Origin of the sequence: Citrobacter sp. NCU1 (assembly GCF_010231475.1) — a bacterium.
Taxonomy (GTDB): Bacteria; Pseudomonadota; Gammaproteobacteria; order Enterobacterales; family Enterobacteriaceae; genus Citrobacter_D.
Genome location: NZ_NRDO01000004.1, coordinates 115,343 through 173,013, shown reverse-complemented (window position 1 = coordinate 173,013; position 57,671 = coordinate 115,343). Strand labels below are relative to the sequence as shown.

At 53.7% G+C, this 57,671-nt stretch carries 48 protein-coding genes and 1 pseudogene (2 of these 49 running past the window's edge); 41 read left to right on the top strand and 8 right to left on the bottom strand.

What is annotated here, in order from left to right:
* The 7 genes from lepA to acpS all read left to right on the top strand — a co-directional run.
* A protein-coding gene (gene lepA, locus CJP72_RS01535; RefSeq protein ID WP_162379146.1) for a translation elongation factor 4 crosses the window boundary here: on the top strand, positions 1 to 1,432 show its 3' portion. The gene continues 368 nt to the left of window position 1, outside the view; the window shows 1,432 of its 1,800 coding nt (coding positions 369-1,800); its start codon lies beyond the left edge, outside the window; its stop codon occupies positions 1,430 to 1,432.
* Positions 1,433 to 1,447: 15 nt separating this feature from the next.
* Positions 1,448 to 2,422 (top strand): signal peptidase I, encoded by a 975-nt coding sequence (gene lepB, locus CJP72_RS01530; RefSeq protein WP_162379145.1) that lies wholly within the window; start codon positions 1,448 to 1,450, stop codon positions 2,420 to 2,422.
* Positions 2,423 to 2,646: 224 nt separating this feature from the next.
* The gene (gene rnc / locus CJP72_RS01525; RefSeq protein ID WP_162379144.1) at positions 2,647 to 3,327 is read left to right on the top strand and encodes a ribonuclease III; all 681 of its coding nucleotides are present in this window, start codon (positions 2,647 to 2,649) and stop codon (positions 3,325 to 3,327) included.
* The gene (gene era, locus CJP72_RS01520; protein WP_162379143.1) at positions 3,324 to 4,229 is read left to right on the top strand and encodes a GTPase Era; all 906 of its coding nucleotides are present in this window, start codon (positions 3,324 to 3,326) and stop codon (positions 4,227 to 4,229) included. Before rnc ends, era begins: the two co-directional genes overlap by 4 nt.
* Before the next feature lie 11 nt (positions 4,230 to 4,240).
* Positions 4,241 to 4,969, top strand: a complete 729-nt coding sequence (gene recO, locus CJP72_RS01515; RefSeq protein WP_162379142.1) for a DNA repair protein RecO — start codon at positions 4,241 to 4,243, stop codon at positions 4,967 to 4,969.
* Positions 4,970 to 4,980: 11 nt separating this feature from the next.
* Complete coding sequence (pdxJ, locus tag CJP72_RS01510) at positions 4,981 to 5,712, top strand: pyridoxine 5'-phosphate synthase (protein ID WP_162379141.1); 732 nt, start codon at positions 4,981 to 4,983, stop codon at positions 5,710 to 5,712.
* Positions 5,712 to 6,092: a holo-ACP synthase gene (gene acpS, locus CJP72_RS01505; RefSeq protein ID WP_162379140.1), complete on the top strand. Its 381-nt coding sequence runs from the start codon at positions 5,712 to 5,714 to the stop codon at positions 6,090 to 6,092. Before pdxJ ends, acpS begins: the two co-directional genes overlap by 1 nt.
* Positions 6,093 to 6,104: 12 nt before the next feature.
* On the opposite strand, the gene CJP72_RS01500 is transcribed toward acpS, so the two are convergent.
* Both CJP72_RS01500 and CJP72_RS01495 read right to left on the bottom strand, forming a co-directional pair.
* Complete coding sequence (locus CJP72_RS01500) at positions 6,105 to 6,365, bottom strand: YfhL family 4Fe-4S dicluster ferredoxin (protein WP_162379139.1); 261 nt, start codon at positions 6,363 to 6,365, stop codon at positions 6,105 to 6,107.
* Positions 6,366 to 6,420: 55 nt separating this feature from the next.
* On the bottom strand, positions 6,421 to 7,269 hold the full coding sequence (locus CJP72_RS01495; RefSeq protein ID WP_162379138.1) for a MurR/RpiR family transcriptional regulator: 849 nt from the start codon (positions 7,267 to 7,269) through the stop codon (positions 6,421 to 6,423).
* Positions 7,270 to 7,385: 116 nt separating this feature from the next.
* Here CJP72_RS01495 and murQ point away from each other — a divergent pair, with 116 nt between their 5' ends.
* The 4 genes and pseudogenes from murQ (at position 7,386) to tadA (ending at position 9,648) form a co-directional block, all read left to right on the top strand.
* Complete coding sequence (gene murQ, locus CJP72_RS01490) at positions 7,386 to 8,279, top strand: N-acetylmuramic acid 6-phosphate etherase (protein WP_162379137.1); 894 nt, start codon at positions 7,386 to 7,388, stop codon at positions 8,277 to 8,279.
* A gap of 58 nt (positions 8,280 to 8,337) precedes the next feature.
* Positions 8,338 to 8,457, top strand: a pseudogene (locus CJP72_RS26240) (hypothetical protein); the annotation flags it as partial.
* Entirely contained in the window at positions 8,454 to 9,089 is a 636-nt protein-coding gene (gene yfhb, locus CJP72_RS01485; protein WP_162379136.1) for a phosphatidylglycerophosphatase C, read from the top strand. The pseudogene CJP72_RS26240 and the gene yfhb, both read left to right, overlap by 4 nt.
* 55 nt (positions 9,090 to 9,144) lie before the next feature.
* On the top strand, positions 9,145 to 9,648 hold the full coding sequence (gene tadA / locus CJP72_RS01480; RefSeq protein WP_162379135.1) for a tRNA adenosine(34) deaminase TadA: 504 nt from the start codon (positions 9,145 to 9,147) through the stop codon (positions 9,646 to 9,648).
* An 8-nt stretch (positions 9,649 to 9,656) separates the two neighbouring features.
* Here tadA and mltF read toward each other — a convergent pair whose 3' ends face one another.
* The gene (gene mltF, locus CJP72_RS01475) at positions 9,657 to 11,204 is read right to left on the bottom strand and encodes a membrane-bound lytic murein transglycosylase MltF (protein WP_162379134.1); all 1,548 of its coding nucleotides are present in this window, start codon (positions 11,202 to 11,204) and stop codon (positions 9,657 to 9,659) included.
* A 256-nt stretch (positions 11,205 to 11,460) separates the two neighbouring features.
* Between mltF and purL the strand changes: the two genes are divergently transcribed.
* The 5 genes from purL (at position 11,461) to glnB (ending at position 19,848) form a co-directional block, all read left to right on the top strand.
* Positions 11,461 to 15,348: a phosphoribosylformylglycinamidine synthase gene (gene purL, locus CJP72_RS01470; protein WP_162379133.1), complete on the top strand. Its 3,888-nt coding sequence runs from the start codon at positions 11,461 to 11,463 to the stop codon at positions 15,346 to 15,348.
* Between the two features lie 565 nt (positions 15,349 to 15,913).
* A complete protein-coding gene (qseE, locus tag CJP72_RS01465) occupies positions 15,914 to 17,344 on the top strand; it encodes a two component system sensor histidine kinase QseE/GlrK (protein WP_162379132.1) in 1,431 nt (476 codons plus the stop codon).
* Positions 17,345 to 17,367: 23 nt separating this feature from the next.
* A complete protein-coding gene (gene qseG, locus CJP72_RS01460; RefSeq protein ID WP_238339982.1) occupies positions 17,368 to 18,099 on the top strand; it encodes a two-component system QseEF-associated lipoprotein QseG in 732 nt (243 codons plus the stop codon).
* On the top strand, positions 18,099 to 19,433 hold the full coding sequence (glrR, locus tag CJP72_RS01455; protein ID WP_162379168.1) for a two-component system response regulator GlrR: 1,335 nt from the start codon (positions 18,099 to 18,101) through the stop codon (positions 19,431 to 19,433). The genes qseG and glrR overlap by 1 nt, the downstream gene beginning before the upstream one ends.
* A gap of 76 nt (positions 19,434 to 19,509) precedes the next feature.
* Positions 19,510 to 19,848 (top strand): nitrogen regulatory protein P-II, encoded by a 339-nt coding sequence (gene glnB / locus CJP72_RS01450; RefSeq protein ID WP_002914032.1) that lies wholly within the window; start codon positions 19,510 to 19,512, stop codon positions 19,846 to 19,848.
* A gap of 102 nt (positions 19,849 to 19,950) precedes the next feature.
* On the opposite strand, the gene hmpA is transcribed toward glnB, so the two are convergent.
* Positions 19,951 to 21,141 carry an NO-inducible flavohemoprotein gene (gene hmpA / locus CJP72_RS01445; protein WP_162379130.1) on the bottom strand — a complete coding sequence of 397 codons (1,191 nt, stop codon included), beginning with the start codon at positions 21,139 to 21,141 and terminating at the stop codon, positions 19,951 to 19,953.
* 326 nt (positions 21,142 to 21,467) lie between these two features.
* On the opposite strand from hmpA, the gene glyA reads away from it, so the two are divergent.
* Positions 21,468 to 22,721, top strand: a complete 1,254-nt coding sequence (glyA, locus tag CJP72_RS01440) for a serine hydroxymethyltransferase (protein WP_162379129.1) — start codon at positions 21,468 to 21,470, stop codon at positions 22,719 to 22,721.
* Between the two features lie 161 nt (positions 22,722 to 22,882).
* Here the strand turns inward: glyA and CJP72_RS01435 are convergent, their stop codons facing one another.
* The gene (locus CJP72_RS01435; RefSeq protein WP_162379128.1) at positions 22,883 to 24,076 is read right to left on the bottom strand and encodes an ROK family transcriptional regulator; all 1,194 of its coding nucleotides are present in this window, start codon (positions 24,074 to 24,076) and stop codon (positions 22,883 to 22,885) included.
* 113 nt (positions 24,077 to 24,189) lie between these two features.
* Between CJP72_RS01435 and CJP72_RS01430 the strand changes: the two genes are divergently transcribed.
* The 4 genes from CJP72_RS01430 (at position 24,190) to CJP72_RS01415 (ending at position 31,048) form a co-directional block, all read left to right on the top strand.
* A complete protein-coding gene (locus tag CJP72_RS01430; protein WP_162379127.1) occupies positions 24,190 to 27,456 on the top strand; it encodes a DUF5107 domain-containing protein in 3,267 nt (1,088 codons plus the stop codon).
* A 72-nt stretch (positions 27,457 to 27,528) separates the two neighbouring features.
* Complete coding sequence (locus tag CJP72_RS01425) at positions 27,529 to 28,968, top strand: sugar porter family MFS transporter (protein WP_162379126.1); 1,440 nt, start codon at positions 27,529 to 27,531, stop codon at positions 28,966 to 28,968.
* Positions 28,968 to 29,810, top strand: coding sequence for an aldose 1-epimerase (locus CJP72_RS01420; protein WP_162379125.1), 843 nt, complete (start codon positions 28,968 to 28,970; stop codon positions 29,808 to 29,810). Before CJP72_RS01425 ends, CJP72_RS01420 begins: the two co-directional genes overlap by 1 nt.
* Positions 29,811 to 29,899: 89 nt before the next feature.
* The gene (locus CJP72_RS01415) at positions 29,900 to 31,048 is read left to right on the top strand and encodes a 3-phenylpropionate MFS transporter (RefSeq protein ID WP_162379124.1); all 1,149 of its coding nucleotides are present in this window, start codon (positions 29,900 to 29,902) and stop codon (positions 31,046 to 31,048) included.
* Here CJP72_RS01415 and csiE read toward each other — a convergent pair.
* Positions 31,043 to 32,320: a stationary phase inducible protein CsiE gene (gene csiE / locus CJP72_RS01410; protein ID WP_162379123.1), complete on the bottom strand. Its 1,278-nt coding sequence runs from the start codon at positions 32,318 to 32,320 to the stop codon at positions 31,043 to 31,045. The genes CJP72_RS01415 and csiE overlap by 6 nt on opposite strands.
* Positions 32,321 to 32,444: 124 nt before the next feature.
* Here csiE and CJP72_RS01405 point away from each other — a divergent pair, with 124 nt between their 5' ends.
* Both CJP72_RS01405 and CJP72_RS01400 read left to right on the top strand, forming a co-directional pair.
* On the top strand, positions 32,445 to 33,083 hold the full coding sequence (locus tag CJP72_RS01405) for a DUF1007 family protein (RefSeq protein ID WP_162379122.1): 639 nt from the start codon (positions 32,445 to 32,447) through the stop codon (positions 33,081 to 33,083).
* Entirely contained in the window at positions 33,074 to 34,054 is a 981-nt protein-coding gene (locus CJP72_RS01400; protein ID WP_162379121.1) for a nickel/cobalt transporter, read from the top strand. Before CJP72_RS01405 ends, CJP72_RS01400 begins: the two co-directional genes overlap by 10 nt.
* A gap of 102 nt (positions 34,055 to 34,156) precedes the next feature.
* Here the strand turns inward: CJP72_RS01400 and suhB are convergent, their stop codons facing one another.
* A complete protein-coding gene (gene suhB, locus CJP72_RS01395; protein ID WP_162379120.1) occupies positions 34,157 to 34,960 on the bottom strand; it encodes an inositol-1-monophosphatase in 804 nt (267 codons plus the stop codon).
* Positions 34,961 to 35,078: 118 nt separating this feature from the next.
* Between suhB and trmJ the strand changes: the two genes are divergently transcribed.
* The 11 genes from trmJ (at position 35,079) to sseB (ending at position 43,890) form a co-directional block, all read left to right on the top strand.
* Entirely contained in the window at positions 35,079 to 35,810 is a 732-nt protein-coding gene (trmJ, locus tag CJP72_RS01390) for a tRNA (cytosine(32)/uridine(32)-2'-O)-methyltransferase TrmJ (RefSeq protein WP_162379119.1), read from the top strand.
* Between the two features lie 195 nt (positions 35,811 to 36,005).
* Positions 36,006 to 36,497 (top strand): Fe-S cluster assembly transcriptional regulator IscR, encoded by a 492-nt coding sequence (gene iscR / locus CJP72_RS01385; RefSeq protein WP_162379118.1) that lies wholly within the window; start codon positions 36,006 to 36,008, stop codon positions 36,495 to 36,497.
* A 172-nt stretch (positions 36,498 to 36,669) separates the two neighbouring features.
* Positions 36,670 to 37,884: a cysteine desulfurase gene (gene iscS, locus CJP72_RS01380; RefSeq protein ID WP_162379117.1), complete on the top strand. Its 1,215-nt coding sequence runs from the start codon at positions 36,670 to 36,672 to the stop codon at positions 37,882 to 37,884.
* 25 nt (positions 37,885 to 37,909) lie between these two features.
* A complete protein-coding gene (gene iscU / locus CJP72_RS01375) occupies positions 37,910 to 38,296 on the top strand; it encodes a Fe-S cluster assembly scaffold IscU (protein ID WP_002913991.1) in 387 nt (128 codons plus the stop codon).
* A 19-nt stretch (positions 38,297 to 38,315) separates the two neighbouring features.
* The gene (iscA, locus tag CJP72_RS01370) at positions 38,316 to 38,639 is read left to right on the top strand and encodes an iron-sulfur cluster assembly protein IscA (protein WP_003037681.1); all 324 of its coding nucleotides are present in this window, start codon (positions 38,316 to 38,318) and stop codon (positions 38,637 to 38,639) included.
* Positions 38,640 to 38,732: 93 nt separating this feature from the next.
* Positions 38,733 to 39,248 (top strand): co-chaperone HscB, encoded by a 516-nt coding sequence (gene hscB, locus CJP72_RS01365; RefSeq protein ID WP_162379167.1) that lies wholly within the window; start codon positions 38,733 to 38,735, stop codon positions 39,246 to 39,248.
* A 15-nt stretch (positions 39,249 to 39,263) separates the two neighbouring features.
* Positions 39,264 to 41,114 carry a Fe-S protein assembly chaperone HscA gene (hscA, locus tag CJP72_RS01360; protein WP_162379116.1) on the top strand — a complete coding sequence of 617 codons (1,851 nt, stop codon included), beginning with the start codon at positions 39,264 to 39,266 and terminating at the stop codon, positions 41,112 to 41,114.
* Between the two features lies 1 nt (position 41,115).
* Positions 41,116 to 41,451: an ISC system 2Fe-2S type ferredoxin gene (gene fdx / locus CJP72_RS01355; RefSeq protein WP_162379115.1), complete on the top strand. Its 336-nt coding sequence runs from the start codon at positions 41,116 to 41,118 to the stop codon at positions 41,449 to 41,451.
* Between the two features lie 11 nt (positions 41,452 to 41,462).
* Positions 41,463 to 41,663 carry a Fe-S cluster assembly protein IscX gene (gene iscX, locus CJP72_RS01350; RefSeq protein ID WP_162379114.1) on the top strand — a complete coding sequence of 67 codons (201 nt, stop codon included), beginning with the start codon at positions 41,463 to 41,465 and terminating at the stop codon, positions 41,661 to 41,663.
* A 59-nt stretch (positions 41,664 to 41,722) separates the two neighbouring features.
* Positions 41,723 to 43,006 (top strand): aminopeptidase PepB, encoded by a 1,284-nt coding sequence (pepB, locus tag CJP72_RS01345; protein ID WP_162379113.1) that lies wholly within the window; start codon positions 41,723 to 41,725, stop codon positions 43,004 to 43,006.
* Between the two features lie 107 nt (positions 43,007 to 43,113).
* Positions 43,114 to 43,890 carry an enhanced serine sensitivity protein SseB gene (gene sseB, locus CJP72_RS01340; protein ID WP_162379112.1) on the top strand — a complete coding sequence of 259 codons (777 nt, stop codon included), beginning with the start codon at positions 43,114 to 43,116 and terminating at the stop codon, positions 43,888 to 43,890.
* A gap of 89 nt (positions 43,891 to 43,979) precedes the next feature.
* Here sseB and sseA read toward each other — a convergent pair whose 3' ends face one another.
* Entirely contained in the window at positions 43,980 to 44,822 is an 843-nt protein-coding gene (gene sseA / locus CJP72_RS01335; protein ID WP_162379111.1) for a 3-mercaptopyruvate sulfurtransferase, read from the bottom strand.
* Between the two features lie 208 nt (positions 44,823 to 45,030).
* Here sseA and CJP72_RS01330 point away from each other — a divergent pair, with 208 nt between their 5' ends.
* The 7 genes from CJP72_RS01330 to hisS form a co-directional block, all read left to right on the top strand.
* On the top strand, positions 45,031 to 49,998 hold the full coding sequence (locus tag CJP72_RS01330) for an alpha-2-macroglobulin family protein (protein WP_162379110.1): 4,968 nt from the start codon (positions 45,031 to 45,033) through the stop codon (positions 49,996 to 49,998).
* Complete coding sequence (gene pbpC, locus CJP72_RS01325) at positions 49,999 to 52,311, top strand: peptidoglycan glycosyltransferase PbpC (protein WP_162379109.1); 2,313 nt, start codon at positions 49,999 to 50,001, stop codon at positions 52,309 to 52,311.
* A gap of 174 nt (positions 52,312 to 52,485) precedes the next feature.
* Positions 52,486 to 52,917: a nucleoside-diphosphate kinase gene (ndk, locus tag CJP72_RS01320; protein ID WP_162379108.1), complete on the top strand. Its 432-nt coding sequence runs from the start codon at positions 52,486 to 52,488 to the stop codon at positions 52,915 to 52,917.
* A gap of 167 nt (positions 52,918 to 53,084) precedes the next feature.
* The gene (locus tag CJP72_RS01315; protein ID WP_162379107.1) at positions 53,085 to 54,251 is read left to right on the top strand and encodes a bifunctional tRNA (adenosine(37)-C2)-methyltransferase TrmG/ribosomal RNA large subunit methyltransferase RlmN; all 1,167 of its coding nucleotides are present in this window, start codon (positions 53,085 to 53,087) and stop codon (positions 54,249 to 54,251) included.
* A gap of 291 nt (positions 54,252 to 54,542) precedes the next feature.
* Positions 54,543 to 55,544, top strand: a complete 1,002-nt coding sequence (rodZ, locus tag CJP72_RS01310) for a cytoskeleton protein RodZ (protein ID WP_162379106.1) — start codon at positions 54,543 to 54,545, stop codon at positions 55,542 to 55,544.
* Positions 55,545 to 55,570: 26 nt separating this feature from the next.
* The gene (ispG, locus tag CJP72_RS01305) at positions 55,571 to 56,689 is read left to right on the top strand and encodes a flavodoxin-dependent (E)-4-hydroxy-3-methylbut-2-enyl-diphosphate synthase (protein ID WP_162379105.1); all 1,119 of its coding nucleotides are present in this window, start codon (positions 55,571 to 55,573) and stop codon (positions 56,687 to 56,689) included.
* Positions 56,690 to 56,799: 110 nt separating this feature from the next.
* Positions 56,800 to 57,671 carry the 5' portion of a histidine--tRNA ligase gene (gene hisS / locus CJP72_RS01300; RefSeq protein WP_162379104.1) on the top strand. The gene runs 403 nt beyond the window's last position, so only the first 872 of its 1,275 coding nucleotides appear in the window; its start codon is at positions 56,800 to 56,802; the stop codon falls past the right edge of the window.

Sequence of the window (57,671 nt, the reverse complement as noted above, 5' to 3'; positions counted from 1 at the left end):
TCTGGAAGTGGTTCCGGTCCTTAACAAAATTGACTTACCTGCCGCCGATCCTGAACGTGTGGCAGAAGAGATTGAAGACATTGTCGGCATCGACGCCACCGATGCTGTGCGCTGCTCCGCGAAAACTGGCGTTGGCGTGACCGACGTCCTGGAACGTCTGGTGCGTGATATTCCACCGCCGGAAGGTGATCCGGAAGGCCCGCTGCAGGCGCTGATCATCGACTCCTGGTTCGATAACTATCTTGGCGTTGTTTCGCTGGTGCGTATTAAAAACGGCACCATGCGTAAAGGCGACAAAATTAAAGTGATGAGCACCGGACAGGTCTACAACGCAGACCGTCTGGGCATCTTTACGCCGAAGCAGGTTGACCGCACTGAGCTGAAATGCGGCGAGGTAGGTTGGCTGGTATGCGCCATTAAAGACATCCTCGGCGCACCGGTTGGCGATACGCTGACGCAGGCGCGTAACCCGGCAGAAAAAGCGCTGCCAGGATTTAAAAAGGTTAAACCGCAGGTTTATGCGGGTCTGTTCCCGGTCAGTTCAGACGATTACGAAAACTTCCGCGACGCGCTCGGTAAACTGAGCCTGAACGACGCCTCTCTGTTCTACGAGCCGGAAAGCTCAACGGCGCTGGGCTTCGGCTTCCGCTGTGGCTTCCTGGGGCTGTTGCACATGGAGATCATTCAGGAGCGTCTGGAGCGTGAATACGATCTGGATCTGATCACCACCGCACCGACGGTAGTGTATGAAGTGGAAACGACGGCGAAAGAGACTATCTATGTCGATAGCCCGTCCAAACTGCCGCCGCTGAATAACATTTATGAGCTGCGCGAACCTATCGCGGAATGTCACATGCTGCTGCCGCAGGCTTACCTGGGCAACGTTATCACGCTGTGTATCGAGAAGCGTGGCGTACAGACCAATATGGTTTACCACGGTAACCAGGTGGCGCTGACTTATGAAATCCCGATGGCGGAAGTGGTGCTCGACTTCTTCGACCGTCTGAAGTCAACGTCTCGTGGTTACGCTTCGCTGGACTATAACTTCAAACGCTTCCAGGCGTCAGACATGGTGCGTGTTGACGTGTTGATTAACAACGAGCGTGTAGATGCGCTGGCGTTGATCACCCACCGTGGCAATTCGCAAAGCCGTGGTCGCGAGTTGGTTGAGAAGATGAAAGAGCTCATCCCGCGCCAGCAGTTTGATATTGCTATCCAGGCCGCGATTGGGACGCACATTATTGCGCGTTCAACGGTGAAGCAGTTGCGTAAGAACGTGTTGGCGAAGTGCTATGGCGGTGATATCAGCCGTAAGAAAAAACTGCTGCAGAAGCAGAAAGAAGGTAAAAAACGAATGAAGCAGATCGGTAACGTAGAGCTGCCTCAGGAAGCGTTTCTCGCCATTCTGCATGTCGGTAAAGACAGCAAATAACCCTAAGGAGTTGGCATGGCGAATATGTTTGCCCTGATTCTGGTGATTGCCACACTGGTGACGGGCATTTTATGGTGTGTGGATAAATTTATCTTCGCGCCAAAACGTCGGGAGCGTCAGGCAGCGGCACAAGCCGCTGTTAATGAGTCACTGGACAAAGCCACGCTAAAAAAAGTGGCGCCTAAGCCCGGCTGGCTGGAAACCGGTGCGTCGGTGTTTCCGGTGCTGGCTATTGTGCTGGTGGTGCGTTCATTTATTTATGAGCCTTTCCAGATCCCGTCAGGTTCGATGATGCCGACACTGTTAATCGGTGACTTTATTCTGGTGGAAAAATTCGCCTATGGAGTTAAAGACCCGATTTATCAGAAAACCTTGATTGAAACCGGTCATCCAAAACGTGGCGATATCGTGGTGTTTAAATACCCGGAAGATCCGCGTCTGGATTACATCAAACGCGCGGTCGGTTTACCGGGGGATAAAGTCACCTACGATCCGGTTTCGAAAGAAGTGACCATTCAACCTGGGTGTAGCTCAGGCCAGGCGTGTGAAAATGCGCTGGCGGTAACCTACTCCAATGTTCAGCCGAGCGATTTTGTTCAGACGTTTGCCCGTCGCAACGCAGGCGAAGCCAGCAGTGGATTCTTTGAAGTGCCGTTGAACGAAACCAAAGATAATGGTATTCGTCTGACTGAGCGCAAAGAAACGCTGGGTGAGGTAACACACCGGATTCTGACCGTGCCCATTGCACAGGATCAGGTCGGGATGTATTACCAGCAGCCGGGTCAGCAACTGGCAACCTGGATTGTGCCGCCGGGACAATACTTCATGATGGGTGATAACCGTGATAACAGCGCGGACAGCCGTTACTGGGGATTTGTACCGGAAGCAAACCTGGTCGGTAAAGCGACGGCGATCTGGATGAGTTTTGATAAACAAGAAGGTGAATGGCCTACCGGCGTGCGTTTAAGCCGTATTGGCGGTATTCATTAATTCCTGATTAATGTACATGTTGTCGTCATAATGGCGACAACATGAATTATTTATCGGATAAATTTCCCCAGACTAACGACATCCCCTGTCGTTGTGTATAGAATATTCCCCCGAAGTTTAAGGTTGGCGCCGTCTGGTCGCCACGGCACACGAAACAGCATTGGTTTCAAATACAGGTCTGTTTCGTGTGCTGGATTGTTGACGCATTCATTTATTGGTATCGCATGAACCCCATCGTAATTAATCGGCTTCAACGGAAGCTGGGCTACACTTTTACTCATCAGGAGCTGTTGCAGCAGGCATTAACCCATCGTAGTGCCAGCAGCAAACATAACGAGCGTTTAGAGTTTTTAGGCGACTCTATTTTAAGCTTTGTCATCGCTAATGCGCTGTATCACCGTTTCCCGCGTGTGGACGAAGGGGATATGAGCCGTATGCGCGCCACGCTGGTGCGTGGTAACACACTGGCGGAATTAGCCCGTGAGTTTGATTTGGGTGAATGCCTGCGTTTGGGACCGGGTGAATTGAAAAGCGGCGGCTTCCGTCGTGAATCTATTCTGGCCGATACCGTAGAAGCGTTAATTGGTGGCGTATTCCTCGACAGCGATATTCAGACCGTCGAGAAACTGATCCTTAACTGGTATCAAAGCCGTCTGGATGAAATTAGCCCGGGCGACAAACAAAAAGATCCGAAAACGCGCTTGCAGGAATATTTGCAAGGCCGTCATCTACCGTTACCGTCTTATCTGGTGGTACAGGTGCGTGGCGAAGCGCATGATCAGGAATTTACTATCCACTGCCAGGTCAGCGGCCTGAGTGAACCGGTGGTTGGCACAGGTTCAAGCCGTCGTAAGGCTGAGCAGGCTGCCGCCGAACAGGCGTTGAAAAAACTGGAGTTGGAATGAGCGAAGATAAAAGCTATTGCGGATTTATTGCCATCGTTGGTCGCCCAAACGTAGGCAAATCTACCCTATTGAATAATCTGCTTGGGCAGAAGATTTCAATTACTTCCCGTAAAGCACAAACCACACGTCACCGCATTGTCGGTATCCATACCGAAGGGGCGTATCAGGCAATTTATGTCGATACCCCGGGTTTGCATATGGAAGAAAAACGCGCCATTAACCGCCTGATGAACAAAGCGGCGAGCAGCTCCATTGGTGACGTTGAACTGGTCATTTTCGTCGTGGAAGGCACCCGCTGGACGCCAGACGATGAGATGGTGCTGAACAAACTGCGCGACGGTAAAGCGCCGGTTATCCTGGCCGTGAATAAAGTGGACAACGTGCAGGAAAAAGCGGATTTACTGCCGCACCTGCAATTCCTGGCAAGCCAGATGAATTTCCTCGATATTGTACCGATGTCTGCGGAAACGGGAATGAACGTGGATACCGTTGCGGGCATCGTGCGTAAACACCTTCCGGAGGCCATTCATCACTTCCCGGAAGATTACATCACCGATCGTTCCCAGCGCTTTATGGCGTCTGAAATCATCCGTGAAAAACTGATGCGTTTCCTGGGGGCTGAACTGCCGTACTCCGTGACCGTTGAGATTGAGCGTTTCATTACTAACGAACGCGGCGGCTACGACATCAACGGGCTTATCCTCGTTGAGCGTGAAGGGCAGAAGAAGATGGTTATTGGCAACAAAGGGGCCAAAATCAAAACCATCGGTATTGAAGCACGTAAAGATATGCAGGAAATGTTTGAAGCGCCAGTACATCTGGAACTGTGGGTGAAAGTGAAATCCGGCTGGGCCGACGACGAACGCGCGCTGCGCAGTCTCGGTTACGTTGACGATCTCTGAGGAACACCCTGATGGAGGGCTGGCAGCGCGCTTTCGTGCTACACAGTCGCCCCTGGAGCGAAACCAGCCTGATGCTGGACGTCTTCACGGAAGAGTCAGGTCGCGTGCGTCTGGTCGCTAAAGGCGCACGTTCCAAACGTTCTAATCTAAAAGGCGCTTTACAGCCTTTCACACCGCTCCTTCTACGCTTTGGCGGTCGCGGTGAGGTGAAAACCTTACGCAGCGCAGAAGCTGTCTCTCTGGCGCTTCCTCTCAGCGGTATCACGCTTTACAGTGGTCTCTACATCAACGAACTGATTTCTCGTGTACTTGAGTATGAGACTCGCTTTTCTGAACTCTTTTTTGATTATCTGAACTGTATACAAACACTGGCTGGCATCACAGGGACTCCTGAGCCCGCTCTGCGTCGCTTTGAGCTCGCATTGCTCGGTCATCTGGGGTATGGCGTGGACTTCACTCATTGCGCTGGCAGCGGTGAGCAGGTGGATGACACCATGACGTATCGCTATCGCGAAGAGAAAGGGTTTATCGCCAGCGTCGTGATTGATAACAATACCTTCACCGGACGACAGCTGAAGGCGCTTGAGGCAAGAGAATTTCCTGATGTTGATACATTGCGCGCCGCGAAACGCTTTACCCGTATGGCGTTAAAGCCGTATCTTGGTGGTAAGCCGTTAAAAAGCCGGGAACTCTTTCGGCAATTTATGCCAAAACGCGCAGTGAAAACGAATAACGATTAACGAGGATTGTCATGGCTGAACTACTGTTAGGCGTCAACATTGACCACATTGCTACTCTGCGTAATGCACGTGGCACCGCGTACCCGGATCCGGTACAGGCTGCATTTATCGCCGAACAGGCGGGGGCCGATGGCATTACTGTGCACCTGCGTGAAGATCGCCGCCACATCACAGACCGTGACGTGCGTATTCTGCGTCAAACGCTGGATACGCGCATGAATCTGGAGATGGCGGTAACGGAAGAGATGCTGGCGATTGCCATTGAGACGAAGCCGCATTTTTGCTGCCTGGTACCGGAAAAACGCCAGGAAGTCACCACAGAGGGTGGCCTGGATGTGGCTGGTCAGCGTGACAAAATGCGCGATGCCTGCAAACGTCTGGCAGAGGCTGGGATCCTCGTGTCATTGTTCATTGATGCCGATGAAGCCCAGATCAACGCTGCCGCAGAGGTAGGGGCGCCCTACATTGAAATTCATACTGGCTGCTATGCCGATGCAAAAACCGATGCTGAGCAGGCGCAGGAGCTGGCACGAATCGCCAAAGCGGCGACTTTTGCGGCAGGTCTGGGGCTGAAAGTGAATGCGGGTCACGGCCTGACGTATCACAACGTGAAAGCCATCGCGGCGTTGCCGGAAATGCACGAGCTGAATATTGGTCATGCCATTATTGGACGCGCGGTGATGAGCGGTCTGAAGGAGGCGGTTGCTGAAATGAAACGTCTGATGCTGGAAGCGCGCGGCTAATGGCGATCCTGGGGCTGGGCACGGATATTGTAGAGATTGCCCGTATTGAAGCGGTAATTTCACGGTCGGGCGATCGTCTTGCAAGAAGAGTGCTCAGCGACCATGAATGGGCCATTTGGGAAACGCACCAACAACCGGTGCGTTTTCTCGCCAAACGTTTCGCGGTAAAAGAGGCGGCGGCAAAAGCCTTTGGCACCGGAATTCGCAACGGTCTGGCGTTTAACCAGTTTGAAGTGTTTAACGATGAACTCGGCAAGCCGCGTTTGCGGTTGTGGGGGGAGGCGTTGAAACTGGCGGAAACCCTCGGTGTGACCAACATACACGTTACGCTGGCAGATGAACGACACTACGCCTGCGCCACGGTGATTATCGAGAGTTAAGCCAGGGCTGTTTTAGAGTTTGTCCGCGTGGTGCATCAGGACAAACTTATCCCACAACTGCTCCTGGGTTTCGACGTGTGCCGGATCTTTCAGAATCGTATTCGGGATCGGGCAGACTTTCTGACAGGTTGGCGTGTCGTAATGGCCGACGCATTCGGTGCATTTGTCGCTGTTAATCTCATAGATAGCATCGCCCATGGAAATGGCTTCGTTCGGGCATTCAGGTTCGCACATATCGCAATTGATGCATTTTTTGGTGATTAACAGCGCCATCAGGATACTCTCAAAACATCACAAATCGGGCGGGCATTATACGCGCATTCTTTGCTCAGACCAGTTTTTTTACCAGCGCCTCACTGTGTCTGATACGTCCCGGAGCGTGTTCTAAATCCTGTTGAATCAGCGCCATAAAAAGCACATCAGTGAGCATCATTTGAGCATGTGTGGATGAAATTGCCGCACTACGTGTGGCCTGCTCTTCTGCAATGGTATACAGGCAATGTGTGGCGCGCTGCTGCAATGCGTTAGGCGTAAACCCGGTGATGGCCAGGATTTTCCCTCCGGCCAGCAATGTTTCATCTGCTGCCAGATTAAGCTCTCTGCGTTCACCCGTGTAGGAGATGGCCAGCAGCAAATCCTCTGAAGAGAGTGCCTGAACCGTTGCCAGCAGGGCGTGCATATCGCGCTCGACGACAGCATTAAAACCTATCTTCATGAGTTTCCAGGCAAAGTTTTGCGCAACAAGGCCAGAAGCGCCCATCCCGGTCAGGACAATACGGCGGGCGCGACGTAGCATCGTCACACTCTCTATCAGCTTTTCTTCACTGTTGACGTCGAGCGTAGCGTGCATCGCCGCCACATTTTCTTTAATCAGCTTTTCGCCCACCAGACGCATGGGGTCATCGCCACGAATCAGATTGTGGACAGGAACAGACTGTGGATGCGAATTACTGACCAGCGCTTCGCTGATCGCCAGTTTGAGTGCCGGAAATCCTTTAAACCCCATTTTTTGCGCAAATTTCACGACGCTGGACTGACTGACCCCCACTTCGGCGGCAAGTTGTTGCGAGCTGAGATGCCGCGCGTTATCCGGCTGCGAAAGAAGATAATCCGCCAGCTTCTTGTCGCTTTGTGCGAGATGGGGATAACGCTGGCGAATACGGATCAAACAGTTCATGGGATCTCCTGGCGAAAACGTGATGGCGGTAGCGACACAAAATTTCACTCGCCCGAATGAATATAATATTCCATTATAGATAATTATTATGAATTAAAAATTCCTGAGGAGAAAAAATGAATCTCGGCGCGTTAGTTTCAGAAACCCGTAATCCACAGACTATGGACCTTGATGCTTTATCCACGCTTGAACTGGTTCATCGTTTTAATCAACAGGATACGCTGGTAGCGCTTGCAGTAAAAGAGACGCTGCCGGACGTTGCGCGTGCGGTCGATGCCGCGACAAATGCATTGAAGGCTGGTGGGCGCATTATTTACATGGGGGCAGGCACCAGTGGACGGCTGGGGGTGCTCGATGCTTCTGAATGCCCGCCAACCTTTGGCGTGCCGCATGGACTGGTCGTAGGATTGATTGCAGGGGGACCCGGCGCGTTGTTGAAGGCGGTTGAAGGTGCTGAAGACAGTCTGCAGTTCGGCGAGGACGATTTAAAGGCGCTCAATCTGACCGCGCAGGATCTGGTGGTTGGACTGGCGGCATCGGGCCGCACGCCCTACGTGATTGGTGGCTTGAAGTATGCCAGGCAGGTCGGATGCGCCACGGTCGCTATTTCCTGTAATCCTGGCTCTCCGATCGCGCGTGAGGCGGACATCGCGATTTCGCCAGTGGTCGGCCCTGAGGCGCTGACGGGGTCAACGCGACTGAAATCAGGTACTGCGCAAAAGCTGGTGCTCAATATGATCTCCACCGGCGCGATGGTGAAATTCGGCAAGGTATATCAAAACCTGATGGTGGATATGAAGGCCACCAACGTCAAACTGATCGACAGAGCGTGTCGCATGGTGGTGGAGGTGACAGGGATTGCGCGAGAAGAAGCGCAGGCGCTACTGAAACAAACCGATTTTGACGTTAAACCCGCCATTCTGATGGCTCTCTCCGGACTTGACGCAGCCGCCGCCAGAGAAAAACTGTCGGTTCATCAGGGATTTTTACGGGCGGCATTAGAAAACTAAAAAACGGAGACGGCGGCAGGAGAGCGAGCCATTTATCATTGATGTGACACGGCTGCGCGCATTTGCGATTGTTGCCGGAAAAGTGATGGTCTATCTGTTAGGCTATTTAATAACAGTTATCGCCGGGTTTTCACTGACCAGGCTTCAGAGTTCAACTTTCCAGAGGTGCAGGGTTTGACCAGCCACGAGCGTCGCGTCGTATTTTTTGATTTGGATGGTACGTTACACCAGCAGGATATGTTTGGCAGTTTCCTGCGTTATCTGTTACGTCGCCAGCCGCTGAATGTGCTGCTCGTACTGCCTTTACTCCCGATCATTGCAATGGCGTTAGTGATAAAAGGGCGTGCTGCTCGTTGGCCAATGAGTCTCCTGTTGTGGGGATGCACGTTTGGTCACAGCGAAGCGCGCCTGCAAGCGCGCCAGGCTGACTTTGTGCGTTGGTTTCGGGATAATGTCACCGCATTTCCGATTGTGCAGGAACGTCTCACAACTTATTTGTTGAGTTCTGATGCTGATATCTGGCTTATCACCGGTTCCCCGCAGTCGCTGGTCGAGCAGGTTTATTTTGATACGCCGTGGTTGCCGCGCGTTAACCTGATTGCCAGTCAGATCCAGCGAGGCTACGGTGGCTGGGTATTGCCCCTGCGTTGTCTGGGGCACGAAAAAGTCGCGCAACTAGAGCGGCAAATTGGCACGCCGCTACGTCTGTACAGTGGATACAGCGACAGCAAGCAGGACAACCCATTACTCTACTTTTGTCAGCATCGTTGGCGCGTCACACCGCGCGGTGAGCTCCAGCAACTGGAATAGTGCAAAGCAGAGCGTCTGTGTATAATGCGCCCGCTTTTATTACTGGAGTCTCCCTTTGTCTGAAGTCGAATTTAGCCACGAATACTGGATGCGTCATGCGTTGACGCTGGCGAAGCGCGCCTGGGACGAACGTGAAGTGCCGGTGGGGGCAGTATTGGTGCACAATAATCGCGTCATAGGAGAAGGATGGAATCGGCCGATCGGTCATCATGATCCCACCGCGCATGCGGAAATTATGGCGTTGCGACAGGGGGGGATGGTGCTGCAAAACTACCGTTTGCTGGACACCACGCTGTACGTCACGCTGGAACCTTGCGTAATGTGTGCGGGGGCGATGGTCCACAGTCGGATTGGTCGGGTTGTTTTTGGCGCGCGTGATGCAAAAACGGGCGCGGCAGGCTCGCTGATGGATGTCTTGCATCACCCAGGTATGAATCACCGGGTGGAAATCACTGAGGGCATCTTGCGTGATGAATGCGCGACGTTGCTGAGCGATTTTTTCCGCATGCGTCGTCAGGAAATTAAAGCCCTGAAAAAGTCATCGGCGACGCCCGAATAAGCGTCGCGTTAGTCTTCCTCTTTTTTCTTCGGCGGCAACAGTAATGTCGGGGAAGGCGTCAGGTAGGCTGAGGACGACTGAGACAAAAACGAGGAGAGGGAGAGACTCTCTTGACCAAACTCCTCCGCAGACACCGCCGGGTAGTCCTGCGCCAGTTTCAGTGTTTCTGCGGCCTGTTTTTCTTTCTCTTGCAGATAACCGACCAGGCTTATCTGATACTTTCGAATATTTTCTACATAGGCGTAAGCCTCATGCCCGCGTGCATAGCCATAGGTCAACTTACTGTAATACGGTTTCTGGCTAAGGAGAGGCAAGCGCTGTTTTACATCGGTCCAACTGTCCGGATTCCCTTTGGTTTTTACCGTTAACGCCCGGGCGTCAAGCATGTGCGCATAGCCCATATTGTAAGCGATGAGCGCAAACCAGATACGCTCTTCCTCGGGGACGGTATCAGGGACTTTGCTCATCATATCTTGCAGATAACGTGCGCCGCCGCTGATGCTCTGTTCGGCGTCAGTCCTGTCGGTCAACCCCAGACTCTGAGCGGTATTCCTGGTGAGCATCATCATGCCGCGCACGCCAGTTGGCGAGGTGGCTTGCGCATCCCAGTGTGATTCCTGATACGCGATAGCCGCCAGTAAACGCCAGTCAATCTCCTGCGCATATTTCTGAAACAGCGGTTTCAGCTCTGGCAGCACGTTATCTACCGCGCGTAAGAAGGTGCGGGTGTCAACATAATCAAAGTCGCCGCCGTGACCCAAATATTTTTCTTCCAGTCGCGCCAGAGAACCATCTTCATTAATGGTGTTAAAAAAATCAAGCAGGGCTGCCGAGAGCGTGTTGTCATCATCCAGTTGGCTGAACCAGGTGACTGGCTGCTCATCGGTGATATCCAGCGCAACTGCCAGCTCCGGATGTACGCGTTGGAACAAGCTGATGGCCACAGAGTCGGCGATGGTGTAATCCAGTTCGCCGCTGATCACCGCTTCCATCAGTTCCGTTGTGCCTTTTTTTTCATCGACTTTCCAGCTGAGCTCAGGGAACTTTGTCTCTTTCAGGGCGCGTAAGTCATTCACGACCACATGACCTGGCGCAACGGTGAGCTGGTTTTCATTCACGTTGGCAAGTGTTCGCGGGCGATACTGTCCAACCCGATAGACCACTTGCTGAGAAACAGAGTAGTACGTTGGACCCGACTGGTAGTTTTTCACGCGTTCGCTGTTATAGACCAGACCTGCGGCCAGAAGATCGGCCTTTCCACTGTCCAGATCGTCAAACAGCTGGCTGATGTTCTGACGTACGGTGATTTTCAGCTTTACACCTAAGTAGTTGGCGAACAGCTGCGCCAGCTCATAATCCAGACCGTACTTTTTTCCATTGAGAGTTGAGTAGGTTAGCGGCGAGTCAATGGTACTAACGTGCAGCTCTCCCCGCGCCTGAATGGCGGCGATACGATTATCGGCTTTACCGAACCAGGGGATTGATGGCCAGAGGGCCGCTGCCAACAGCAGCGTCAGTATGCCGATGAACAGATAATTAATCTTTAATTTTTTCAATTAGTTAATTCTCTGAATCGTGCGTTTTCTCAGCCTGAAAATGTTGTGATTAAAACCAGTGTGAGTCATTGATGTGCGGCATTTTGCGCAACAATACGCCAGTTGGCAACTAATTCAGAATCCGTGTCGCATCAGATGATCAGAAACGGTGGTGATTTTATTTCGACGCAAACGGTTTCGTCAGCGCGCCAGATTCTTTATAATGGCGCCCGTTTCCCCACTTGGGCACACCGAAAGCTTAGAAGACGAGAGACTTATGATGGAAATTCTGCGTGGTTCGCCTGCACTGTCTGCATTCCGTATTAACAAACTGCTGGCGCGTTTTCAGGCTGCCAACCTTCAGGTCAACAATATTTACGCTGAGTATGTCCATTTTGCCTGTTTGAATGCACCGCTGAACGACGATGAGCACGCGCAGCTTGCCCGCCTGCTGAAGTATGGCCCGAGCTTACGTAGCCATACCCCGGAGGGAAAACTGCTCTTAGTTACCCCTCGCCCTGGCACCATCTCCCCCTGGTCTTCCAAAGCAACGGATATTGCGCACAACTGCGGCCTGCAACAGGTGAGCCGTCTGGAACGTGGCATTGCCTGGTATGTTGACGCTGAGCCACTTACCGCTGAGCAATGGCAAAGCGTTGCCGCTGAATTGCACGACCGCATGATGGAGACGATTTTCTCCTCGTTGAACGACGCAGAAAAACTGTTTGTTCACCACCAACCGGCACCGGTTGCCAGCGTTGATGTGCTGGGCGAAGGTCGTCAGGCTCTGATTAACGCCAACCTGCGTCTGGGACTGGCGCTGGCGGATGACGAAATTGATTATCTGCATACTGCCTTCAGCAACCTGGGCCGCAATCCAAACGACATTGAGTTGTATATGTTTGCCCAGGCGAACTCAGAACACTGTCGTCACAAGATTTTCAACGCCGACTGGATCATTGATGGCGAACAACAGCCGAAGTCGCTGTTCAAAATGATTAAAAATACCTTCGAAGCCACACCAGACCACGTGCTTTCTGCCTATAAAGATAACGCGGCGGTAATGGAAGGTTCTGAAGTGGGGCGCTATTTTGCTGACCATCAAACGGGGCGTTACGACTTCCATCAGGAACCAACACACATCCTGATGAAAGTAGAAACCCATAACCACCCGACGGCCATTTCACCGTGGCCAGGTGCTGCGACCGGTTCTGGTGGCGAGATTCGTGACGAAGGCGCAACTGGGCGTGGCGCGAAGCCGAAAGCCGGTCTGGTCGGTTTCTCGGTTTCTAACCTGCGAATTCCGGGCTTTGAACAGCCGTGGGAAGAAGATTTCGGTAAGCCGGAGCGTATTGTAACCGCGCTGGATATCATGACCGAAGGCCCGCTGGGCGGCGCAGCGTTTAACAATGAGTTTGGTCGTCCGGCGCTGAACGGCTACTTCCGTACGTATGAAGAAAAAGTGAACAGCCACAACGGCGAAGAGCTGCGCGGCTACCACAAACCGATCATGCTGGCGGGCGGGATCGGCAACATCCGCGCCGATCACGTACAGAAAGGCGAGATCGTCGTTGGCGCGAAGCTGATCGTACTCGGCGGCCCGGCGATGAACATCGGTCTTGGCGGCGGAGCCGCGTCTTCCATGGCATCCGGCCAGTCAGATGCCGATCTGGATTTCGCCTCCGTACAGCGCGACAACCCGGAAATGGAACGTCGTTGCCAGGAAGTGATCGACCGTTGCTGGCAGTTGGGCGAGGCTAACCCGATCCTGTTTATCCACGACGTGGGTGCAGGCGGTCTCTCTAACGCGATGCCGGAACTGGTGAGCGACGGTGGGCGCGGCGGCAAATTTGAACTGCGTGACATCCTCAGCGACGAGCCGGGTATGAGTCCGCTGGAAATCTGGTGTAACGAATCGCAGGAACGTTATGTTCTGGCGGTTGCTGCTGACCAGTTGCCGCTGTTTGATGCGCTTTGCAAGCGCGAACGCGCGCCGTACGCCGTGATCGGTGAAGCGACCGAAGAACAACATCTCTCGATGAATGACCGTCATTTCGATAATAAACCTATCGATCTGCCGCTGGATGTCCTGTTAGGCAAAACGCCGAAAATGACCCGCGATGTGCAACGGCTGAAAGCAAAAGGCGACGCATTGGATCGCCGCGATATTACCGTTGCCGATGCGGTCAAACGCGTACTGCATTTACCTGCCGTGGCGGAAAAAACGTTCCTCGTTACCATTGGCGATCGCACTGTAACCGGCATGGTGGCGCGCGATCAGATGGTTGGCCCGTGGCAGGTTCCGGTGGCAAACTGTGCGGTCACCACCGCCAGCCTTGACAGTTACTACGGCGAAGCCATGTCGCTTGGCGAGCGTGCGCCTGTCGCGCTGCTGGATTTCTCCGCTTCCGCCCGTCTGGCGGTTGGGGAAGCGCTGACCAACATTGCGGCGACGCAGATTGGCGATATCAAACGTATCAAACTGTCTGCAAACTGGATGGCGGCAGCAGGCCATCCGGGCGAAGATGCCGGCTTGTACGAAGCCGTAAAAGCGGTGGGTGAAGAACTCTGCCCGGCGTTGGGGCTGACCATTCCGGTGGGTAAAGACTCGATGTCGATGAAAACCCGCTGGCAGGAAGGCAATGAGTCACGTGAAATGACCTCTCCATTATCTCTGGTGATCACCGCATTTGCCCGCGTGGAAGACGTCCGTCACACCATCACGCCGCAGCTCTCCACAGAAGATAACGCGCTGCTGCTGATTGACCTTGGCAAGGGGCACAACGCGCTGGGAGCTACTGCGCTGGCGCAGGTTTACCGTCAGCTTGGCGATACACCGGCAGACGTGCGTGACGTCGCGCAACTGAAAGGTTTTTATGATGCGATGCAGGCGCTGGTGGCGCAGCGCAAACTGCTGGCTTATCACGACCGTTCTGATGGTGGTTTGTTGGTTACGCTGGCTGAGATGGCCTTTACCGGTCACTGTGGTCTCCAGGTCAACATCGCGACACTGGGTGAAGATCGTCTGGCGGCGCTGTTTAACGAAGAACTGGGTGCTGTCATTCAGGTTCGCGCGGCGGATCGTGAGGCGGTTGAAGCGCTGCTGGCGCAGCACGGTCTGGCTGACTGCGTACACTATCTCGGTAAAGCGATGCAGGGCGATCGCTTCGTCATTGAAGCCGATGGTCACGCGGTATTCAGCGAAAGCCGTACCACGTTGCGTACCTGGTGGGCTGAAACCACGTGGCAAATGCAGCGTCTGCGTGACAACCCTGAATGTGCCGATCAGGAGCATAACGCGAAAACCAATGATGCCGATCCTGGCCTTAATGTGAAGCTGTCGTTTGATATTAGCGAAGATATCGCCGCGCCATACATCGCGACCGGCGCGCGTCCAAAAGTTGCGGTGCTGCGCGAGCAGGGCGTCAACTCACATGTGGAAATGGCTGCTGCCTTCCACCGTGCGGGCTTTGATGCCATCGATGTGCACATGAGTGACCTGCTGGCGGGGTGCACAGGCCTTGATGACTTCCAGGCGCTGGTGGCGTGTGGGGGGTTCTCTTACGGTGACGTGCTGGGGGCGGGTGAAGGTTGGGCGAAATCGATCCTCTTTAACAACCGCGTACGTGATGCGTTTGAAACCTTCTTCCACCGCCCGCAAACGCTGGCGCTGGGGGTGTGTAATGGCTGCCAGATGATGTCCAACCTGCGTGAGTTGATCCCGGGCAGCGATCTGTGGCCGCGCTTTGTGCGTAACCATTCCGACCGTTTTGAAGCGCGCTTTAGTCTGGTGGAAGTGACCCAAAGCCCATCCCTGTTACTGCAGGGAATGGTGGGCTCGCAGATGCCGATTGCGGTTTCTCATGGTGAAGGGCGTGTGGAAGTGCGTGACGATGCGCATCTGGCTCAGCTTGAGAGCAAAGGTCTGGTGGCGCTGCGCTATGTCGATAACTTCGGTAAGGTGACTGAGACCTATCCGGCGAACCCGAACGGCTCGCCGAACGGGATTACGGCGGTGACGACTGAAAATGGGCGCGTGACCATTATGATGCCGCATCCGGAGCGCGTTTTCCGTACGGTGAGTAACTCCTGGCACCCAGAGAACTGGGGTGAAGATAGCCCCTGGATGCGCATTTTCCGTAACGCGCGTAAGCAGTTAGGTTAATCAACACCAACGAGAGGCCCGGTAGCATGATGCGTACCGGGCCAGCTAAACGACCGACTGGATAAAACGAAATAGTCAACCTTGGACGCTTTTTGTCGGGGATCCGCGACAAATGGCAGATTACAGTGTCTCCAAAAGGAGACGTTTAACTGATTGATTTTTATAAAGTGTGTTAAGTTTGATGTCATGTGTCTCTTTTTGGCGACATGGTGGTGAATTTTTGCGCACATTGGGTTTTTGGCTATTATTTAGAAAAATAAAATAAAATCATCATGTTAATAAAGTTATTTTAATATTGGCATGGTTTCTGCATAATAGTGGGTAGTGGCTCATTCACCTTCTTATGTCAGCCCCTTCGGGACGTGCTACATAAACCTCGAATGACGCACAAAAAGGTGCCTGCCGTCCAACATCTGATAATAGCGCTGCTTTATCAACCATCGGGCGAAACGTTGAGTTAGGCACCGCCTTATTCCATAACAAAGCCGGGTTAAGCCCGGCTTTGTTGTATCTGAGGTTTCCCTCGGTTAGCATCCTTCTATTCGTCTCCGATGAGAGTAACGCTTTGAAGCGCTGGTCTGTATTTCCCCGGTCATTACGCCAATTGGTTATGCTGGCATTCCTGTTGATCCTGCTCCCTTTATTGGTGCTGGCATGGCAGGCATGGCAAAGTCTCAACACCCTGAGTGCCCAGGCGGCGTTGACCAACCGTACAACTCTGATTGATGCCCGTCGCAGCGAGGCGATGACCAATGCTGCGCTGGAGATGGAGCGTAGCTACCGTCAATACTGCGTGCTTGACGACCCCACGCTGGCGAAGGTCTATCACAGCCAACGCAAGCGCTACAGTGAAATGCTGGACGCACATGCCGGCGTTTTACCGGATGACAAGCTTTATCAAACATTGCGTCAGGATCTGAACGCGCTCACCCAACTACAGTGTACAGACAGCGGTCCGGATGCGGCGGCGGCGGCGAGTCTGGAAGCCTTTGCTCATGCCAACACCGAGATGGTGCAGGCCACACGAACCGTTATTTTCTCTCGCGGACAACAGCTTCAGCAGGAAATTGCCGAGCGCGGACAGTTCTTTGGCTGGCAGGCGCTGGTGCTATTTCTGGTTAGCCTGGCAATGGTGCTGCTGTTTACCCGCATGATCATTGGTCCGGTCAAGGGGATTGAGCGGATGATCAATCGACTGGGGGAAGGGCGTTCGCTGGGGAATGCCGTTTCGTTTACCGGCCCCCGCGAACTCCGCTCAGTGGGACAACGTATCATCTGGTTGAGCGAGCGTTTGTCCTGGCTTGAATCACAACGTCACCAATTTTTACGCCATCTCTCACACGAACTGAAAACGCCGTTGGCCAGTATGCGCGAGGGAACAGAGCTGTTGGCCGATCAGGTTGTGGGGCCGCTGACGCCTGAGCAAAAAGAGGTGGTCGGCATTCTCGACAACAGCAGTCGCAACTTACAGAAGTTGATTGAACAACTACTTGATTACAATAGAAAACTGGCAGATGGCGCCATTGAACTGGAAAGCGTCGAGATTGAACCGCTGGTCGATATGGTGGTTTCCGCTCACAGTTTGCCAGCCCGCGCTAAAATGATGCATACCGACGTCAGACTGGATGCGAACACGTGCCTGGCAGAACCGATGCTATTGATGAGCGTACTGGACAATCTTTACTCCAATGCGGTGCACTATGGTGCTGAATCCGGTAACATTTGTATCAGTAGCCGTCTGCAGGGTGCCAGGGTACATATTGATGTTACAAATACCGGCACCCCGATTCCAGAAGCAGAAAGAACCATGATTTTCGAGCCGTTTTTTCAGGGGAGCCATCAGAGAAAAGGGGCTGTGAAGGGCAGCGGGTTGGGATTAAGCATCGCCAGGGACTGTATCCGTCGTATGCAGGGAGAACTGTATCTGGTCGATGAGAATGCGCAAGAAGTGTGTTTTCGCATAGAGCTGCCGCTATCTGCATCGAAAAACCATTAAAAATGAAGCTAAGTTTGGTGAGTATGCCACACGTTTTTGTTCGAGTTTTTAAACGACTTTTTTCCCGACGGATGTTATTCGCGAGCGTACCGTGTCTGGCGCTGATTGGATGCGCCCCGCATATGGATAAACATCTTGTCGACAATCCCTCTCAGGAGAAGATCCCGCCTTATCAACTGGCGGATTACCTTGCTACCGAGTGTGCTGACATCTGGTCGTTACACGGACAGTCCACGGATAGCAATCCGCTTTACTGGCTGCGGACAATTGACTGCGCCGATCGTCTTCTGCCGATTCAGTCGCGTAACGAGGCGCGTGCGCTTGAAGATGACTCCTGGCAGAGTGCCTTTAAGCGCGGGATCTTATTGGCGAACGCCAAAATATCGCCCATTGAGCGACGCGTTTCCGTTACCCAACTGGATGCCCTGAGTGCGCAAATCCCCGCCCAGGTTCGCCCTCTTTATCAGCTGTGGCGCGATGGACAGATGCTGCAATTACAGCTTGCCGAAGAGCGTCAGCGTTACAGCAAGCTTCAGCAAACGACAGATAACGATCTCGATACGTTGCGCCAACAGCACCAGCATTTACAGGCGCAGCTCGATCTCACGATCCGTAAGCTGGAGAATTTAACGGATATCGAACGCCAGCTTTCCACGCGTAAACCGGCCGGTAACTACAATCCTGACGCGACGCGCGGCAACGACAAACCTGACGAAACAACGCCTGCGTCATCACAAGATGAGGTAACGCCATGATGAGCCGCAAACCGGCGCATTTACTGCTGGTGGATGACGATCCGGGCTTGCTAAAACTGCTCGGGATGCGACTGACCAGTGAAGGGTACAGTGTCGTAACGGCTGAAAGCGGCCAGGAAGGGCTACGCGTACTGAATCGCGAAAAAGTGGATTTGGTGATAAGCGACCTGCGCATGGATGAAATGGACGGCATGCAGCTGTTTGTCGAGATTCAGAAACTACAGCCGGGTATGCCGGTCATTATTTTGACCGCTCACGGTTCGATTCCTGATGCGGTTGCCGCAACCCAGCAAGGTGTGTTCAGTTTTCTGACCAAGCCAGTAGACAAAGACGCGCTGTATAAGGCGATTGACGAAGCGCTGGAGCAGTCGGCTCCCGCAACGGATGATCGCTGGCGTGAATCTATCGTCACCCGTAGCCCCTTAATGCTGCGCGTGCTGGAGCAGGCGCGTATGGTGGCGCAGTCGGATGTCAGCGTCCTGATCAACGGACAAAGCGGCACCGGGAAAGAGATCTTCGCGCAGGCTATCCATAACGCCAGTCCGCGCAGCAGCAAACCGTTTATTGCGATTAACTGCGGTGCCTTGCCAGAGCAACTGTTGGAGTCTGAATTGTTCGGTCACGCGCGCGGGGCATTTACCGGTGCGGTAAGCCATCGCGAAGGTCTGTTCCAGGCGGCGGAAGGCGGCACGCTGTTTCTTGATGAGATTGGCGACATGCCAGCGCCGCTTCAGGTCAAACTGCTGCGTGTTCTGCAAGAGCGCAAAGTCAGGCCGTTGGGTAGCAATCGCGATATCGACATTGATGTGCGGATAATTTCTGCCACCCACCGCGATCTGCCCAAAGCGATGACGCGGGGCGAATTCCGTGAAGATTTATATTATCGCCTGAATGTGGTGAGCCTGAAAATTCCCGCGCTGGCCGAGCGCGCGGAGGACATTCCATTACTGGCGAATTATCTGCTGCGTCAGTCGGCAGAGCGGCATAAGCCGTTCGTACGCGCTTTTTCAACGGATGCCATGAAACGGCTAATGACGGCAGGGTGGCCGGGGAACGTCCGCCAACTGGTGAACGTTATCGAACAATGCGTGGCGCTCACCTCTTCGCCAGTGATCAGCGATGCGCTGGTGGAGCAGGCGCTGGAAGGGGAGAATACGGCGCTACCCACCTTCGTTGAAGCGCGTAACCAGTTTGAGCTTAACTATCTGCGAAAACTGCTGCAAATCACCAAAGGTAATGTGACCCATGCAGCGAGAATGGCCGGGCGCAACCGGACTGAATTCTATAAATTACTCTCCCGTCACGAGCTGGATGCAAACGACTTCAAAGAGTAGTTTTCATGCCGTAAAGTAACGCGAATTGTGGTACGTTAACCCGATTAAAAGACAGGCGACCTTTTCAAGGAATAGCATGAAAAAGATTGATGCGATTATTAAACCCTTCAAGCTGGACGATGTCCGTGAGGCGTTGGCAGAGGTGGGTATCACCGGTATGACGGTTACGGAAGTGAAAGGTTTTGGCCGCCAGAAAGGCCATACCGAATTGTACCGTGGCGCGGAATATATGGTGGATTTTCTGCCGAAAGTGAAAATTGAAATTGTAGTGACCGACGACATTGTGGACACCTGTGTCGACACCATTATTCGTACTGCACAGACGGGTAAAATCGGTGACGGTAAGATCTTCGTCTTTGACGTGGCTCGCGTGATCCGTATTCGTACTGGCGAAGAAGACGACGCGGCGATTTAATGCCGCATGAGTTTTGCCGGATGGCGGCGTTGCCTTATCCGGCCTACAGGGAGTGAAACCATGTAGGCCGGATAAGGCGAAGCGCCATCAGGCGATTTACAACTACAGCACCTTATGTGGGCCGAAGCATTCGTAATGAATGTTTTCGTTTTTCACACCAAGATTCACCAGTTGCTTCGCGGCAAATTGCATAAAGCCGATCGGGCCGCAGAGGTAAAACTGCATTGCCGGATCGCTAATTGCGCCTTCCAGTTTGTTTAAATCCATCAGACCCACGCTATCAAACCCGCCTTTGGCGCGATCGTCTGCGGTCGGTTCACGATACCAGGTATGTGCGGTAAAGCGCGGTAGCGTTTTGCCCAGTTCATTCACTTCATCGGCAAAGGCATGAACATCGCCGTTTTCCGCCGCGTGGAACCAGTTCACCTGCGCGGAATGATGCGTTTTCGCCAGCGTATCCAGCATTGCCAGCATCGGTGTTTGCCCGACGCCTGCGGAAATGAGAGAGACTGGCGTGTCGTTGGCGACGGTCATAAAGAAATCACCCGCCGGTGAAGCTAAATGCACGATATCACCCACATTTGCATGGTTGTGTAGCCATGTTGAAACCTGACCCCCGTCTTCGCGCTTAACAGCAATACGATAACCTTTGCCATCTGGCTTGCGAGTCAGTGAATACTGACGAATCTCCTGATGCGCAAAGCCTTCCGGCTTTAGCCATACGCCCAAATATTGCCCAGGATGGTATTCTGCGACGGAGCCACCATCGACAGGCTCGAACTCAAAACTGGTAATCAGGGCGCTACGCGGGGTTTTATTCACGATACGGAACGGGCGCGTTCCTTCCCAGCCGCCGGTTTTACCTGCATTTTCACTGTAGATTTGCGCTTCGCGATTGATAAAGACATTTGCCAGTACGCCGTAGGCTTTTCCCCACGCATCCAGCACTTCCTGACCCGGGCTGAACATCTCATCCAGCGTTGCTAACAGATGCGCCCCCACGATGTTGTATTGCTCTGGTTTGATCTGGAAACTGGTGTGCTTCTGGGCAATTTTCTCGACCGCTGGCAGCAGGGCTGGCAGGTTTTCAATATTGCTGGCATACGCCGCAATCGCATTAAACAACGCTTCGCGCTGATCGCCATTGCGCTGATTACTCATGTTAAAAATTTCTTTGAGCTCAGGGTTATGCGTAAACATGCGATCGTAGAAATGGGCGGTCAGTTTAGGGCCAGTTTCAACCAGCAGGGGAATAGTCGCTTTTACAGTGGCGATGGTTTGGGCGTCAAGCATGCGGGCTTCCTTTTTATTGAAATCTTTAATGATGCATATCAAATACATCTTATAAAAATACCCCTGCATTGTAAATGGTTCTTTGTAATTTTGCGTTTGTAACGTTACAAAATGAAAAGTATGCATCACAAACCTGAAAAGAATTCCGTTGAAATCTGTAAGACCTTAATTCTGCAAAGCCTTGTGCTGCTTGAAGGTAATCGTTTGCGTAAAATCCTTTGTCAAGACCTGTTATCACAGAATGATTCAGTTATACTGTTGGTCGTTGTCCAACAGGACTGCCTTTTAAGGCCAAATTTTATCGTTAGCTGAGTCAGGAGATGCGGATGTTAAAACGTGAAATGAACATTGCCGATTATGATGCCGAACTGTGGCAGGCGATGGAGCAGGAAAAAGTACGTCAGGAAGAGCATATCGAACTGATCGCCTCCGAAAACTACACCAGTCCGCGCGTGATGCAAGCGCAGGGTTCTCAGCTGACCAACAAATATGCTGAAGGATATCCGGGCAAACGCTACTACGGCGGTTGCGAATATGTGGATGTCGTCGAGCAACTGGCGATCGACCGCGCGAAAGAACTGTTTGGCGCTGATTACGCTAACGTCCAGCCGCACTCTGGCTCTCAGGCGAACTTCGCGGTCTACACCGCGCTGCTGCAACCGGGCGATACCGTTCTGGGGATGAACCTGGCGCAAGGCGGTCACCTGACTCACGGTTCTCCGGTTAACTTCTCCGGCAAACTGTATAACATCGTACCTTACGGCATCGATGAGTCCGGTAAAATTGACTACGCCGACATGGCGAAGCAGGCTCAGGAGCACAAACCGAAGATGATTATCGGTGGCTTCTCGGCTTACTCCGGTATCGTTGACTGGGCAAAAATGCGTGAAATCGCAGACAGCGTTGGCGCGTACCTGTTCGTCGACATGGCGCATGTGGCAGGTCTGATTGCCGCCGGCGTTTACCCGAACCCGGTTCCGCACGCTCACGTTGTCACTACCACGACCCACAAAACGCTGGCTGGCCCGCGCGGTGGCCTGATCCTGGCGAAAGATGGCAGTGAAGAGCTGTACAAAAAACTGAACTCCGCCGTCTTCCCAAGCGCTCAGGGCGGCCCGCTGATGCACGTTATCGCGGCGAAAGCCGTGGCGCTGAAAGAGGCGATGGAGCCTGAGTTCAAAACCTACCAGCAGCAGGTCGCGAAAAACGCCAAAGCGATGGTAGAAGTGTTCCTGAACCGTGGCTACAAAGTCGTGTCTGGCGGTACTGAGAACCACCTGTTCCTGCTGGATCTGGTCGACAAAAACCTGACCGGTAAAGAAGCGGATGCAGCGCTGGGCCGTGCCAACATCACCGTCAACAAAAACAGCGTGCCAAACGATCCGAAGAGCCCGTTCGTGACTTCCGGTATCCGTATCGGTTCTCCGGCTGTCACTCGCCGTGGCTTTAAAGAAGCGGAAGTGAAAGAGCTGGCGGGCTGGATGTGTGACGTGCTGGACAACATCAACGACGAAGCGGTTATCCAACGTATTAAGGGTAAAGTGCTGGATATCTGCGCACGCTTCCCGGTTTACGCATAATTCTGCCTTGCAGAGTAAGAAAAGGCCGCGCAAGCGGCCTTTTTTGCATTTGATGTAACACTGTCAGTTTAGACTTCTAGCGTTCCTGACGTAGCGTCAGTCCTACATCACCGCCCGGATGTACCGCCAGCAGGCTCTCTGGCCCCCTGAATCGTCAGTTCTCACAGATCGTTAAGTTGTGATTCAACGTACAAATAACCGATTCCCAAAATTTGCTGGGGGCGACTGAGTTGACCAAAACCGATGTGTGTCGCTTTTGCACTGGGTCCTTCGTCCCTGTCAAACGGGTTAAATCCGGTCTGGCGAATGATGGTGTTTAGCCAGTTTTCACCGAAAGCGCAGCTGCGTCCATAGAGCCATATCTGGTTGATATTAAGAATGTTCAGGAAGTTGTACAGACTTAAGCCAATCGCATTGGCAGCACTCTCCACCCATGCCTTAACCTGGACGTCGCCGCGCTCCCAGGCGTGAATAAGCGCAGCCGTTGTTAGCTGCTCCGGGGACAATTCTGCGCCAGGTTGTGTTTTTAGCCAGACCCTGGCCTGTTTTTTTAACGCGCTTAATGATGCAACCGTTTCCAGGCAACCGTAGCGACCGCAATCGCAGGCGATACCGTCAGGATTAATAATAGTGTGCCCAATTTGCCCGCTGCCGTACAAGTTACCCCGGTAGATCTGATCGTTAATGACGAACGATGAGCCAATGCCATAATCGACGTTAATGACGCAGAAATCCTGGTGCGAGGCGCGATTTTGCCATTTTTCCGCCAGCGCTAGCATGACACAGTCATTATCCAGCCGTACCTGTACACCCAACTGTTCTTCCAGCAAATACTTTATTTCGATGGGGGTTTTCCATCGTGCCTGGGGCATGGTTTGCGACACGCCAGTGACCGGATCGACCTGCCCATGCACACCCAGCGCCAGGTTGATAGGTTGCGCCGGATACTGCTGGCGATAGTATCGCCAGCACTCGGCTATCGCCTTGAGCAGCGCCTGTGGTTCAGGGGCGTCAACAGAAATGTGCTGATGTTCGCCCACGGCCAGTAGCCGCGAGTCGGCAAGCTGGCACTCAATGCTGGTGGGCGAGATTGTCATGCACAGGGTCCACGGACCCCGCTGCGGAATTTGATAGCTGCCGCTGTTAAGTCCACGGGCACTCATATTTTTGAGTGAGTGGCTGATGCGTCCTTCGTCCAGCAACTCTTCCAGAATGTTGCTGACGGCCGGAATCGACAAACCGGTTCGTTGGGCGAGTTGCGATTTACTTAGCTGTTTTTCTCGCCATAAATGCGACAAAAACAGTGCCTTATTTACCTGGCGGACCCGCGCATTATTAAGACCAGGTCGCAACATATACTTAACTCCCTTAACTGTATTGCGTGAACGTTGCGTATTTTAGCAGCGAACTGGCGCTATAAACTCACCGTATTCTCTTTTTTACTTTATTTCATTTAGTGGAGAAAAGCATGTACGGTTCAGTCAAGGTCTGGCAGGAAACGATCTCACTCCCTACGTGGACCACCGGCGAAGAAGATACTAACCCGATGTTTTTGGAAAATCGTGTTTATCAAGGGTCGTCTGGCGCGGTTTACCCTTATGGCGTCATTGATACGTTGACCGGGCAGCGTGAGATGCGCGATTACCAGGCAGTATGGATGGAGAATGATTTTATTCGCATCATGCTGCTGCCGGAGTTAGGTGGGCGCATTCATCGCGCTTATGACAAGGTGCAGCAACGTGATTTTGTCTATTACAACGACGTCGTGAAACCCGCCCTGGTGGGGTTGTTGGGGCCCTGGATCTCCGGCGGTATCGAATTTAACTGGCCGCAGCATCATCGTCCCACTACGTTTATGCCAGTAGACTTTACACAGCAGGCGGGCGAGCACGGCGAACACACTGTGTGGATGGGGGAAGTCGAGCCCATGCGCGGTCTGCAGGTCATGACCGGATTTACGCTCTGGCCGGATCGCGCCTTGATCGAAATCACCGGTAAAGTCTTCAATGGTAATGCGACCCCGCGTCACTTTTTATGGTGGGCGAATCCGGCCGTCAAAGGTGGCGATGATCATCAGAGCGTCTTCCCTCCGGATGTTACGGCTGTATTCGACCACGGTAAACGTGATGTTTCCGCCTTTCCGATCGCCACCGGCACCTACTACAAAGTGGACTACTCCGCTGGCGTAGATATTTCCCGCTATAAAAACGTCCCTGTTCCCACGTCCTACATGGCTGAAAAGTCGAATTATGATTTTGTTGGCGCCTGGCATCATGGGGAGCGTGGCGGATTGCTTCACGTTGCCGATCACCATGTTTCTCCGGGGAAAAAGCAGTGGACATGGGGATACGGTGATTTCGGCGTTGCCTGGGATCGCAATCTGACCGATGACAATGGTCCGTACATTGAATTGATGACAGGGGTGTTTACCGATAATCAGCCGGATTTCACCTGGCTTGCCCCTTATGAAGAAAAAGTATTTGTGCAAAATTTCCTGCCTTACAGCGAATTAGGCATGGTGCAAAACGCCAGTACCCAACTTGCGTTGCGCCTGGTGCGTGATGATGCGCAACTTTCGCTGGGCGTTTACGCCATTGCGCCGCTGCAAAACGTGCTGGTCACACTGTCTGCACAAGGAAAGCCGTTCTTTGAGAAAACGCTGACCCTGGAGCCGGGGCAACACTGGCAAACCGGCCTTTCTGATGCGGGTTACACACGTGTGACGATGGCGGTCACTCAGCAAGATGGCAGCGTGTTGCTTGATTACGAAGAGCATATCGCTGAAGAACTCCCGCTGCCTTCGGCGGCCAGCGCACCGGAATTGCCGGAAGCATTATCCAATACTGACGAGCTTTATTTTATTGGTCAGCATCTGGAGCAGTACAACCACGCCAGTCGCTATGCGGAAGATTATTACCGTCGGGCGCTGGCGGTGGACCCGCTGGATTACCGCAACAATGTGGCGTTGGGGACGCTGGCGCTGAACCGTGCTGACTGGGGGCTGGCGGAACAATGTGCGCAATCTGCGTTAACACGGGCGCACAAACTCAATAAAAATCCGCGAGACGGCGAAGCCAGTATGCTGCTTGCGGCTGCGCTTGAACGGCAGGGCAACGATGATGCGGCCTGGGATCATTACTACAAAGCGACCTGGAGCGGGAACTGTCGCGATGCCGCCTTCTGGTCGCTTGCCCGTATCGCCATGAAACGTAAGGATTACGCTGACGCGCTGGAAAAAGTGAATCAGAGCCTGCGTTTTAACGGTAGCAACAATCTGGCGATGGGCATGAAAGCGCTGGTGCTGGCAAAACTCGGCCGTACTGCGCAGGCGCAATCGTACATCACGCAACAGCTTATTGAGTATCCTCTGAGCTATACCCTGCATTATGCGCGCTGGGCCATCACCCAGGACGACGCGGCAAAAACCGGGTTAATCAATGTCACGGGTCGGCGCGGCACCAATGCCTGCGAATTGGCTGGATGGTTGATCTCTTTTGGGATGAGAGACGCCGCCCGCGATGTATTGGAGGTATTGGACAGCCAGGAAACGCTGCCGATGTTGTGGCGGGCTTCGCTAAGCGACAATCCACAACCGTTTATTACGCTGGCTCAGGCGAGCCTGCGCAATCGCGTGCGTTTTCCCAATTCGCTGGACGAAGTACAAATGCTGCAAACTCTCCCGCATTGCGCTTTTGCCCGCTATCTGCTGGGGTGTTTTTGGTATAGCAAACGCCGTTACGAAGAGGCTGTAGCCTGCTGGCGCTTTACCCTTGAGCAGGAACCTGATTTCGCCCCGGTGTATCGACTGCTGGGCGTGTATGCCTGGAATAAACAACATGATGCACAACTGGCGGCACAGTATTTGTCTCAGGCGGTCGCGCTTGAGCCAGAAAATGCGCGCTTCTTGTTTGAACTCGATTATCTCAACAAACTGACAGCCCAACCGGTGGCGCAGCGCTTGCAAATGCTGGAAGACCGTAAAGAGGTCGTTTTTCATCGTGACGATCTGACCGTAGAGTTACTCAGCTTGTGGAATGGGCAGGGTAAATATGATGCTGCTGCCGCAGTGCTGAGTGAACGCGTATTCCATCCCTGGGAGGGAGGAGAGGGCAAGGCCACCGGACAATATTTGTTGAATCAACTTCATCGTGCGCTGGCGGCAATTCAAACCGGCGAGCTACCGACGGCGATGACGCTGCTCCAGCAGGCGCTGCATTACCCGCACAATCTGGGAGAAGGGCGGTTACCTGGGCAAACCGATAATGATATCTGGTATTTACTGGGTTATTGCGCGCGATTGCAAGGGCACATTGATGAAGCGCAGCGCTACTTTGCCCGGGCGACCCGGGGCGGTTGCTCACTGGATGCAGGGCGCTATTACAACGATCAACCTGTGGATTATCTCTTCTGGCAAGGGATGGCGCTAAGAGCGCTGGGCGATAACGCAGCGGCTGACTCGCTTTTTCATAGCTTCGGTCAGTGGGTTGATTTGCATCGCGACGCGGTCCCGGACGTTGATTTCTTTGCGGTGTCGCTGCCGGATCTGGTAGTGCTGGATACGCCCGCCAGCGAAAAACACCAACAGCATTGCCAGTTCATCGCGGCATTAGGCGCTCTTGGATTGGGTGATCGTGCTGGGTGTCAGCATGCTCTCAATACACTTCAGACGCTCAATCCATCTCACGACAAGGCGCTGCTATTACAACACGCGTTAAACATACAACTATTTCAATAACACCCTAACCAGGTGGGGGCGGCCCCACCTGAACCCCTCTGTTCCCTGCGTTTCTCTGAGAGAGGAATCATAATGAATAACACGCAGACACATTTAAAAATTGGTTATGTCTGGACTATCTGTCTGGTCGCCGCCTGCGGTGGCCTGTTGTTTGGCTATGACTGGGTGGTTATCGGCGGAGCAAAACCGTTCTATGAAGCCTGGTTCTCAATTACCGATCCAGCACAATCCGGTTGGGCGATGAGTTCGGCGCTGGTCGGATGCATCTTTGGCGCGTTGATCTCCGGGTGGTGCGCCGACAAATTTGGACGAAAAATGCCGCTGATTCTGTCGGCTGTTCTGTTCAGCGCTTCGGCCTGGGGAACGGCGGTTTCCAGCAACTTCGACATGTTTGTTATCTACCGTATTGTTGGCGGCGTGGGGATTGGTCTGGCATCGGCACTCAGCCCTCTCTATATTGCGGAAGTTAGCCCGGCGGAAAAACGTGGTCGTTTTGTGGCGGTTAACCAGCTGACTATCGTCATTGGCGTACTGGCGGCGCAGTTAATTAACCTGATGATTGCCGAACCCGTTGCTGCTGGCGCTACACAGCAGGCGATCGTCGAAAGCTGGAATGGGCAAATGGGCTGGCGCTGGATGTTTGGTGCGGAACTGGTGCCTGCGCTGGCGTTTCTGGTGCTGATGTTTTTTGTGCCTGAATCACCGCGGTGGTTGGTTAAAGCAGGCAAACCCGAGCGCGCCCGCGAAATGCTACAGCGGATTGGCTCGGCAGAGTATGCCGAACAAACCCTGAAAGAGATCGAACAGACTCTACAGAAAGACACGCAAAAGGTGGCCTGGTCTACGTTATTACAGCCACAGATCAAGCCCATCGTGATTATCGGGATGGTCCTGGCAGTTTTCCAGCAATGGTGCGGGATCAACGTGATCTTCAACTATGCGCAGGAGATTTTTGCCTCCGCCGGGTTTGATATCAATAGTACGCTGAAATCGATCGTGGCAACCGGGGTAATCAATCTTATCTTTACCCTCGCCGCGCTGCCGCTGGTGGACAAAATTGGCCGCCGGAAGCTGATGCTGTTTGGCGCGTCCGGTCTGACGGTCATTTATGTGTTGATCGCCGGGGCATATGGGTTAGGCATTATGGGCTGGCCGGTCCTCGTTCTGGTATTGGCGGCAATCGCCATTTATGCCCTGACGCTGGCGCCCGTTACCTGGGTGCTTCTGTCGGAAATATTCCCCAACCGTGTGCGCGGCCTGGCGATGTCATTAGGCACCCTTGCATTATGGATTGCCTGTTTCTTACTGACCTACACTTTCCCGCTGCTGAATGCCGGGTTGGGGGCGGCGGGGAGTTTCCTGCTCTACGGCGTGATTTGTGCGATGGGCTATGTCTACGTCCTGCGTAACGTACCGGAAACCAAAGGCGTAACGCTGGAAGCACTGGAAGAACAACTGGCGGCGCGACACACAAAAAGTGCCTCCTCTTCTCAGCAGCATCGGGCTCAGTAATGGACGGCACTGTCACGCTTCAAAACGCGCATCTGAGGATGCGCGTTGATCCGCAAGGCGGCACGTTATTGGATCTGTTTTCGTTACGTCATCAACACGCGGTTTTGCGGACGGGCAAAGGGCAGGCGGTGGGGGATTGCGCATTGTTCCCCATGCTTCCGGTCGCTAATCGCGTGGCGGGTAATCGCTTTACGTTACAGGGCGATGAGGTGGTTTTGCCAAAGCATTGCGCGGATGAACGCTTCTTTCTACACGGTGACGGTTGGCTGAAACGCTGGGATCTCGTCGCCGTTGCTGGTGACAAGTGTGTGTTGCGATTGCGAAGTCGGCTGGCATGCGGCTATGACTACCTGGCGGAACTTCACTATCAGCTGGATGACACGACACTCAAAGCATCGCTGGCGATAACGCATCTGGGGGAACGTCCGATGCTTTACGGCTGCGGTTTTCATCCGTTTTTTGTCTTTGATGCGCAAAACACTGTGCAGTTTTCCGCCAGCGGGTATTGGCCGGAGGATGAACAGCATCTGCCGTTGGCGTGGCAGGAGAAGATCCCCGGGCCTGCGAATTTCGCTTATGCGCAATTTGGAGAGGATGCCTGGCTCAATGTGGGGTATTCCGGCTGGAGCGGGAAGGCGGTGATACAACGTGATGTGATGAAAATCACGCTTTTAGCGCAAACTCCGTGGCTGATGCTTTTCAGAATGTCGGGTGGCGAGTTTCTTTGTCTTGAACCGCAGTCGCATCCGGTCAACGCCCATCATATGGCGGGTCAACCGGGATTGCAGGTTTTAGCTCAGGGGGAAAGCTGTCATTTCGCCATGCAAATCATCGTCGATTAGCCTGACAGCTCGTGTTATATCTCTGTTAATACTCACTTGCGCCAGCGTGCGTTTATCGCCAGACTATCGCCTCCTAACGGGAGGGAATCATGGTTTTGCACTCCACACGCTGGCTGGCGCTCGCGTATTTCACCTATTTTTTTAGCTACGGTATTTTTTTACCCTTCTGGAGCGTCTGGCTCAAAGGTCTGGGATTAACGCCTGAAACGATTGGTCTGTTGCTGGGCGCAGGACTGGTGGCACGTTTCCTCGGCAGCCTGCTGATTGCCCCTCGCGTGAGCGATCCTTCTCGTCTGATTTCTGCGTTGCGAGTGTTGGCATTGCTGACGTTGGTCTTCGCTCTGGCGTTTTGGGCAGGAACACACGTTGCGTGGCTGATGGTCGTGATGGTCGGTTTTAACCTCTTCTTCTCACCGCTGGTGCCGTTGACGGATGCGCTGGCAAACACCTGGCAAAAACAGATAACGATGGACTATGGTCGGGTCAGACTGTGGGGGTCGATTGCGTTTGTGATTGGCTCCGCGCTGACCGGTAAACTGGTGAGTCTGTTCGACTATCAGGCCATTCTCGTGCTGCTGAGTCTTGGCCTGGCTTCTATGCTGTTGGGGATGCTGTTGCGCCCAAGTGTGTTACCGCAAGGGGAAAGTCGTCATCAGGAGAGCGCAGGCTGGCCGGCCTGGCGCGCGTTGATAACACAAAGCTGGCGCTTTCTGGCCTGTGTGAGCTTGTTGCAGGGGGCGCATGCCGCGTATTACGGCTTTAGCGCGATTTACTGGCAAGGGGCGGGGTATTCCGCGTCGGCAGTGGGTTATTTATGGTCGCTGGGTGTGGTCGCGGAAGTCATCATCTTTGCGCTCAGCCATAAGCTGTTCCGTCGTTTTAGCGCCCGTGATTTATTACTGCTTTCCACCGTTTGCGGAGTTGTGCGCTGGGGTTTGATGGGGTGGAGCACCGCGTTACCGTGGCTGATTGTGGTGCAGATCCTGCACTGCGGTACCTTTACCGTCTGCCACCTGGCGGCGATGCGCTACATTGCCGCTCGTCAGGGTAGCGAAGTGATCCGTCTGCAGGCTGTCTATTCCGCCGTGGCGATGGGCGGGAGTATCGCCGTCATGACGGTCTTTGCCGGATACCTCTACCAGCATCTGGGGAGCGGTGTGTTCTGGGTGATGGCGCTGGTTGCGCTGCCCGCGGTAGCCATACGGCCAAAAGTGGCAGCGCGCTCGCCAACGCTATGATTCGAGTATACGGCGGATCTGCTGTTGCTGATGCGTCGTTAATACCTGCTCGGCGTGAATCAGCGGGGGTGAAAAGAGCGGTAACGGTGTGGTGTAGGGGGTGACAATCAGCGTAACCCCACGCAGCGAAGCTTCTTTTTGAAATACCAACATGGGCATGTGTTTAATATTGAGCGGCAAAAGCGTGAGTTCACGCAGTTGCTGCTCAATGTCTTCCTCGCGGTTTTTGTCATTACCGGTAAGGAGAACAATTTGCTTTTCGTGCAGATCGTTTTCCTGCATCAACCATGCGCCGAAAATCACCGCGACCAGTCCGGCCTCTTCTTCAGAAAATTGTATATTGTATTCTGCCTCAAACCCACTAAGCGCATCGCGGGTGGTACGCACCAGTCGCGGGTAAAGCTTTGCGAACTCTTCAGGTAACGTGTTATCGATACCGATAGCGAACATGCTGCGGTGCAGCGCCTGCGCGAGATGGATGTAGAGTTGATCGTGCAATCCTTGTTCGTCGCGAAAGCGGGTATTGCCCATCTCTCTGAAACGCAACACGAGTCTGGCGACGGCCAGACGCAGCTGTCTATCTTGCTGATGGTTGTCGCGGATGGGGTCCGGGATTCGGATCAGTGAAAACAGCAGGGCGATAAACAGTGATTCATTCAGCGGTGCATTTTGCATCACGCGGCGTTGCCAGTGACGGCCAATTTCCAGAGCGAGTTGATACTCTGCGCAGGATTGCGCCCACCGTTGCTGTATCGGGTTAAATTCCGGGGAAATACCGGCATGGTGTTGCAGCAGGCAATACTGCAAAAACAGCCGCAAAAACTGGATATCTCGGCACTCAAACGGCTTTTGCAACCGCCGCGAACAGAGATTGATCAACGCATGAAGATTCGTATCGTCATATAACGTGCGCGCGATACCCCGATGTTTAAGCTCGGTTTTCAGCGCATGCGTAAACTGTTGCGTCACAAACGTCGGACACAGCCGTAGACCGCGTCGTAACCACTGTACCAGGCACAGACGTTGATTGAGCGCTGAACCTTCAATCCGGTAGCGACCGTTTTGACCAGTGGTGATGGTGAGCTGATGATAGCGCTGGATCTCCAGGCGGGTTTCGGTGATATCCTCACGAACAATCTCATCATCAACGCCATTGAGCGCGCTGAGTGTTTCCGTAGTGGCATTTTGCCCTGGCTGGAAAAGCGTCAGTAGCACCTGGCAGCGGCGCTGGGGACCGGAAAATACAGATGGTGTAGTGAGTGTTGGCATCATCCGTCTGGCCTCCCGTTAGTATGTCAGATAAGGATAGCTAAAGTTTGCCTGTGAAAGCGGGGATAAGGGCGCTTTACACCAGGAATGCTGAAGAGCATCACAGAATTTTTAACGTGAGGAAGAGATGCAGGCAGTGAAACGCAGCGTTTTGTTGATATTTCTGGCAGTTTACTCTTTTACCGCAGGGGCGCATCCGCACAGCTTTATTCGTCTGCAAACACAGATTGTTAGCGAAAATGACCAGTTTGTGGCGCTGAAAATGCGCTGGACGATGGACGAAATCACCTCTGCCGATCTGCTGTATGATGCCGGGAATGCCAGGCCGGGTTCGGAGATATGGAAAAAACTGGCGGCGGAAGTGATGGCCAACGTGCTCGGGCAGCACTATTTCACCGAGGTCTGGCATCGCGGACAAAAGGTGAAGTTTAAAAACCGGCCCACAGAATATGGGATGGCGCGTGAAGGCCATCAGGCCGTACTGACATTTGTGTTGCCGCTGGCACAGCCGCAGCCATTACACGGACAGACGTATACATTTTCGACCTTTGACCCGAGTTATTATGTCGACATGAGCTATGAAAAGGACAGCGACGTGACGCTGCCGCCGACGCTGGACAAGCAGTGTCAAAGGGTGATGCACACACCGACGCCAAACGAAGAGACGCTGAGCTTTGCCCAGTCGCTCGACAAAGAAGATGCCCCGCCGGAGGATATGAATTTGGGCCAGCAGTTTGCACAGAAGGTGACGGTGACATGTCAGTAATCTCCTTTTCACGTGGTCGCCCACGACGTTGGTGGGCATTGTGGCCGCTGGCGCTCTTCGTCTTACTGGCAATCGGGGGCGGATTTTGGCTGTGGCAAAACTGGCCACAGGTGATGGTGAAAAGTATTTTCTGGCAAAGAGAAGTAAACCAGCAGATCAGCGTCTTGCTGAAGGCCGTGGCGGCGAACCCGACACAGGCAGGTGGTTCGCTACTGTTGTTTAGTTTCACATACGGCGTGTTGCATGCTCTGGGACCGGGGCATGGAAAAGTGGTGATCACTACCTGGCTTGCGACCCACCCCTCAAAGTTGAAATCCAGTATCGGCCTGACGCTGGCTTCTTCCTTGTTACAGGGATTGGTGGCTATTGGGCTGGTGGTTGTGGTGCTAACGGCACTGCAACTGCCCGCGCGACAACTGCATATGAGCAGTTTCTGGCTGGAGAAAGGGAGTTATGCGTTGGTTGGCATGCTGGGCGTTTTACTGTGCTGGCGGGCAGTAAAGAAACTCCGTACGCTGCTGCAAAGACCGGTGTTTACCGCGTTTACGCCGCACCATGTGCATCATGAAAACTGTGGTTGCGGACATCAACATATGCCGCATCCGCAACAGTTACAGCGCGGGGATGACTGGCGCGCGCGCCTGATGATTATTCTGTCGATGGGGATGCGTCCCTGTTCTGGCGCCATCATGGTGTTGTTGTTCAGCAAAGTGATTGGCGTTTTTAGCTGGGGAATGGCGTCGGCGCTGGCGATGGCGGCAGGCACGTCTTTAACGATAACGTCTCTGGCTGTGCTGGTGCACAGTTTTCGTACGTTGGCGGTCAAGCTGAGCGGTAACAGAACGCCGGTATTATGGCGACAGGTTGGCGGGTTGACGCTGGCATTAGCCGGAGGTGCCGTGCTCATTGTTGCTGCAGTGGTGATGTGGGTAAGTGCGGTGCCGCCAGGAAGGGGATTAAGGCCGTTTTAAATAAAACCGGATAGTGGCTGACGCCTTATCCGGTCTACGTGAACGGTATGCATTGTAGGCCGGATAAGACGCGTAAGCGTCGCTATCCGGCACAACAACAGATTAACGCTTCAGCGCATCGCTCAGTTCATCACGCATATTCGCCAGCATGGCTTTAACAACGCGTGGGTTACCTGCAACGATGTTACCGGTTGCCATATAGTTATGACCGCCAGTAAAGTCGCACACCAGCGCGCCTGCTTCACGGGCAATCAATTCACCTGCGGCAAAATCCCACGGCTTGAGGCCGATTTCGAAGTAACCGTCAACGCGAGCGGAGGCGACATAGGCCAGATCCAGCGCAGCGGAACCGGTGCGACGGAAGTCAGCGCATTCGGTATACATTTTGCCAAGAATATTCATATAAGAAGTGGCATGCTGCTTGGCTTTGAACGGGAAACCGGTAGCGATAATAGTGCCGTCCAGATCGCGAGCGGTGCTGCCGCGTAGACGGTAGCCATTCAGCTGTGCGCCCTGACCGCGAGTGGCGGTGAACAGTTCGTTACGCATTGGGTCATAAACAACGGCAACTTCAGTACGGCCTTTAATGCGTACTGCGATGGATACCGCGAAGTGCGGCAGGCGTTTTACGAAGTTAGTGGTGCCATCCAGTGGATCGATAACCCATTGAACATCCAAATCTTCACCAACATGTTCACCGCTTTCTTCGGTGATGATGGTGTGCTGAGGGTAAGATTTGCGGATCGTTTCGATAATAATCGCTTCGGCGGCTTTATCGACGTTGGTCACAAAATCATTGCTGCCTTTCTGGCTGGTTTCTACAGAGTCTGGAGTTTCGTAGTGTTTGGCAATTACATTACCCGCCTTGCGCGCTGCGCGCACGGCGATGGTCAGCATCGGATGCATCGGTCTCTCTCACTGGATGTTAAAGAACGGGAAAACGGCGCAGAGTATAGCAGCGAGTTCGGAATATGTCTTCGATTTATGATAATATGGCTGAATAATCTTTAGCTGAAGAAAGACAATGCTGCAAAATATTCGAATTGTACTGGTGGAAACCTCTCACACTGGCAATATGGGTTCTGTTGCCCGCGCGATGAAAACCATGGGGTTAACCAATCTGTGGCTGGTGAATCCGTTGGTAAAACCGGACTCCCAGGCCATCGCCCTGGCGGCAGGTGCCAGCGACGTGATTGGCAATGCGCAAATCGTTGACACGCTCGATGAAGCGCTGGCGGGATGCAGTCTGGTTGTCGGCACCAGTGCGCGTTCTCGTACGCTACCGTGGCCGATGCTTGACCCTCGTGAATGTGGTTTAAAAAGTGTCGCAGAAGCAGCAAAGGCGCCTGTTGCGCTGGTTTTTGGGCGTGAACGTGTCGGCCTGACCAATGACGAACTGCAAAAGTGTCATTATCATGTCGCGATTGCGGCGAACCCGGAGTACAGCTCGCTTAACCTCGCCATGGCGGTTCAGGTCATTGCCTATGAAGTGCGTATGGCCTGGCTGGCCACGCAGGAATCCGGCGACGCAGAGGAACACGAAGAGACGCCGTATCCGCTGGTGGACGATCTGGAGCGTTTTTATGGTCACCTGGAGCAAACGTTGCTTTCAACCGGCTTTATTCGTGAAGGCCATCCGGGGCAGGTGATGAACAAATTGCGCCGTCTGTTTACCCGCGCGCGTCCGGAAAGCCAGGAATTAAATATTCTGCGCGGGATTCTGGCGTCAATTGAGCAGCAGAATAAAGGAAAGTAAGTGCGAGCGACAGGCCGGGTAAGCGTAGCGCTATCCGGTTGCAGAAAATGGCACTGAAGGTTAAATACCTGACTAAATCAGTCAAGTAAATAGTTGACCAATTTAGTCAGGAATGTCAGACTTGGCCCTGCTATGCAATACCCCCATTTTACAATAAAAACCCCGGGCAGGGGCGAGTTTGAGGTTAAGTAAGACATGAGACTGACATCTAAAGGGCGCTATGCCGTGACCGCAATGTTGGACGTTGCGCTCAACTCTGAAGCGGGCCCGGTACCGTTGGCTGATATTTCTGAACGTCAGGGAATCTCCCTTTCTTATCTGGAACAGCTGTTTTCACGTTTGCGGAAAAACGGTCTGGTTTCCAGCGTACGTGGACCTGGCGGTGGTTATCTGCTGGGCAAAGATGCAGGCAGCATCGCAGTAGGTGAAGTGATCAGCGCTGTTGACGAGTCGGTTGATGCGACCCGTTGTCAGGGCAAAGGCGGTTGTCAGGGCGGCGATAAGTGCCTGACGCACGCGCTGTGGCGTGATTTGAGTGACCGTCTGACCGGTTTCCTCAACAATATTACCTTGGGCGAACTGGTGAATAACCAGGAAGTGCTGGATGTGTCTGGTCGTCAGCACACCCACGACACCCCGCGCAGTGCTCGTACACAAGACGCAATCAACGTGAAGTTGCGCGCCTAATCTACGCGTCCTGTTTCGGGTTGCAGCCAACGTGCTGAAACCCGAAATAGATAGCGTAAAGATAAAAAGAATTCAGAGTCAGGCCGGGGTGTTCCACACCCCGTTAACGCGGTCGTACATCCAGCCGGTTGCCTGACTCCTTGCATTGAGTGATGTACGGAGTTTAAGAGCAATGAAATTACCGATTTATCTCGATTACTCCGCAACCACGCCGGTGGATCCGCGTGTTGCCGAGAAAATGATGCAGTGTCTGACTCTGGACGGAAACTTTGGTAACCCAGCTTCCCGTTCACACCGTTTTGGCTGGCATGCTGAAGAGGCGGTTGATATCGCCCGTAATCAGATTGCTGACCTGGTGGGTGCCGACCCGCGTGAAATTGTTTTCACCTCCGGCGCGACCGAATCCGACAACCTGGCGATCAAAGGTGCAGCCAACTTTTATCAGAAAAAAGGCAAGCACATCATCACCAGCAAAACTGAACACAAAGCCGTGCTGGATACCTGTCGTCAGCTGGAGCGCGAAGGGTTTGAAGTGACCTACCTGGCGCCGCAGAGCAACGGTATTATCGACCTGAAAGAACTGGAAGCGGCGATGCGTGACGACACCATCCTCGTTTCTATTATGCACGTGAACAACGAAATTGGCGTGGTGCAGGATATCGCGACGATCGGCGAAATGTGCCGTGCGCGCGGCATCATCTATCACGTTGACGCCACCCAAAGCGTCGGCAAACTGCCTATCGATCTGAGCCAGCTGAAAGTGGACCTGATGTCTTTCTCCGGCCACAAAATCTACGGTCCGAAAGGCATCGGCGCGCTGTACGTGCGTCGTAAACCGCGTATCCGCATCGAAGCACAGATGCACGGTGGCGGTCATGAGCGTGGCATGCGTTCCGGTACGCTGCCGGTTCACCAGATTGTCGGCATGGGTGAAGCTTACCGTATCGCGAAAGAAGAGATGGAAACCGAGATGGCGCGTCTGCGTAGTCTGCGTAACCGTCTGTGGGAAGGCGTGAAAGATATGGAAGAGGTTTACCTGAACGGTGATCTCGAGCAAGGCGCGCCGAACATTCTTAACGTCAGCTTCAACTATGTTGAAGGCGAATCGCTGATTATGGCGCTGAAAGATTTGGCCGTCTCTTCTGGTTCCGCCTGTACATCTGCAAGCCTCGAGCCATCCTATGTGCTGCGTGCGCTGGGGATGACCGACGAGCTGGCACATAGCTCTATCCGTTTCTCTTTAGGTCGTTTTACTACCGAAGAAGAAATTGATTACACCATCGATCTGGTTCGTAAATCCATTGGTCGTCTGCGTGAACTTTCTCCGCTGTGGGACATGTTCAAGCAGGGCGTGGATCTGAACAGCATCGAATGGTCACATCATTAATCGGTACCGATAAGGAGAATTCATCATGGCTTATAGCGAAAAAGTAATCGATCATTACGAGAATCCACGTAACGTGGGTTCTTTTGACAATAGCGACGAGAACGTGGGCAGCGGTATGGTGGGTGCACCGGCCTGTGGCGACGTGATGAAGTTGCAGATTAAAGTCAACAATGAAGGTATCATTGAAGACGCGCGTTTCAAGACTTACGGCTGTGGTTCCGCTATTGCCTCCAGCTCCCTGGTCACCGAATGGGTAAAAGGGAAATCGCTGGACGAAGCACAGGCGATTAAAAACACAGACATCGCAGACGAGCTTGAACTGCCGCCAGTGAAAATTCACTGTTCCATCCTGGCAGAAGACGCAATTAAAGCCGCCATTGCGGACTACAAAAGCAAACGTGAAGCAAAATAAAAAGAGTTGAGGTTTTGTTATGTCGATTACACTTAGCGACAGTGCAGCAGCGCGCGTTAATACCTTTCTGGCCAACCGCGGTAAAGGGTTTGGTCTGCGTCTGGGCGTGAGAACCTCTGGCTGCTCGGGTATGGCTTATGTACTGGAATTTGTCGATGAACCGGCGGCTGAAGACACCGTGTTTGAAGACAAAGGCGTAAAAGTAGTGGTCGACGGCAAGAGCCTGCAATTTCTGGACGGTACGCAACTGGACTTCGTGAAAGAAGGTCTGAACGAAGGGTTTAAATTCACTAACCCGAACGTAAAAGACGAGTGTGGATGCGGCGAAAGCTTCCACGTGTAACGCGCTTACCGATAACCCCACCGTGGTCGCCTGCGCGTGGGGTTTGTTTTACCTGGACTCTCTGTGAAAGAGAATCGCTGCCCTGAGAATGTTATGGACTACTTCACCCTCTTTGGCTTGCCAGCGCAATATCAACTCGATATTCAGGCGCTGAGCCTTCGTTTTCAGGATCTTCAACGTCAGTATCATCCTGATAAATTCGCCAGCGGTACGCAGGCGGAGCAACTCGCTGCCGTACAACACTCCGCCAACATCAATCAGGCCTGGCAAACATTGCGCCATCCTTTGATGCGTGCTGAATACCTGTTGTCACTGCACGGTTTCGATCTTACCAGCGAGCAGCACACCGTGCGCGATACCGCGTTCCTGATGGAACAACTCGAACTGCGTGAAGAGCTTGATGAGATTGAACAGACGAAAGATGAAGCGCGGCTGGAAGGTTTTATCAAGCGTGTGAAAACGATGTTTGAAACCCGCCGTCAGCAGATGGTGGAACAGTTAGATAATGAGACGTGGGATAGGGCGGCAGACACCGTGCGTAAACTGCGTTTTCTCGATAAACTGCAAAGCTCAGCAGAACAACTCGAAGAAAAGCTGCTCGATTTTTAATTTTCGGAAGCGAATATGGCCTTATTACAAATTAGTGAGCCTGGTCTGAGTGCAGCGCCGCACCAGCGTCGTTTGGCGGCCGGCATCGACTTAGGCACCACCAACTCTTTAGTGGCGACCGTGCGCAGTGGGCAGGCGGAAACGCTGGCCGATCACGAAGGCCGTCACCTGTTGCCGTCAGTGGTTCACTATCAGCAACAGGGCCACACGGTCGGTTACGACGCTCGCGCCAATGCCGCGCTGGATACCGCCAACACGATAAGCTCGGTTAAACGTATGATGGGCCGTTCTCTGGCAGACATTCATGCGCGTTACCCGCACTTGCCATATCAATTTCAGGCAAGTGAAAACGGCCTGCCGATGATTGACACTGCGGCAGGATTGTTGAATCCGATACGTGTCTCTGCCGACATCCTGAAAGCGCTGGCGGCGCGGGCAACCGAATCGCTTTCCGGCGAACTGGACGGCGTTGTCATCACGGTTCCGGCGTATTTCGATGACGCACAGCGTCAGGGCACCAAGGACGCAGCGCGTCTGGCTGGCCTGCATGTGCTGCGCCTGCTTAACGAACCGACGGCGGCGGCAATTGCCTACGGTCTGGATTCAGGCAAAGAAGGTGTCATCGCGGTTTATGATCTGGGCGGTGGCACGTTTGATATTTCGATTTTGCGCCTGAGTCGCGGCGTGTTCGAAGTGCTGGCGACCGGCGGTGATTCTGCACTGGGCGGCGATGACTTCGACCACCTGCTGGCGGACTACATTCGCGAGCAAGCCGGTGTTGCCGACCGTAGTGATAACCGTGTACAGCGTGAGTTGCTGGATGCGGCGATTGCAGCAAAAATCGCGCTCAGCGATGCCGATGTCGTCACCGTGAAGGTGGCGGGATGGCAGGGTGATATTACCCGCGAACAGTTTAACGAACTCATTTCCGCGCTGGTCAAGCGCACCCTGCTGGCCTGCCGTCGCGCATTGAAAGATGCCGGTGTTGAGGCGCAGGAGGTGCTGGAAGTGGTGATGGTCGGAGGCTCCACCCGTGTACCGCTGGTGCGTGAGCGCGTTGGTGAATTCTTTGGTCGTCCGCCGCTGACCTCTATCGACCCGGATAAAGTGGTCGCCATCGGCGCTGCAATTCAGGCCGATATTTTGGTCGGCAACAAGCCGGACAGCGAAATGCTGCTGCTGGATGTGATTCCGCTGTCGCTGGGGCTGGAAACCATGGGCGGCCTGGTGGAAAAAGTGATCCCTCGCAACACCACGATTCCGGTGGCGCGCGCGCAGGACTTCACCACCTTTAAAGACGGTCAGACCGCTATGTCTATCCACGTGATGCAGGGTGAACGTGAACTGGTGCAGGATTGCCGTTCGCTGGCACGCTTTGCGTTACGGGGGATCCCGGCGCTGCCTGCGGGTGGAGCGCATATTCGCGTGACTTTCCAGGTTGATGCTGACGGTCTGCTGAGCGTCACCGCGATGGAGAAATCCACTGGCGTCGAGTCGTCTATTCAGGTTAAGCCTTCATACGGCCTGACGGACAGCGAAATCGCCTCCATGATCCAGGACTCCATGAGCTTTGCCGAGCAGGATGTAAAAGCCCGTATGCTGGCAGAGCAAAAAGTCGAAGCTGCACGCGTGCTGGAAAGCTTGACCAGTGCGCTCATTGCGGATGCCGCGCTGCTCAGCGCCGCAGAGCGTCAGGTTATCGACGATGCCGCCACGCACTTACGCGAGGTTGCGCAGGGCGATGATGTTGACGCCATAGAACAAGCCATCAAAAACGTAGACAAACAAACCCAGGAATTCGCCGCTCGCCGTATGGACCAGTCGGTCCGTAGCGCGCTGAAAGGCCAATCCGTGGACGAGGTTTAATATGCCAAAGATTGTTATTCTGCCTCATCAGGATCTCTGTCCCGATGGCGCAGTTCTGGAAGCCGATAGCGGAGAAACCATTCTTGATGTTGCCCTGCGCAACGGTATCGAGATTGAGCACGCCTGTGAAAAATCCTGTGCCTGCACGACCTGCCACTGCATCGTACGTGAAGGTTTCGACTCCCTGGCCGAAAGCTCGGAAGACGAAGACGACATGCTGGATAAGGCCTGGGGACTGGAGCCGGAGAGTCGTTTAGGGTGCCAGGCGCGCGTCGCTGACGAAGATTTAGTGGTCGAAATCCCACGTTACACAATCAACCATGCGCGTGAGCATTAACAGGGGGTAGTATGGGATTGAAGTGGACTGATAGCCGCGAGATTGGCGAAGCGCTGTATGATGCCTTCCCCGATCTTGACCCAAAGACTGTTCGTTTCACCGACCTGCATCAATGGATCTGCGAGCTGGAAGATTTCGATGATGACCCGCAGGCATCAAACGAAAAAATTCTTGAAGCCATCCTGCTGATCTGGCTGGACGAAGCTGAATAAGTAAACGGGCTGCCCACGGGTGGCCCGTTTTTCTGTATGTGCGAACAAGGAAAATAACAATGACAGAAGCCATGAAAATTACGCTTTCCACGCAACCTGCTGACGCTCGCTGGGGAGAAAAAGCGACATACAGCATCAACAATGAAGGCATTACCCTGCATCTCAACGGGAAAGACGATCTCGCTGTAATCCAGCGTGCGGCGCGTAAAATTGACGGCCTGAGTATCAAACATGTGCAGTTGACCGGAGAAGGCTGGGATGCGGATCGCTGCTGGGCATTCTGGCAGGGCTACAAAGCGCCGAAAGGCAGTCGTAAAGTTGAATGGCCAGATCTGGAGGACGCGCAACGTCAGGAGTTGAATAACCGTCTGACCATTATCGACTGGGTGCGCGATACCATTAACGCACCAGCAGAAGAACTTGGGCCGGAACAACTGGCGCAGCGTGCTGTGGATCTGCTGTGCAGCGTGGCGTGCGACCACGTCTCTTATCGCATCACTAAAGGTGAAGATCTGCGCGATCAGAACTATATGGGCTTGCACACGGTGGGGCGTGGTTCCGAACGTCCGCCGGTTTTATTGGCGCTGGATTACAATCCGACGGGCAACAAAGAAGCGCCAGTGTATGCTTGCCTGGTCGGCAAAGGGATCACATTTGATTCCGGTGGTTACAGCATCAAACAAAGCGCGTTTATGGACTCGATGAAGTCCGATATGGGCGGTGCGGCAACGGTGACTGGCGCGCTGGCGTTTGCTATTACCCGTGGTCTGAACAAACGTGTGAAGCTCTACCTGTGCTGTGCAGATAACCTGATTAGCGGCAATGCGTTCAAACTGGGCGACATTATTCGCTACCGCAACGGCAAAAATGTTGAAATCATGAACACGGACGCAGAAGGGCGTTTGGTTCTGGCTGATGGGCTGATTGATGCCTGTGCGCAAAAACCGGAGCTGATCATTGATGCCGCGACGCTCACGGGAGCGGCGAAAACCGCGCTGGGTAATGACTATCACGCGCTGTTCAGCTTTGATGATCAACTGGCGGGGCGTTTGCTGGCGAGCGCGACAGCAGAAAACGAACCGTTCTGGCGCTTGCCGCTGGCCGAGTTCCATCGTAACCAATTACCGTCTAACTTTGCGGAACTGAACAACACGGCCAGTGCGGCGTACCCGGCAGGGGCGAGTACGGCGGCGGGGTTCCTGTCGCATTTTGTGGAAAACTACCAGCAAGGTTGGCTGCATATCGACTGCTCCGCAACCTACCGCAAGGCACCGGTAGAGCAGTGGTCCGCAGGGGCGACAGGGCTGGGTGTCCGCACGATTGCTAATCTACTGACTGCCTGAAAAGTGTTTTTGTAGGCCGGGTAAGCGAAGCGCCACCCGGCATTTTGCCTGATGGCGACACAGTGCGTCTTATCAGGCCTACAATCCATATATAATTTGTGATCTCTATGTCTGAAACAAAAAACGAATTAGAAACCCTGCTGGAGAAGGCGGCCACTGAGCCCGCGCATCGTCCGGCATTTTTCCGTACTTTACTGGAGTCGACTGTCTGGGTTCCGGGTACCGCCGCTGAAGGCGAAGCGATTGTTGAAGACAGCGCGCTGGACCTGCAGCACTGGGAAAAAGAAGACGGCACGACGGTCATCCCGTTTTTCACTTCGCTTGAAGCCTTGCAGCAAGCCGTGGAAGAGGAGCAGGCATTTGTGGTGATGCCGGTGCGGACTTTATTTGAAATGACGCTGGGCGAGACGCTTTTTCTCAATGCCAAACTGCCGACGGGCAAAGAATTTATGCCGCGTGAAATTAGTCATTTGATCGGCGAAGAAGGCAATCCACTGAGTACCCAGGAAGTCCTGGAAGGCGGCGAATCGTTGATCCTCTCCGAAGTGGCGGAACCGCCAGCACAGATGATTGATTCGCTGACGACGCTGTTTAAAACCATTAAACCGGTAAAAAGAGCGTTCCTTTGTTCGATCAAAGATAGCGCGGAGGCACAACCCAACCTGCTGATTGGTATCGAGGCGGATGGTGATATTGAGGAGATTATTCAGGCAGCGGGCAGCGTGGCGACCGACACATTGTCAGGCGATGAACCGATTGATATCTGCCAGGTGGTGAAAGGCGAGAAGGGAATTAGCCACTTTATTTCCGAGCACATTGCGCCGTTCTACGAGCGCCGCTGGGGCGGGTTCTTGCGCGATTTTAAACAGAATCGGATTATCTGAAAAAGCCTGATGGCGCTGCGCTTATCAGGCCTACAAGGTGCAAATCTGTAAGCCGGATAAGCGTTTAGCGCTATCCGGCATTGCTCTCATTAAGCAGGTTCTACCGGTAAATCGGCGCGTGCGCCCCATTCACTCCATGCGCCGTCATACAGTGCAATGTTCTGCACGCCGAGCGTCGTCAACGCCAGAACCACGACGGCTGCCGTGACACCTGAACCGCAGCTTGCGATGATCGGTCTGTCAAAACTGACCCCGTGGCTGAAGAAAATAGTATCCAGCTCGTCAGCTGTTTTTAACGCGCCATCACGGACCAGCTCACTCCACGGTACATTTAGGGCACCAGGAACGTGACCGCGTCTCAGACCCGGGCGTGGTTCGTCGACTTCTGCATTGAATCGCGCTGCCGGACGGGCATCAACAATCTGCGCCGTTTTTTCGTGACTGGCCAGCAAGACATCGGTCACACGCACAACCGACTCTGGGGTGAATTTAACATCAAACTCCCCTTCACCCGGTGTGGCTTCCCCTTCCTCTAATGGCCGTTTTTCACGCTGCCAGCCTGCCAGTCCACCGGCAAGAATCGAGATCTTTTCGACCCCGAAGGTGCGGAGCATCCACCACGCACGCGGGGCAGAGAAGAGGTTGCCATCGTCATAGATCACCAGATGTTTATCCTGAAAGACACCCAGTTCGCGCATCGCGACGGCGAAAGCCTCCGGGCGGGGCATCATGTGCGGTAATGGCGAGGTGTGGTCGGAGAGCGCTTCGATATCAAAAAAAACAGCCCCGGGGATGTGCCCTGTATGGTATTCGTCTGCAACGTCACGGTCTTCTTGTCCTGGGGGGGCCATGCGGGCGTCAATGATTTGTATTTCCGGGTCGTCGATATGTTCTGCAAGCCAGTCGGCTGCAACAAACCAGGGGGTAGTCATAGGCGTCTCCATTTTTACCAGTTCTTTGGCAAATTGTCGGCCGTTTGCCGTAAAGGAACAAGTAAAAGAGGCTGATTTATCAGGCGGAGCCACATTTCTCACTAAAAAATCAGAATTCATCATATTGATACGGACGTACACAACTGGAAATATCACGCATAATATCTTATCAACAGTGGCAACGGGCCTGAGTGGCCAGGGATGAACGATGAAACACTTACGTGTAGCAGTCTGTATGCTGCTGGCGGCGCTGGCTGGATGCGATAACAGCGACGACGCAACGACAGCGGCAAAAAATACCCCTCCAGCGCCTCAGGCGGCAAAATCTGACAATGCCGCCCCTGCACAACAGGCGGCAGTGGTGAAAGATCCCGCGCAATTACAGAAACTGGCTCAGCAAAGCCAGGGGAAAGCGCTAACGCTGCTGGATGCATCGGAAGTCCAGTTGGAAGGCGCTGCCGCTTTGGTACTCACATTCTCGATCCCGTTAGATCCTGAACAAGATTTTTCCCGTACTATCCATGTGGTTGATAAAAAAAACGGTAAGATTGATGGTGCCTGGGAGCTTGCGCCAAATCTGAAGGAATTGCGTTTACGGCATCTTGAGCCAAATCGGGATCTGGTCGTGACGGTTGAGCGCGATGTCAAGGCATTGAATAAAGCCACGTTTGGCAGCGATTATGAAAAAACCATCACGACGCGGGATATTCAACCGAGTGTGGGATTCGCCAGTCGCGGCTCGTTGCTGCCGGGAAAAGTGGTTGAAGGCTTGCCGGTGATGGCGCTCAATGTGAACAATGTGGATGTTAATTTCTTTCGGGTAAAACCCGAGTCGCTGGCGGCATTTGTCAGCCAGTGGGAGTACCGGAATTCAGTCTCAAACTGGGAATCTGACAATCTGCTGAAAATGTCGGATTTGGTCTATACCGGCCGCTTCGATTTGAATCCTGCCCGTAATACCCGCGAAAAACTCCTCCTACCGTTAAGCGAGATCAAGCCATTGCAGCAGGCTGGGGTCTATGTGGCGGTGATGAATCAGGCAGGACATTATAACTACAGCAATGCCGCTACGCTGTTTACGCTCAGCGACATCGGTGTTTCTGCGCACCGTTATCACAACCGTCTTGATGTTTTTACGCAAAGCCTGGGGAACGGCGCCGCGCAACAGGGCATTGAGGTCGCTTTACTCAATGATAAGGGGCAAACGCTGGCGCAAGCGACCAGTGATGCGCAGGGACATGTCCAACTGGAGACGGACAAAAACGCGGCGTTATTGCTGGCGAGAAAAGACGGGCAAACCACACTGCTGGATTTGAAATTGCCCGCTCTGGATCTGGCTGAATTTAATATTGCGGGCGCACCCGGTTATAGCAAACAGTTCTTTATGTTTGGACCCCGCGATCTCTATCGTCCTGGCGAAACGGTGATCCTCAATGGGTTACTGCGTGACAGCGACGGCAACGCGTTGCCCGATCAGCCCGTCAAACTGGAGGTGGTGAAACCGGATGGTCAGGTGTTGCGTACGGTAGTGAGCCAGCCGGAAAACGGCGTGTACCGCTTTACGTACCCGCTGGACAGCGGCGCGGCGACGGGCATGTGGCATATCCGTGCGAACACAGGCGATAACCAGTCGCGGATGTGGGATTTCCACGTTGAAGACTTTATGCCCGAGCGGATGGCGCTTAACCTGACGGCACAAAAAACACCGGTAGCTCCTGCCGATGAGGTGAAATTCTCTGTCGTCGGCTATTACCTGTATGGTGCACCGGCAAACGGTAATGCGTTGCAAGGGCAACTGTTTTTACGCCCGCTGCGAGAGGCAGTACCGGCGCTGCCGGGATTCCAGTTTGGCAATATTGCAGAAGAGAATCTCTCCCGCAGTCTCGATGAAGTTCAGCTTACGCTGGATGATACAGGCCGCGGCGAGGTGACGACGACGAGCCAGTGGCAAGAGGCACACTCACCGTTGCAGGTGATCCTACAGGCAAGCTTGCTCGAGTCGGGAGGACGCCCGGTGACGCGCCGTGTTGAACAGGCTATCTGGCCGGCGGAAACATTACCTGGTATTCGTCCACAATTCGCCGCGAAAGCCGTCTATGACTACCGCACGGACACTACGGTGAATCAGCCCATTGTGGACGAAGGCAGCAATGCGGCCTTTGACATTGTCTACGCCGATGCGCAAGGCGTAAAAAAAGCGGTTTCAGGATTACAGGTTCGTTTGATTCGCGAGCGACGTGATTACTACTGGAACTGGTCAGAAAGCGAAGGCTGGGAATCACAGTTTGATCAAAAAGATTTGGTGGAAGGGGAGCAGTCTCTCGATCTTAACGCGGATGAAACCGGTAAAGTCAGTTTCCCCGTTGATTGGGGGTCATACCGTCTGGAGGTGAAAGCGCCAAACGACGTGGTCAGTAGCGTCAGATTCTGGGCTGGATACAGCTGGCAGGATAACAGCGATGGCAGCGGCGCTGCCCGTCCGGATCGTGTCACGCTAAAACTCGATAAACCAATCTATCGTCCTGGCGACACCCTCAAATTACATATTGCTGCGCCTGCTGCGGGCAAAGGGTACGCGATGGTGGAATCGAGCGACGGTCCGCTGTGGTGGAAAGAAATTGATGTCCCTGCGGGGGGGCTTGAACTGGCGATTCCGGTGGATAAAACATGGAATCGTCACGATATATACCTGAGTGCGCTGGTGGTGCGTCCTGGTGATAAATCACGCTCAGCCACGCCGAAACGCGCTGTCGGGTTATTACATCTGCCGTTAGGGGATGAAGCCCGCCGTCTGGATCTGAGCCTGGACACGCCAGCCAAAATGCGCCCCAATCAACCGCTGACTGTGAAAGTGAAAGCGAGCGTCAAACAGGGCGAAACGCCAAAACAGATCAATGTGCTGGTGTCTGCCGTGGACAGCGGGGTGCTGAATATTACGGATTACGTGACGCCGGATCCGTGGCAGGCGTTCTTCGGGCAAAAACGCTATGGCGCAGATATCTATGATATTTACGGTCAGGTGATTGAAGGTCAGGGGCGTCTGGCGGCGCTTCGCTTTGGTGGGGATGGTGATGCACTCAAACGTGGCGGTAAACCACCGGTCAACCATGTGAACATTGTGGCGCAGCAGGCATTGCCGGTCACGCTCAATGAACAGGGTGAAGGCACGGTAACTCTGCCTATTGGTGATTTTAATGGTGAACTGCGGGTGATGGCGCAGGCGTGGACTGCCGGAAATTTTGGCAGCAGTGAAAGCAAAGTCGTGGTTGCGGCACCGGTTATTGCGGAGCTGAATACCCCGCGCTTTATGGCTGCTGGCGATACCTCACGCCTGACGCTGGATATCACGAACCTGACAGACAAACCGCAAACGCTCAATATCACGCTTAACGCCAGCGGATTACTCGAATTGGTGAGCCAACCGCCTGAGCCCGTCAATTTGGCGCCGGGAGTCAGGACCACATTGTTTATTCCCGTGCGTGCTCTTGAGGGTTTTGGCGATGGCGAATTACAGGCAACCATCAACGGAGTGAACCTGCCGGGTGAAACCATTGCCGCGCAGAATAAACAGTGGAAGATTGGGGTACGCCCTGCCTGGCCGGCCCAGACGGTAAACAGCGGTATCACCCTGCAACCAGGAGAAACCTGGCAAGCGCCTGCGCAGAATCTGGAGAATTTCTCTCCGGTTACGCTGCAGGGGCAATTGCTGTTAAGCGGCAAACCGCCGCTGAATCTGGCGCGTTATATTCGTGAGTTGAAAGCGTATCCGTATGGGTGTCTTGAGCAGACCGCCAGCGGGTTGTTCCCTTCACTGTATACCAATGCGGCGCAGTTGAAGGCGCTGGATATTGCCGGCGATAGCGATGAAAAACGTCGTGCGGCGGTCGATATCGGTATTTCTCGTCTGTTGCAGATGCAGCGCGATAACGGCGGTTTTGCGTTATGGGATAAAAACGGTCCGGAAGAGTACTGGCTGACGGCCTATGCGATGGATTTCCTGGTGCGTGCTGGCGAACAAGGGTACAGCGTGCCAGCGGAGGCAGTTAACAGTGGCAATGAACGCCTGCTTCGTTATCTGCAGGACCCGGGCATGATGTCGATCCGTTATAGCGACGATACCCCGGCCAGCAAATTTGCTGTTCAGGCTTACGCCGCGCTGGTGCTGGCCCGCCAGCAAAAAGCGCCTTTGGGTGCGTTGCGCGAGATCTGGGAGCGTCGTGCTCAGGCTGCATCAGGTTTACCCTTGCTGCAATTGGGTATTGCGCTGAAAAACATGGGTGATGCCACTCGCAGTGAACAGGCGTTGACATTGGCCCTCAATACACCGCGACGCGATACACAGCAGTGGATGGCGGATTACGGCAGTTCGCTGCGCGATAATGCGCTGATGTTGTCGCTGCTGGAGGAAAATAAACTCAAACCCGATGTGCAAAATACCTTGCTGAACACGTTGTCTGAACAGGCATTCGGCCAGCGCTGGCTCTCCACCCAGGAAAGTAATGCCCTGTTCCTTGCGGCGAGAACCTTACAGGATTTACCGGGGAACTGGCAGGCGCAGACTTCGCTTTCAGAACAGCCGCTTACGGGCGCCAACGCGCAAACGCGTAATCTTGACGCTGACCAGTTATCAGCGCTTACTGTCACCAACAGCGGCAATCAACCGCTGTGGTTGCGTCTGGACAGTAGCGGCTATCCGAATTCAGCCCCTGCGTCGACAAGTCACGTTCTGCAAATTGAACGCCAGATCCTGGGGACCGATGGGCAACGTAAATCGCTCTCCTCTCTGCGTAGCGGCGAACTGGTGCTGGTGTCGTTGGCGGTGACTGCCAGCCAGAATGTCCCCGATGCTCTGGTCGTGGATTTATTACCTGCCGGATTTGAACTGGAAAACCAGAATCTGGCGAACGGTAGCGCCAGTCTGCAGGACAGTGGCAGTGCGGTGCAGAATCTGTTGAGCCAGATGCAGCAGGCGGACATCCAGCATATGGAATTCAGAGACGACCGCTTTGTTGCCGCTGTCGCGGTAAATGAAGGACAACCGGTGACGCTGGTCTACCTCGCGCGAGCGGTGACGCCGGGAACGTATCAGGTTCCGGTTCCACAGGTGGAATCAATGTATGTTCCGCAGTGGCGGGCGACCGGAGCAACCGAAGGACTCATGATTGTCACACCGTAAATGAGAGGCTTTCGAGGAAAACGCGGCTGCTGGACTGGATTAATAGCCGCCCCCCTTCTCATTCTCTTTTTGGCATGGGGGGCAGATAAAATCTGGCCGCTGCCGCTCAGGGAGGTGAGTCCTGCACGGGTGGTGGTGGCGCATGACGGCGTACCACTTTGGCGTTTTGCTGATGCGGACGGTATCTGGCGTTATCCGGTGACTCCCGAAGAAGTGTCGCCCCGATATCTGGAAGCGCTCATCAATTATGAAGATCGCTGGTTCTGGAAGCATCCAGGGGTAAATCCGTTTTCGGTAATGCGCGCCGCCTGGCAGGATCTCTCTTCCGGGCGCGTGGTGTCTGGCGGCAGTACGCTCACCATGCAGGTCGCCAGATTACTTGATCCCCATCCGCGCACATTCGGCGGCAAGTTTCGCCAGCTTTGGCGCGCGCTTCAGCTTGAATGGCATCTTTCCAAACACGATATTTTGACGTTGTATCTTAACCGGGCGCCCTTTGGCGGAACGCTGCAAGGCATTGGCGCAGCAAGCTGGGCCTATCTCGGCAAACCGCCAGGACAACTGAGCTACTCAGAAGCGGCTCTGCTGTCTGTATTACCGCAGGCACCCAGTCGTTTGCGTCCCGATCGCTGGCCGGATCGCGCGCAAGCGGCGCGAAATAAAGTGCTGGAACGGATGGCAACTCAGGGCATATGGTCAGCAAAAATCGTGCAGGAAGCTCGTGAAGAACCGGTCTGGCTGTCGCCCCGGAAAATGCCGCAGTTGGCACCGCTCTTCTCACGTATGATGCTCGGAAAAAGCACAAGCGACAAAATCGTCACCACACTGGATGCGGGATTACAGTATCAACTGGAAGAGCTCGCGCAGACCTGGAAAAGCAGGCTACCTGCCCGCAGTTCACTGGCGATGATCGTTCTTGATCATACGGATATGAGCGTACGCGGCTGGGTGGGATCGGTGGATATGAACGACGACAGTCGCTTTGGTCATGTCAATATGGTCAATGCGATCCGATCGCCGGGATCGCTGCTCAAACCGTTTGTTTACGGTCTGGCACTGGATGAAGGACTGATTCATCCGGCGTCATTATTACAGGACGTACCGCGCCGTACCGGTGATTATCGTCCGGGGAATTTTGACAGCGGATTTCATGGCCCGGTCAGCATGAGCGAGGCGTTGGTGAGTTCGTTGAATTTGCCCGCTGTACAAGTGCTGGAAGCGTATGGTCCAAAACGTTTTGCCGCCAAACTCCGCAATGCGGGGTTGCCGTTGTATTTACCCGCTGGAGCAGCCCCCAATCTTTCGCTGATTCTGGGGGGCGCAGGGGCGAAACTGGATGAGATGACGGCGGCGTGGAGCGCCTTTGCGCGTCATGGTAAAGCCGGCGCGCTTCGGCTTCAGCCTGACTCCCCGTTACAAGAACGTCCGCTGATGTCGCCGGGTGCGGCGTGGATTATCCGGCGAATCATGGCCGATGAAGCCCAGCCTTTACCAGATAATACGCTGCCGAGGATTGCGCCGCTGGCCTGGAAAACCGGCACCAGCTATGGCTATCGCGATGCATGGGCAATTGGCATTAACGCGCGCTATGTCATTGGGATCTGGACGGGCAGACCGGACGGCACGCCCGTTGTGGGACAGTTTGGATTCGCAAGCGCCATTCCGTTACTGAATCAGGTGAACAATATTTTGCAGGCGCGAACGATGATTCAGCCGGAAGATCCTCGCCCACCCTCGGTCAGTCAGGGCGTGATTTGTTGGCCTGGAGGACAATCCCTTCCCGCAGGAGAACCAAACTGCCGTCGCCGACTGGCCACGTGGCTTCTGGAAGGTAGCCAGCCGCCAACACTGTTATTACCTGAACAGGAAGGGATTAACGGCATCCGTTTCCCGGTCTGGCTGGATGACTCGGGAAAACGTGTCGCGGCTGACTGTCCGCAGGCACACGAGCAAACGCTGATTGTATGGCCTTTACCGCTTGAACCCTGGCTTCCTGCCTCCGAACGCCGCGCATCGCGGCTTCCACCCGTTTCAACCACCTGTCCACCGTTGGGGCTAGGGGCGCTTTTACCCCTTCAGCTAACAGGGGTTCGCGACGGCGCGATTCTGAGGCGATTACCCGGCGCGCCAGAAGCCTCTTTACCGATCCAAACCCGTGGTGGAACAGAAGAGCGCTGGTGGTTTTTAAATGGTGAACGACTGCCAGAGCGTGGGCGGAATATCACGTTACGCATTGCGAAAAAGGGGGAATATCAGCTCCTGGTGATGGATGATGCAGGGCAGGTAGCGACAGTAAAATTTACCTTTCAATAGCCGTACAAAAGACCCGGCGGAGTTGATTTGTTGCTAACGCTCGTTTTATTTTAAAAAAATGTTACCTTCGTCAATGGTCAACTGGCTGGAGGGTCATTATAATCCGCGCCAGGTCGTACATGCCTACATAAACCCTAATGGGTAGACAACAACAAAACATATTCAGAGGTAATCATGGCTATTGAACGTACTTTTTCCATCATCAAACCAAACGCGGTGGCAAAAAACGTTATTGGCAACATCTTTGCGCGCTTTGAAGCAGCAGGGTTTAAAATTGTCGGTACCAAAATGCTGCACCTGACTGTTGAACAGGCGCGCGGATTCTATGCAGAGCACGACGGTAAACCTTTCTTCGATGGCCTGGTAGAGTTCATGACCTCAGGTCCGATTGTCGTTTCCGTACTGGAAAGCGAAAATGCCGTTCAGCGTCATCGCGACCTGCTGGGCGCAACTAACCCGGCTAACGCGCTGGCGGGAACCCTGCGTGCTGACTACGCTGACAGCTTCACCGAAAACGGCACCCACGGATCTGATTCCGCAGAGTCTGCCGCGCGTGAAATCGCCTATTTCTTTGGCGAAGGCGAAGTTTGCCCGCGTACTCGCTAATCGAGCAGGCTTTTACACATTATTTTCGCTAATGTCTCGCGCAAGCGTGGCATCCTTGCGATAGAATTTGTACAATGCAGCGCCCCCGGACGAGCACCGCTCACCGGGGCGTTTCTTTTTCAACCCTCCAGGGGCCATAACGTGTAATAACGAGGCCGGAATAGATTATGTCTGAACAAATTGTCACGTCTGAAAGCACCACCCCGGTAGTTCCTAATAAAGAGAGTAAAATTAATCTGTTGGATCTCAACCGCCAGCAGATGCGCGAGTTTTTTAAAGAATTAGGTGAAAAGCCCTTCCGCGCCGACCAGGTGATGAAGTGGATGTACCACTACTGCAGCGATGACTTTGATGATATGACCGATATCAACAAGGTATTGCGTGGTAAGCTGAAAGAGGTGGCGGAAATCCGTGCGCCAGAGGTGGTTGAAGAGCAGCGTTCCTCTGACGGCACCATCAAATGGGCAATTGCGGTTGGCGATCAGCGTGTTGAAACGGTCTACATCCCGGAAGACGATCGCGCCACACTGTGTGTCTCATCACAGGTGGGGTGTGCGCTGGAGTGTAAATTCTGCTCAACCGCGCAGCAAGGCTTTAACCGTAACCTGCGTGTGTCGGAAATTATCGGCCAGGTGTGGCGGGCGGCGAAGATCGTTGGTGCCGCGAAAATCACCGGGCAACGTCCTATCACCAATGTGGTGATGATGGGGATGGGTGAACCCTTACTCAACCTGACCAACGTCGTTCCCGCCATGGAAATCATGCTGGATGATTTCGGGTTCGGTTTATCAAAACGTCGCGTTACGCTGTCCACTTCCGGTGTTGTACCCGCTCTGGACAAACTGGGTGATATGATTGACGTCGCGCTGGCGATTTCCCTGCATGCGCCGAACGATGAAATTCGTGATGAAATCGTTCCTATCAACAAAAAGTACAATATCGAAACGTTCCTGAGTGCGGTTCGTCGCTATCTGGAGAAATCCAACGCGAACCAGGGGCGTGTCACGATTGAGTATGTCATGCTCGATCATGTTAACGACGGCACCGAACATGCGCATCAACTGGCTGAATTGCTGAAAGATACACCGTGCAAGATTAACCTGATTCCGTGGAACCCGTTCCCTGGCGCACCGTATGGACGTAGTTCAAACAGTCGAATTGACCGTTTCTCCAAAGTGTTGATGGGTTACGGCTTCACCACTATTGTGCGTAAGACCCGCGGTGATGATATTGATGCGGCCTGCGGTCAACTGGCGGGTGACGTGATTGATCGTACTAAACGCACCCTGCGTAAGCGCATGCAGGGTGAGGCAATCGACATTAAAGCGGTTTGATGTTAGTTACGTTGCGGTATAATTAATCTGCCGCAGCACTAAGGTAAACTATTTAAGGGCATCGCTATCTCTCTATGCTCAATAATAACGGTGCGTTTTTGTCGACTTTAGGGCAGTATGTAGCGGTGCAACAATAGTTTAGCCTTAGGCTTTAGCTGTTTTGTCATGAGTAACCTGGCAGTCTTATACTGTCCGACTAAGGTTAACTAACCTGATGTTTCGCGGTGCGGGTGGGCATTGTGGCTCACCCGCACCTGAACCCTTATTTACACGTACCTGCAGCTGTAGCGAATGAATACTGAAGCCACGCACGACCAAAAAGAAGCACAAACCACCGGCGTTCGTCTGCGCAATGCCCGTGAACAACTCGGACTCAGCCAGCAGGCAGTCGCGGAGCGACTTTGCCTGAAGGTTTCCACGGTACGCGACATTGAAGACGATAAGGCGCCAGCCGATCTCGCTTCAACGTTCCTGCGCGGGTATATCCGTTCTTACGCACGTTTGGTGCATATTCCTGAAGAAGAGTTGCTGCCAGGGCTGGAAAAGCAGGCACCGATTCGACCGGGCAAAGTCGCCCCGATGCAAAGTTTCTCTCTCGGCAAGCGTCGTAAAAAACGCGATGGCTGGTTGATGACTTTCACCTGGCTGGTTCTGTTTGTGGTCGTTGGCCTGACGGGGGCCTGGTGGTGGCAAAATCACAAGGCGCAGCAGGAAGAGATCACCACGATGGCCGATCAATCCACCGCTGAACTGAACGCCAGTAACGAGAGCTCGCAGAGCGTGCCGCTGGATACCAGCGCGACGGTAAGCCAGAATAACGCGCAAATGCCTGCGGACGCAGCGAATACTGCGGCGCAGACGCCGGAAGCGACACCCGCTGCACCGACTGCAGATGTGCAACAAAATGCGGTTGTTGCGCCTTCTCAGGCAAACGTTGATACCGCAACGACGGCGCCTGCTGTTGCTCCTGTCGACCCGGGAGCACCATTGCCGACTGACCAGGCTGACGTAACGACGACGCCTGCAGTTGATCCTAATGCGCTGGTCATGAACTTCACTGCCGATTGCTGGTTAGAAGTGACTGATGCAACGGGTAAAAAGTTGTTCAGCGGTATGCAGCGTAAAGATGGCAATTTAAACTTAACGGGCCAGGCGCCTTACAAGCTTAAAATTGGCGCTCCGGCCGCGGTACAGATCCAGTATCAAGGAAAGCCTGTCGATCTTAGCCGTTTTATCAGAACTAACCAGGTTGCGCGTCTGACCGTTAATGCCGAACAATCACCGGCTCAGTAACAGACGGGCAATGCGGGAGATTTTTCATGCATAACCAGGCTCCAATTCAACGTAGAAAGTCAAAGCGTATTTACGTTGGGAATGTGCCGATTGGCGATGGTGCCCCCATCGCCGTACAATCTATGACGAATACGCGTACCACGGATGTGGCGGCGACGGTCAATCAAATCAAAGCGCTTGAACGCGTGGGTGCCGATATTGTTCGTGTCTCTGTACCGACAATGGATGCTGCCGAAGCGTTTAAACTGATCAAACAGCAGGTCAGCGTACCTCTGGTTGCCGATATCCATTTCGATTATCGCATTGCGCTAAAAGTCGCGGAGTACGGTGTCGATTGTTTGCGGATTAACCCAGGCAATATTGGCAATGAAGAGCGTATTCGCATGGTAGTGGATTGCGCTCGCGACAAAAACATCCCGATCCGCATCGGCGTTAACGCCGGATCGCTGGAAAAAGATCTACAGGAAAAATACGGTGAACCCACACCGCAAGCGTTGCTGGAATCGGCAATGCGTCATGTGGATCATCTCGATCGTCTCAATTTTGATCAGTTTAAAGTCAGCGTTAAAGCCTCTGATGTCTTTTTAGCGGTTGAATCCTATCGTTTGCTGGCGCGTCAGATCGAACAACCCCTGCATCTCGGGATCACCGAGGCGGGCGGCGCACGCAGTGGTGCAGTGAAATCAGCGATTGGTTTGGGATTACTGCTGTCGGAAGGGATCGGCGATACGCTGCGTGTCTCGCTGGCGGCGGATCCGGTGGAAGAGATCAAAGTTGGTTTCGATATTCTGAAATCGCTGCGTATTCGTGCCCGCGGAATCAACTTTATCGCTTGTCCAACCTGTTCTCGACAGGAATTTGACGTCATCGGTACGGTTAATGCGCTGGAACAACGTCTGGAAGATATCATTACGCCAATGGATGTTTCGATTATCGGCTGTGTTGTTAACGGGCCGGGCGAAGCGCTGGTTTCTACGTTGGGTGTGACGGGCGGTAACAAGAAAAGCGGCCTCTATGAAGACGGCGTGCGTAAAGACCGACTCGACAACGACGATATGATCACGCAGCTTGAAGCCCGCATTCGTGCGAAAGCCAGCATCCTGGATGAAGCGCGCCGAATTGACGTGCAGCAGGTTGAAAAATAATAACGTGATGGGAAGCGGCGTGCTTCCCGTGTATGATTGAACCCGCATGGCTCCCGCACCGTTTGGGGAAGCGCTGAGGGTTCATTTTTATATTCAGAAAGAGAATAAACGTGGCAAAAAACATTCAAGCCATTCGCGGCATGAACGATTATCTGCCTGGCGAAACCGCCATCTGGCAGCGCATTGAAGGCACACTCAAAAACGTGCTCGGTAGCTACGGTTACAGTGAAATCCGCTTGCCGATTGTAGAGCAGACCCCGTTATTCAAACGCGCGATCGGTGAAGTTACTGACGTGGTTGAAAAAGAGATGTACACCTTTGAGGACCGTAACGGCGATAGCCTGACATTACGTCCCGAAGGGACGGCGGGCTGTGTTCGCGCCGGCATCGAACATGGTCTCCTGTACAATCAGGAACAGCGTCTGTGGTATATCGGGCCGATGTTCCGCCACGAACGTCCGCAGAAAGGGCGTTATCGTCAATTCCATCAGTTGGGTGTCGAAGTGTTTGGCCTGCAAGGCCCGGACATTGATGCTGAGCTTATCATGCTCACTGCGCGCTGGTGGCGTGCGCTGGGTATTTCTGAACATGTCAGCCTTGAGTTGAACTCTATCGGTTCACTTGAAGCCCGTGCTAACTATCGTGATGCGCTAGTTGCCTTCCTCGAACAGCATAAAGAGAAGCTGGACGAAGACTGCAAACGCCGTATGTATACCAACCCGCTGCGTGTCCTGGATTCCAAAAATCCGGAAGTGCAGGCGTTGCTCAACGACGCGCCGGCGTTGGGTGATTATCTGGATGACGACTCACGCGAACATTTCGCTGGGTTGTGCAAGCTGCTTGAAGCCGCAGGTATTGCCTACACCGTTAACCAACGTCTGGTGCGCGGCCTCGACTACTACAACCGTACCGTCTTTGAATGGGTGACCAACAGTTTGGGCTCGCAAGGCACCGTATGTGCGGGGGGGCGTTATGACGGTTT

Coding starts and splice junctions, on each gene's coding strand:
- glyA (WP_162379129.1), top strand. CDS start 21,468: ATGTTAAAACGTGAAATGAACATTGCCGATTATGATGCCGAACTGTGG.
- CJP72_RS01425 (WP_162379126.1), top strand. CDS start 27,529: ATGAATAACACGCAGACACATTTAAAAATTGGTTATGTCTGGACTATC.
- hscA (WP_162379116.1), top strand. CDS start 39,264: ATGGCCTTATTACAAATTAGTGAGCCTGGTCTGAGTGCAGCGCCGCAC.
- hmpA (WP_162379130.1), bottom strand. CDS start 21,141: ATGCTTGACGCCCAAACCATCGCCACTGTAAAAGCGACTATTCCCCTG.
- pbpC (WP_162379109.1), top strand. CDS start 49,999: ATGAGAGGCTTTCGAGGAAAACGCGGCTGCTGGACTGGATTAATAGCC.
- lepB (WP_162379145.1), top strand. CDS start 1,448: ATGGCGAATATGTTTGCCCTGATTCTGGTGATTGCCACACTGGTGACG.
- CJP72_RS01420 (WP_162379125.1), top strand. CDS start 28,968: ATGGACGGCACTGTCACGCTTCAAAACGCGCATCTGAGGATGCGCGTT.
- ndk (WP_162379108.1), top strand. CDS start 52,486: ATGGCTATTGAACGTACTTTTTCCATCATCAAACCAAACGCGGTGGCA.
- CJP72_RS01415 (WP_162379124.1), top strand. CDS start 29,900: ATGGTTTTGCACTCCACACGCTGGCTGGCGCTCGCGTATTTCACCTAT.
- iscU (WP_002913991.1), top strand. CDS start 37,910: ATGGCTTATAGCGAAAAAGTAATCGATCATTACGAGAATCCACGTAAC.
- CJP72_RS01430 (WP_162379127.1), top strand. CDS start 24,190: ATGTACGGTTCAGTCAAGGTCTGGCAGGAAACGATCTCACTCCCTACG.
- murQ (WP_162379137.1), top strand. CDS start 7,386: ATGAATCTCGGCGCGTTAGTTTCAGAAACCCGTAATCCACAGACTATG.
- iscR (WP_162379118.1), top strand. CDS start 36,006: ATGAGACTGACATCTAAAGGGCGCTATGCCGTGACCGCAATGTTGGAC.
- csiE (WP_162379123.1), bottom strand. CDS start 32,320: ATGATGCCAACACTCACTACACCATCTGTATTTTCCGGTCCCCAGCGC.
- CJP72_RS01330 (WP_162379110.1), top strand. CDS start 45,031: ATGAAACACTTACGTGTAGCAGTCTGTATGCTGCTGGCGGCGCTGGCT.
- iscS (WP_162379117.1), top strand. CDS start 36,670: ATGAAATTACCGATTTATCTCGATTACTCCGCAACCACGCCGGTGGAT.
- recO (WP_162379142.1), top strand. CDS start 4,241: ATGGAGGGCTGGCAGCGCGCTTTCGTGCTACACAGTCGCCCCTGGAGC.
- iscA (WP_003037681.1), top strand. CDS start 38,316: ATGTCGATTACACTTAGCGACAGTGCAGCAGCGCGCGTTAATACCTTT.
- sseA (WP_162379111.1), bottom strand. CDS start 44,822: ATGACTACCCCCTGGTTTGTTGCAGCCGACTGGCTTGCAGAACATATC.
- rnc (WP_162379144.1), top strand. CDS start 2,647: ATGAACCCCATCGTAATTAATCGGCTTCAACGGAAGCTGGGCTACACT.
- CJP72_RS01315 (WP_162379107.1), top strand. CDS start 53,085: ATGTCTGAACAAATTGTCACGTCTGAAAGCACCACCCCGGTAGTTCCT.
- trmJ (WP_162379119.1), top strand. CDS start 35,079: ATGCTGCAAAATATTCGAATTGTACTGGTGGAAACCTCTCACACTGGC.
- pepB (WP_162379113.1), top strand. CDS start 41,723: ATGACAGAAGCCATGAAAATTACGCTTTCCACGCAACCTGCTGACGCT.
- suhB (WP_162379120.1), bottom strand. CDS start 34,960: ATGCATCCGATGCTGACCATCGCCGTGCGCGCAGCGCGCAAGGCGGGT.
- acpS (WP_162379140.1), top strand. CDS start 5,712: ATGGCGATCCTGGGGCTGGGCACGGATATTGTAGAGATTGCCCGTATT.
- rodZ (WP_162379106.1), top strand. CDS start 54,543: ATGAATACTGAAGCCACGCACGACCAAAAAGAAGCACAAACCACCGGC.
- hscB (WP_162379167.1), top strand. CDS start 38,733: ATGGACTACTTCACCCTCTTTGGCTTGCCAGCGCAATATCAACTCGAT.
- ispG (WP_162379105.1), top strand. CDS start 55,571: ATGCATAACCAGGCTCCAATTCAACGTAGAAAGTCAAAGCGTATTTAC.
- CJP72_RS01495 (WP_162379138.1), bottom strand. CDS start 7,269: ATGAACTGTTTGATCCGTATTCGCCAGCGTTATCCCCATCTCGCACAA.
- fdx (WP_162379115.1), top strand. CDS start 41,116: ATGCCAAAGATTGTTATTCTGCCTCATCAGGATCTCTGTCCCGATGGC.
- glrR (WP_162379168.1), top strand. CDS start 18,099: ATGAGCCGCAAACCGGCGCATTTACTGCTGGTGGATGACGATCCGGGC.
- purL (WP_162379133.1), top strand. CDS start 11,461: ATGATGGAAATTCTGCGTGGTTCGCCTGCACTGTCTGCATTCCGTATT.
- CJP72_RS01400 (WP_162379121.1), top strand. CDS start 33,074: ATGTCAGTAATCTCCTTTTCACGTGGTCGCCCACGACGTTGGTGGGCA.
- glnB (WP_002914032.1), top strand. CDS start 19,510: ATGAAAAAGATTGATGCGATTATTAAACCCTTCAAGCTGGACGATGTC.
- qseG (WP_238339982.1), top strand. CDS start 17,368: ATGCCACACGTTTTTGTTCGAGTTTTTAAACGACTTTTTTCCCGACGG.
- CJP72_RS01405 (WP_162379122.1), top strand. CDS start 32,445: ATGCAGGCAGTGAAACGCAGCGTTTTGTTGATATTTCTGGCAGTTTAC.
- pdxJ (WP_162379141.1), top strand. CDS start 4,981: ATGGCTGAACTACTGTTAGGCGTCAACATTGACCACATTGCTACTCTG.
- CJP72_RS01500 (WP_162379139.1), bottom strand. CDS start 6,365: ATGGCGCTGTTAATCACCAAAAAATGCATCAATTGCGATATGTGCGAA.
- sseB (WP_162379112.1), top strand. CDS start 43,114: ATGTCTGAAACAAAAAACGAATTAGAAACCCTGCTGGAGAAGGCGGCC.
- era (WP_162379143.1), top strand. CDS start 3,324: ATGAGCGAAGATAAAAGCTATTGCGGATTTATTGCCATCGTTGGTCGC.
- CJP72_RS01435 (WP_162379128.1), bottom strand. CDS start 24,076: ATGTTGCGACCTGGTCTTAATAATGCGCGGGTCCGCCAGGTAAATAAG.
- iscX (WP_162379114.1), top strand. CDS start 41,463: ATGGGATTGAAGTGGACTGATAGCCGCGAGATTGGCGAAGCGCTGTAT.